This is a genomic window from Pantoea jilinensis, from assembly GCF_019104105.1.
GTDB lineage: Bacteria > Pseudomonadota > Gammaproteobacteria > Enterobacterales > Enterobacteriaceae > Pantoea > Pantoea eucalypti.
The window spans coordinates 2,467,177-2,523,792 of sequence record NZ_CP077746.1; the positions used below are offsets into that span (position 1 = coordinate 2,467,177).

At 56.2% G+C, this 56,616-nt stretch carries 57 protein-coding genes (1 of these 57 only partly in view); 14 read left to right on the forward strand and 43 right to left on the reverse strand.

Annotated elements, in window-relative coordinates; genetic code table 11:
* The 25 genes from tssH to exaC all read right to left on the reverse strand — a co-directional run.
* Positions 1–94, reverse strand: the beginning of a protein-coding gene (tssH, locus tag KTJ90_RS11600) for a type VI secretion system ATPase TssH (RefSeq protein ID WP_499024684.1). It extends 2,516 nt beyond the left edge of the window; 94 of the gene's 2,610 nt are visible here — the first part of the coding sequence; its start codon is at positions 92–94; the stop codon falls past the left edge of the window.
* Between the two features lie 54 nt (positions 95–148).
* A complete protein-coding gene (gene tssG / locus KTJ90_RS11605) occupies positions 149–1,195 on the reverse strand; it encodes a type VI secretion system baseplate subunit TssG (protein WP_003853282.1) in 1,047 nt (348 codons plus the stop codon).
* On the reverse strand, positions 1,192–3,063 hold the full coding sequence (gene tssF / locus KTJ90_RS11610; protein WP_003853283.1) for a type VI secretion system baseplate subunit TssF: 1,872 nt from the start codon (positions 3,061–3,063) through the stop codon (positions 1,192–1,194). Before tssF ends, tssG begins: the two co-directional genes overlap by 4 nt.
* 2 nt (positions 3,064–3,065) lie before the next feature.
* The gene (gene tssE, locus KTJ90_RS11615; RefSeq protein WP_003853285.1) at positions 3,066–3,641 is read right to left on the reverse strand and encodes a type VI secretion system baseplate subunit TssE; all 576 of its coding nucleotides are present in this window, start codon (positions 3,639–3,641) and stop codon (positions 3,066–3,068) included.
* A complete protein-coding gene (locus KTJ90_RS11620) occupies positions 3,631–4,458 on the reverse strand; it encodes a type VI secretion system accessory protein TagJ (protein WP_154926123.1) in 828 nt (275 codons plus the stop codon). Before KTJ90_RS11620 ends, tssE begins: the two co-directional genes overlap by 11 nt.
* A gap of 16 nt (positions 4,459–4,474) precedes the next feature.
* Complete coding sequence (locus KTJ90_RS11625) at positions 4,475–5,455, reverse strand: hypothetical protein (protein ID WP_003853289.1); 981 nt, start codon at positions 5,453–5,455, stop codon at positions 4,475–4,477.
* A 10-nt stretch (positions 5,456–5,465) separates the two neighbouring features.
* Positions 5,466–6,257, reverse strand: a complete 792-nt coding sequence (locus KTJ90_RS11630) for a PP2C family protein-serine/threonine phosphatase (protein WP_003853291.1) — start codon at positions 6,255–6,257, stop codon at positions 5,466–5,468.
* Positions 6,254–8,122: a type VI secretion system-associated FHA domain protein gene (gene tagH, locus KTJ90_RS11635; protein WP_499024690.1), complete on the reverse strand. Its 1,869-nt coding sequence runs from the start codon at positions 8,120–8,122 to the stop codon at positions 6,254–6,256. The genes KTJ90_RS11630 and tagH overlap by 4 nt, the downstream gene beginning before the upstream one ends.
* A 382-nt stretch (positions 8,123–8,504) precedes the next feature.
* Positions 8,505–8,903 (reverse strand): lysozyme inhibitor LprI family protein, encoded by a 399-nt coding sequence (locus tag KTJ90_RS11640; RefSeq protein WP_039661069.1) that lies wholly within the window; start codon positions 8,901–8,903, stop codon positions 8,505–8,507.
* A gap of 23 nt (positions 8,904–8,926) precedes the next feature.
* Complete coding sequence (locus KTJ90_RS11645; RefSeq protein ID WP_499024693.1) at positions 8,927–9,253, reverse strand: lysozyme inhibitor LprI family protein; 327 nt, start codon at positions 9,251–9,253, stop codon at positions 8,927–8,929.
* Positions 9,254–9,400: 147 nt separating this feature from the next.
* A complete protein-coding gene (locus KTJ90_RS11650) occupies positions 9,401–9,775 on the reverse strand; it encodes a hypothetical protein (protein WP_105099293.1) in 375 nt (124 codons plus the stop codon).
* Positions 9,776–9,917: 142 nt separating this feature from the next.
* On the reverse strand, positions 9,918–10,289 hold the full coding sequence (locus KTJ90_RS11655; protein WP_499024696.1) for a T6SS amidase immunity protein Tai4 family protein: 372 nt from the start codon (positions 10,287–10,289) through the stop codon (positions 9,918–9,920).
* A gap of 126 nt (positions 10,290–10,415) precedes the next feature.
* Entirely contained in the window at positions 10,416–10,829 is a 414-nt protein-coding gene (locus KTJ90_RS11660; protein ID WP_140916476.1) for a hypothetical protein, read from the reverse strand.
* The gene (locus KTJ90_RS11665; RefSeq protein ID WP_499024698.1) at positions 10,826–11,746 is read right to left on the reverse strand and encodes a hypothetical protein; all 921 of its coding nucleotides are present in this window, start codon (positions 11,744–11,746) and stop codon (positions 10,826–10,828) included. Before KTJ90_RS11665 ends, KTJ90_RS11660 begins: the two co-directional genes overlap by 4 nt.
* Positions 11,747–11,917: 171 nt before the next feature.
* The gene (locus tag KTJ90_RS11670) at positions 11,918–12,400 is read right to left on the reverse strand and encodes an Hcp family type VI secretion system effector (protein ID WP_003853303.1); all 483 of its coding nucleotides are present in this window, start codon (positions 12,398–12,400) and stop codon (positions 11,918–11,920) included.
* A gap of 545 nt (positions 12,401–12,945) precedes the next feature.
* Positions 12,946–14,445 carry a type VI secretion system contractile sheath large subunit gene (tssC, locus tag KTJ90_RS11675; protein WP_499024701.1) on the reverse strand — a complete coding sequence of 500 codons (1,500 nt, stop codon included), beginning with the start codon at positions 14,443–14,445 and terminating at the stop codon, positions 12,946–12,948.
* Positions 14,442–14,975, reverse strand: coding sequence for a type VI secretion system contractile sheath small subunit (gene tssB, locus KTJ90_RS11680; RefSeq protein WP_008925979.1), 534 nt, complete (start codon positions 14,973–14,975; stop codon positions 14,442–14,444). The genes tssC and tssB overlap by 4 nt, the downstream gene beginning before the upstream one ends.
* A 79-nt stretch (positions 14,976–15,054) precedes the next feature.
* Positions 15,055–16,071 carry a type VI secretion system protein TssA gene (gene tssA, locus KTJ90_RS11685; RefSeq protein ID WP_192377803.1) on the reverse strand — a complete coding sequence of 339 codons (1,017 nt, stop codon included), beginning with the start codon at positions 16,069–16,071 and terminating at the stop codon, positions 15,055–15,057.
* Between the two features lie 16 nt (positions 16,072–16,087).
* Complete coding sequence (gene tagF, locus KTJ90_RS11690; RefSeq protein ID WP_003853313.1) at positions 16,088–16,804, reverse strand: type VI secretion system-associated protein TagF; 717 nt, start codon at positions 16,802–16,804, stop codon at positions 16,088–16,090.
* A gap of 14 nt (positions 16,805–16,818) precedes the next feature.
* Complete coding sequence (tssM, locus tag KTJ90_RS11695) at positions 16,819–20,448, reverse strand: type VI secretion system membrane subunit TssM (protein WP_499024704.1); 3,630 nt, start codon at positions 20,446–20,448, stop codon at positions 16,819–16,821.
* 3 nt (positions 20,449–20,451) lie between these two features.
* Positions 20,452–21,690 carry a DotU family type VI secretion system protein gene (locus KTJ90_RS11700; protein ID WP_003853319.1) on the reverse strand — a complete coding sequence of 413 codons (1,239 nt, stop codon included), beginning with the start codon at positions 21,688–21,690 and terminating at the stop codon, positions 20,452–20,454.
* Positions 21,691–21,707: 17 nt separating this feature from the next.
* Positions 21,708–23,048, reverse strand: coding sequence for a type VI secretion system baseplate subunit TssK (gene tssK, locus KTJ90_RS11705; protein ID WP_033743186.1), 1,341 nt, complete (start codon positions 23,046–23,048; stop codon positions 21,708–21,710).
* 5 nt (positions 23,049–23,053) lie between these two features.
* Positions 23,054–23,548 carry a type VI secretion system lipoprotein TssJ gene (tssJ, locus tag KTJ90_RS11710; protein WP_003853323.1) on the reverse strand — a complete coding sequence of 165 codons (495 nt, stop codon included), beginning with the start codon at positions 23,546–23,548 and terminating at the stop codon, positions 23,054–23,056.
* A gap of 23 nt (positions 23,549–23,571) precedes the next feature.
* Positions 23,572–24,168: an SH3 domain-containing protein gene (locus tag KTJ90_RS11715; protein ID WP_140033517.1), complete on the reverse strand. Its 597-nt coding sequence runs from the start codon at positions 24,166–24,168 to the stop codon at positions 23,572–23,574.
* Positions 24,169–25,225: 1,057 nt separating this feature from the next.
* On the reverse strand, positions 25,226–26,746 hold the full coding sequence (exaC, locus tag KTJ90_RS11720) for an aldehyde dehydrogenase family protein (protein WP_499024707.1): 1,521 nt from the start codon (positions 26,744–26,746) through the stop codon (positions 25,226–25,228).
* A 233-nt stretch (positions 26,747–26,979) separates the two neighbouring features.
* Here exaC and KTJ90_RS11725 point away from each other — a divergent pair, with 233 nt between their 5' ends.
* Positions 26,980–27,543 (forward strand): class I SAM-dependent methyltransferase, encoded by a 564-nt coding sequence (locus KTJ90_RS11725; RefSeq protein WP_110411545.1) that lies wholly within the window; start codon positions 26,980–26,982, stop codon positions 27,541–27,543.
* Here the strand turns inward: KTJ90_RS11725 and KTJ90_RS11730 are convergent.
* Positions 27,531–28,256, reverse strand: a complete 726-nt coding sequence (locus KTJ90_RS11730; protein ID WP_003853332.1) for a glutamine amidotransferase — start codon at positions 28,254–28,256, stop codon at positions 27,531–27,533. The genes KTJ90_RS11725 and KTJ90_RS11730 overlap by 13 nt on opposite strands.
* Positions 28,257–28,426: 170 nt before the next feature.
* Here KTJ90_RS11730 and KTJ90_RS11735 point away from each other — a divergent pair, with 170 nt between their 5' ends.
* Both KTJ90_RS11735 and KTJ90_RS11740 read left to right on the forward strand, forming a co-directional pair.
* Positions 28,427–29,311 carry a DMT family transporter gene (locus tag KTJ90_RS11735; protein WP_499024709.1) on the forward strand — a complete coding sequence of 295 codons (885 nt, stop codon included), beginning with the start codon at positions 28,427–28,429 and terminating at the stop codon, positions 29,309–29,311.
* A 46-nt stretch (positions 29,312–29,357) separates the two neighbouring features.
* On the forward strand, positions 29,358–30,737 hold the full coding sequence (locus tag KTJ90_RS11740; protein ID WP_499024711.1) for a CoA transferase family protein: 1,380 nt from the start codon (positions 29,358–29,360) through the stop codon (positions 30,735–30,737).
* 1 nt (position 30,738) lies between these two features.
* On the opposite strand, the gene KTJ90_RS11745 is transcribed toward KTJ90_RS11740, so the two are convergent.
* Genes KTJ90_RS11745 through ghrA form a run of 3 tightly spaced genes read right to left on the reverse strand, consistent with a single transcriptional unit; the run spans position 30,739 to position 33,052 of the window.
* Positions 30,739–31,305, reverse strand: a complete 567-nt coding sequence (locus KTJ90_RS11745) for a TorD/DmsD family molecular chaperone (RefSeq protein WP_003853337.1) — start codon at positions 31,303–31,305, stop codon at positions 30,739–30,741.
* A gap of 28 nt (positions 31,306–31,333) precedes the next feature.
* Positions 31,334–32,071: a phosphatase gene (locus tag KTJ90_RS11750; RefSeq protein WP_499024714.1), complete on the reverse strand. Its 738-nt coding sequence runs from the start codon at positions 32,069–32,071 to the stop codon at positions 31,334–31,336.
* A gap of 39 nt (positions 32,072–32,110) precedes the next feature.
* On the reverse strand, positions 32,111–33,052 hold the full coding sequence (ghrA, locus tag KTJ90_RS11755) for a glyoxylate/hydroxypyruvate reductase GhrA (RefSeq protein ID WP_003851376.1): 942 nt from the start codon (positions 33,050–33,052) through the stop codon (positions 32,111–32,113).
* 209 nt (positions 33,053–33,261) lie between these two features.
* Here ghrA and treA point away from each other — a divergent pair, with 209 nt between their 5' ends.
* Positions 33,262–34,947 (forward strand): alpha,alpha-trehalase TreA, encoded by a 1,686-nt coding sequence (treA, locus tag KTJ90_RS11760; RefSeq protein WP_039661055.1) that lies wholly within the window; start codon positions 33,262–33,264, stop codon positions 34,945–34,947.
* A gap of 191 nt (positions 34,948–35,138) precedes the next feature.
* A complete protein-coding gene (locus KTJ90_RS11765) occupies positions 35,139–37,238 on the forward strand; it encodes a TonB-dependent siderophore receptor (protein ID WP_039661054.1) in 2,100 nt (699 codons plus the stop codon).
* A gap of 67 nt (positions 37,239–37,305) precedes the next feature.
* Here KTJ90_RS11765 and KTJ90_RS11770 read toward each other — a convergent pair whose 3' ends face one another.
* Positions 37,306–37,554 (reverse strand): GlsB/YeaQ/YmgE family stress response membrane protein, encoded by a 249-nt coding sequence (locus KTJ90_RS11770; RefSeq protein WP_003851381.1) that lies wholly within the window; start codon positions 37,552–37,554, stop codon positions 37,306–37,308.
* 209 nt (positions 37,555–37,763) lie between these two features.
* Here KTJ90_RS11770 and KTJ90_RS11775 point away from each other — a divergent pair, with 209 nt between their 5' ends.
* Entirely contained in the window at positions 37,764–38,498 is a 735-nt protein-coding gene (locus KTJ90_RS11775; RefSeq protein ID WP_008925965.1) for a flagellar brake protein, read from the forward strand.
* 96 nt (positions 38,499–38,594) lie between these two features.
* Complete coding sequence (locus KTJ90_RS11780) at positions 38,595–39,725, forward strand: mechanosensitive ion channel family protein (RefSeq protein WP_008925964.1); 1,131 nt, start codon at positions 38,595–38,597, stop codon at positions 39,723–39,725.
* Between the two features lie 117 nt (positions 39,726–39,842).
* On the opposite strand, the gene KTJ90_RS11785 is transcribed toward KTJ90_RS11780, so the two are convergent.
* The 8 genes from KTJ90_RS11785 to KTJ90_RS11820 form a co-directional block, all read right to left on the reverse strand.
* Positions 39,843–41,261: an L-fucose/L-arabinose isomerase family protein gene (locus KTJ90_RS11785; RefSeq protein WP_003851383.1), complete on the reverse strand. Its 1,419-nt coding sequence runs from the start codon at positions 41,259–41,261 to the stop codon at positions 39,843–39,845.
* 20 nt (positions 41,262–41,281) lie between these two features.
* Complete coding sequence (locus tag KTJ90_RS11790) at positions 41,282–42,769, reverse strand: FGGY family carbohydrate kinase (RefSeq protein WP_039661048.1); 1,488 nt, start codon at positions 42,767–42,769, stop codon at positions 41,282–41,284.
* 2 nt (positions 42,770–42,771) lie between these two features.
* On the reverse strand, positions 42,772–43,716 hold the full coding sequence (locus KTJ90_RS11795) for a transketolase family protein (protein ID WP_033762428.1): 945 nt from the start codon (positions 43,714–43,716) through the stop codon (positions 42,772–42,774).
* Entirely contained in the window at positions 43,709–44,539 is an 831-nt protein-coding gene (locus KTJ90_RS11800) for a transketolase (protein ID WP_033762432.1), read from the reverse strand. Before KTJ90_RS11800 ends, KTJ90_RS11795 begins: the two co-directional genes overlap by 8 nt.
* A 192-nt stretch (positions 44,540–44,731) precedes the next feature.
* The gene (locus KTJ90_RS11805; RefSeq protein WP_314511571.1) at positions 44,732–45,838 is read right to left on the reverse strand and encodes an ABC transporter permease; all 1,107 of its coding nucleotides are present in this window, start codon (positions 45,836–45,838) and stop codon (positions 44,732–44,734) included.
* A 2-nt stretch (positions 45,839–45,840) separates the two neighbouring features.
* Positions 45,841–47,355, reverse strand: coding sequence for a sugar ABC transporter ATP-binding protein (locus KTJ90_RS11810; RefSeq protein WP_003851390.1), 1,515 nt, complete (start codon positions 47,353–47,355; stop codon positions 45,841–45,843).
* Complete coding sequence (locus KTJ90_RS11815) at positions 47,355–47,954, reverse strand: DUF2291 family protein (RefSeq protein ID WP_003851391.1); 600 nt, start codon at positions 47,952–47,954, stop codon at positions 47,355–47,357. Before KTJ90_RS11815 ends, KTJ90_RS11810 begins: the two co-directional genes overlap by 1 nt.
* Positions 47,955–47,956: 2 nt before the next feature.
* A complete protein-coding gene (locus KTJ90_RS11820) occupies positions 47,957–48,898 on the reverse strand; it encodes a D-ribose ABC transporter substrate-binding protein (RefSeq protein WP_499024722.1) in 942 nt (313 codons plus the stop codon).
* Between the two features lie 182 nt (positions 48,899–49,080).
* Between KTJ90_RS11820 and KTJ90_RS11825 the strand changes: the two genes are divergently transcribed.
* Positions 49,081–50,037, forward strand: a complete 957-nt coding sequence (locus KTJ90_RS11825) for a sugar-binding transcriptional regulator (RefSeq protein WP_003851396.1) — start codon at positions 49,081–49,083, stop codon at positions 50,035–50,037.
* A gap of 10 nt (positions 50,038–50,047) precedes the next feature.
* Here the strand turns inward: KTJ90_RS11825 and emtA are convergent, their stop codons facing one another.
* Positions 50,048–50,677 carry a membrane-bound lytic murein transglycosylase EmtA gene (gene emtA / locus KTJ90_RS11830; RefSeq protein WP_003851398.1) on the reverse strand — a complete coding sequence of 210 codons (630 nt, stop codon included), beginning with the start codon at positions 50,675–50,677 and terminating at the stop codon, positions 50,048–50,050.
* Between the two features lie 164 nt (positions 50,678–50,841).
* Here emtA and ldcA point away from each other — a divergent pair, with 164 nt between their 5' ends.
* Together ldcA and KTJ90_RS11840 are read left to right on the forward strand one after the other, a co-directional pair.
* On the forward strand, positions 50,842–51,765 hold the full coding sequence (ldcA, locus tag KTJ90_RS11835; RefSeq protein ID WP_181162219.1) for a muramoyltetrapeptide carboxypeptidase: 924 nt from the start codon (positions 50,842–50,844) through the stop codon (positions 51,763–51,765).
* 22 nt (positions 51,766–51,787) lie between these two features.
* Entirely contained in the window at positions 51,788–52,450 is a 663-nt protein-coding gene (locus KTJ90_RS11840; RefSeq protein WP_105099305.1) for an MBL fold metallo-hydrolase, read from the forward strand.
* Here the strand turns inward: KTJ90_RS11840 and KTJ90_RS11845 are convergent, their stop codons facing one another.
* From KTJ90_RS11845 to KTJ90_RS11855, 3 genes are all read right to left on the reverse strand, one after another.
* Positions 52,451–52,864: a GNAT family N-acetyltransferase gene (locus KTJ90_RS11845; RefSeq protein WP_003851403.1), complete on the reverse strand. Its 414-nt coding sequence runs from the start codon at positions 52,862–52,864 to the stop codon at positions 52,451–52,453. It lies immediately after the preceding gene.
* A gap of 16 nt (positions 52,865–52,880) precedes the next feature.
* Positions 52,881–53,264, reverse strand: a complete 384-nt coding sequence (locus tag KTJ90_RS11850) for a hypothetical protein (protein ID WP_003851405.1) — start codon at positions 53,262–53,264, stop codon at positions 52,881–52,883.
* A 184-nt stretch (positions 53,265–53,448) separates the two neighbouring features.
* Positions 53,449–53,628 (reverse strand): hypothetical protein, encoded by a 180-nt coding sequence (locus KTJ90_RS11855; RefSeq protein WP_003851407.1) that lies wholly within the window; start codon positions 53,626–53,628, stop codon positions 53,449–53,451.
* A gap of 214 nt (positions 53,629–53,842) precedes the next feature.
* Here KTJ90_RS11855 and KTJ90_RS11860 point away from each other — a divergent pair, with 214 nt between their 5' ends.
* From KTJ90_RS11860 to KTJ90_RS11870, 3 genes are all read left to right on the forward strand, one after another.
* Positions 53,843–54,172, forward strand: a complete 330-nt coding sequence (locus KTJ90_RS11860) for a hypothetical protein (protein WP_033762441.1) — start codon at positions 53,843–53,845, stop codon at positions 54,170–54,172.
* A gap of 61 nt (positions 54,173–54,233) precedes the next feature.
* Positions 54,234–54,791, forward strand: coding sequence for a hypothetical protein (locus KTJ90_RS11865; protein ID WP_105099306.1), 558 nt, complete (start codon positions 54,234–54,236; stop codon positions 54,789–54,791).
* Between the two features lie 23 nt (positions 54,792–54,814).
* Positions 54,815–55,825, forward strand: a complete 1,011-nt coding sequence (locus KTJ90_RS11870; RefSeq protein WP_105099307.1) for a Ppx/GppA phosphatase family protein — start codon at positions 54,815–54,817, stop codon at positions 55,823–55,825.
* 15 nt (positions 55,826–55,840) lie between these two features.
* On the opposite strand, the gene KTJ90_RS11875 is transcribed toward KTJ90_RS11870, so the two are convergent.
* A complete protein-coding gene (locus KTJ90_RS11875; RefSeq protein ID WP_008925950.1) occupies positions 55,841–56,053 on the reverse strand; it encodes a DUF2767 family protein in 213 nt (70 codons plus the stop codon).
* A 187-nt stretch (positions 56,054–56,240) separates the two neighbouring features.
* On the opposite strand from KTJ90_RS11875, the gene KTJ90_RS11880 reads away from it, so the two are divergent.
* Positions 56,241–56,489, forward strand: a complete 249-nt coding sequence (locus KTJ90_RS11880) for an ElaB/YgaM/YqjD family protein (RefSeq protein WP_003851418.1) — start codon at positions 56,241–56,243, stop codon at positions 56,487–56,489.
* Positions 56,490–56,616: the final 127 nt, after the last annotated feature.

Here is a 56,616-nt window from a genome sequence, read left to right on the forward strand (position 1 = left end):
CGCGCAGTTTGCAAAAGGCGGTGGCGCTTTCCAGCGAGGTAAATAACAGCGTATCCAGTTTGCCGAATAGCACGGCACGGCTGATTTCTGACATAGGGGGCTCTCTTCAATGAAAGACGCAGGCTGTGTAACAGGGAAAGCGGCTGGGCTAGCGTGAAGCAGCCTCAACCTCAAACATGAAATCTTCACGATCGTGCGGCTGCGGCATCTGTCCCAGCCAGCTGGTGTAGCCGAGTCGGGCAGTGCCGCCCAGCGCCACACCCTGCACCTCGTCAGCGGCCAGGATCAGACTGAGATCCCATTGCATTTCGATGCCAAGGTAGTGACGCACCCAGTCGCGCACTTCCTGCGCGCCGGGCGCATCCGGCAGAAAATGGGCATACTGCGCGGCGTTGAGCGGGCCCAGGTGCAGGCGAAAACGGTGCTGCACATCACGTACCGCCACACCGAGAAACGCGGAGGCGCCCAGCCGGGGCATGTGACGTCCCGCGCCCAGTCGGGCCTGATCGCGGCTGTCCAGCGTCAGCCAGTGCGGCAGGTTCTGCGTGAGCCGGACCGGTACGCCAAAGTAGTGGCGCAGAATGCGCACCAGCCCTTCCGCATCATGACCGTGACGGCTGAGATGGCCCACCAGCATCAGTCGGGCATGGAGACTCAGCGAGCTGGCCTGCTGCTGGGCCGGCAAACCGATGCCCGCCAGACAGGCGAGATAGTTCAAAAAGCGACTGTCGTCGGGACGATCCAGCGACACGGTCGGCTGCGCATCCGCCCAGGCACGATAGAACAGCAGCGTGGCGCGGTGGTGAAACAGGTCAGCAAACGCCGACAGGCTGTGATCCTGATGATGCACGATGCGTTCATGCACATATTCGGTCAGATGGGTTGGCAGCGGGCCGTTGGGGCCAAACAGGCCAAAGCTGTAGATCGACAGCTCATGACGCTCCGAACCCTCACGCGGGGTGGCACTGGCGACGGTGGCCGGTGCAAACGCCAGTGACGGCGTCTGACCGATGCGTACCGATTCGAACTTCGGCAGCGGCGCACGGCCCAGCGGATAACGCTGACCGCCCTGCGCGTCCAGCCGTCGCAGCAGCTGAAACAGATCGTAGCGCCACGGCGCGGCCATGACTTTCTGCCAGAAATCATCCGGCAGTCGGGTCAGACGCGGCAGCGTAATGACTTTTTCGCCACTCATATCAGCGCTTTCCGGCCCATGCGCGGCGGCCAGTAGCCCACTTCCCCGCGCTGCTGGCTGTTCAGGGTGAATTCTGTGAAGCTGTTAAGTGCCACCAGCCGGCCACAAACCCGCTCCAGTACGCTGCCAAACAGCCATGGGCTGGCACCCGAAAACGCCTGCTCATCCACTTCCAGCGTGATGCTGACACCGCGCGCAAACACCACCGGCCCTGGCTCAGGCACACGGCGGTTTACCGCGCTGAGCGTACAGTGACGAATGCCGTCAATCTGGCGGGCAACCGGCGCTTCCGCGAGATTAGCGTAGAGACTCAGCAACTGGCGCAGCGCCGCCGCACCTTCCCCGTCGCTGCTGTCCATCAGACTGAGGTAGTTCATCTGCAGATGGCTGATCAGCCGCCACGCTGAAAGGCCTTCTGCCAGCGCCGGACGTGGTGGCGTCGGTCCTTTGCACAGCTTCAGCTCCGACACCGGAATGGAATCCGGCATCACGAAATTGCCCTGATCCTGCTGCAGCATCAGCGGCAGATCGCGGCTGGTACACATCACCTCGGCAGAGAGATAGCGCACGTCGTCGCGCCACGGCGCATGATGCTCATCCACCAGCGACAGAAACACTTCTGAACCGATGTAGCCGGTGCGCGTGCCATAACGTTGTGCCTGCTCTGACAGGGTGCGCTGTTCGCGGCGCAGCGAGAAGTAGGCGCCATAGTCACCCTGATCGCCGCTGAAGGTGCTCCAGAACGGGCGGAATACCTGCTCTTCCCGCTTGCCCTCTACGGTGGCAAACAGCCGCTGCACCGAATGCACCTCATAATCCAACGGCCGGATGTTATCCACTACCAGATGATATTCATGCTGACTGTCGCTGACCTTCAGACGCTCGGCGGTTTTCGGGAAGAGGTTAATGACCGGCGTGCAGTGCAGCGCCAGATGGCTGTGATCGACCACGCTTTCCAGCGCGCTGTCCGCTTTGTCGAGCAGGATGATGATGTCGAACGCCGTGGCGTTGTCGCAGCGGCGCAAAAACGGGCCGAGCTGACTCAGGCTGATAAACTGAAAGCGTGCCGGAAAAGCGAAATATTCCTGCAACAGACGATAGCCGTCGAAGTTGCGCAGGTCGTCGGGCAGCAGCGCCTGCTCTGGCGCAAAACCCTCCTGCTGCAGGGCGTCATCTGTCAGCACCTGACGCTGTGGCCGTTTCTCTACCGACTGCAGCACGATACCTACCCGATGCTGCATCAGCAGCTCAAGCAGCTTCAGCGCCTGAATATCCGGGCCGCTGAGGAACAGCATCAGGTCCTCGACATTGAGCTGACTCAGCGAGGAGATCCCTTCACAGGTGATACGGATGCGCAGCGCACTTGCCGCGCCCAGGCCCGTGAGTTTCAGCTCGCCAGAAGGCAGATCACCTGGCACGCCGCCGAGGCTGGCTTCAGTGATGCGCAGCGGATGCAGCACCACATCGTGTGCGGTGGAGTAGCTGCAGGTCACCCCGGTTTTTTTCAGGTTCTGGCTCTCCATCATGGTGCCGCGCGGCACCCGGAAACCCTGAGTGATATCACCTTTGCGGCTGTCCGGCGTCAGCTGCGCAATCGCCATGGAGGGCGTTGGCGAGAGATAAGATGGCGCAATCATCTCCAGCAGACGCTGTGAGAAGCGCGGAAACTCCGCATCCATCTTCAGTTGCACGCGCGACGTCAGGAAGGCAAACCCTTCCATCAGCCGTTCCACATAGGGGTCCGCCACGTCAATGCCATGCATGCCAAGACGTCCCGCCACTTTCGGGTAGCGCGTCGCAAACTCTGCCCCCATCTCGCGCAGGTAGGCCAGTTCACGGTTGTAGTAGTCGAGCAGATTGCTGTCCATGGTTATCCTGCATCCTGAAGTTCGAAATGGCCGCTCTCCAGATCAACCTGAGTGCGGAACAGAAACGCCAGTGGATAAGGCACACACCAGAGCCGCCCTTTGATCTCAATCGACAGCACGTTGTGCAGGCTGAGCGAGCCGAGATCGCTGACGCAGCGCACCTGCAGCCCCTGCGGCAGAATACGCGGCTCGAAGTGCAGAATGGCGTTGGTCATTTTGCGCTGCATATCCTGCCATTCAATATCGGAGACGTTCTGCCCGGCCAGCGGCGCAACGCCGAAATTCCAGACCGAGCGCTGCACCTGATCGAAACCACTGAGATCCTGCTGCGCTTCGTTATTAATGGTGTTGAACAGCCACTGCAGATCGCGCAGGACGTGGCGACGCAGCGTGCTGTGGCTGATCAGCATGCTGTTCTCCGCCTCCTGCTGCTTGTCCGGCGCGTTGTCGGTCAGACGATCCAGCAATGAGGATTGCAGCTTGTCGCGGGCGGTCAGCGCATCGCGCTTTTTGCGCGCGCGAAAGCCGCCGTGCAGCTGGGCATAGCCATCATTGTGCGCGCCTGAATCATGACTCATCGGCAGACTCTGTATTGTCGAACGTGACCTGCTGCAGGCTCAGCAGCGAGAATTCCGCGCTGTCGCTGAGCCACATTTTTTGTCCCTGGCCGATGAACTGATCCGTGTCATCGCCCAGTGGCTGCCATTCGGTGACGCTGGCACGCAGAAAACGCTCCTCTGCACCCGCCAGCAGCGGATAGCGCGCCGGAATCTGACACACCTGCTCGCTGCCATCCACCAGCTGCACGCGTGTGTGACGCCACACCAGATCGGTGACGCTGGCAGGCGCCTGGAACTGCATCTCACGAATGGCGGCAAACGGGATCCAGTAGTAACGCCCCTGATTGATCACTTCACACACCGGACCGAAACGGCTGTCGCCATCCATCAGCCAGCTGAATGCGGTTGGCTGATCCTGTTGGGTGGCGGTGCCGGGATTGGCGTCGGCGAGGTCGAGTGCCTCAGCCCGCAGTGCAGTGCCGCGCGCGACATCGCCCGCGGTGTCGGCCTGTAAGGCGGCCAGCAGTGTGTCACACCAGTGCCAGGCGCTGCCCGGCAGTACCGGATCGGCCTCACCGCGCAGTACCGCGTCACGCTGCAGTTCACCGGCGATTGCCTGCTGCAACAGATTGACGGTTGGTTGCGCCTGCGGACTTAACGCCAGCCAGGATTGCAGCTGCGTCTGCGCGCGCGACCAGTTACCTGACAGGCAAAGCAATTGCACAAAGGCAGCCCGCAGATCGGCATTTGCCGGATTCGCCTGAATCTGGCGGGTGACGTCAGCCAGTGTTTCGCCGAGCGTGGCGTTAGCCAGAAGGTGTTGTAAGGATTCCATGCAAACTCCTTTTGCGTCAGTTAAGGGTGCGATAGACCGCAGCGGCGGGATTTTTCAGTTCAGGATGGAGTTTTTCCACCAGCTGCACGCTGAGCGTGCCATCCCCACTGACCCACGGTGACCAGACTTTGCGAACTTCCTGCAGACGCGCCTGAACCGCACTCTCATCAGCCGCTTCGCTGGCGGGCATCTGCACCACCACCTGACGCACCGCCTGCCAGCCGTTAAAACGGTTACTGAACGGAAGAACCAGCCAGCTGTCAGGGGATTTTTCGTTGCTCAGCACCATACGCTCGCTATTGACCGTGGTGATGTGGAGTTCGGCCGTGGATGACTGATTGCTCAGGCCCGTCACCGGGAAACCCTGCAGGAAGGTCACGCCGATTGCCGCAGATGCACCGTTACCTTGCTGAGTCAGGCGGCTTTGCCCGCTGAGCCAGCCGTCAGAACCGCAGACCAGCCCCTGTTTTGCGGGAACAAACAGCGCGCTACCCTGCGCCGGATGCTGCCACCAGGTGCGGAAATGGCAGCCATCCAGCAGACTGAATTGCAGCCACGGCGAGGTATCCGCCTGGGCGGCATTGCGCAGAGCGTCAACAGGCACGGCCGCCGTGGTTGGCTGTTGCTGTTGCTGCTGCGGTGCCGCTGGCGTCACCACGGTTTTCCACTGCTGCGCACGAGCGGCACTGCCGGTGGCGATTTCACTGCCCTCTGGATCGGTCAGCTGCCAGTGCAGTTGCTGCAGCGGTTTACACTGCGTGGCCATCAGTCCGGCTACCCGTGGCAAGAACTCTTTTAAAACAGTCGGGTTTTTCTCACCCATCGTCACGATGCGCAGGTTAATGGTGCTGTTACACCAGCTCGACAGCTGATTGTTTTTGACGTCATCAATCCAGACATCCAGTTTCTGTGCCGGGGACTGTACGATGCGATAGTTTTCAGCATAAGCCTGCGTGCTGAGCACCAGCGCAGCCAGACCCAGTAATCCATATTTCATGTTGGCGTTCTCAATCTCGCAGAGGGAAGAACTGCGCCGCTTCAGAGAGCGAGTGCAGCAAGGTGGTGTCCTGGGGCGATCCAATCCAGACGGCCAGCGCGCTGAAATTATCCTGCTGCCCCTGATCCGACTGATCGTTTTTGATGATTTGCTGCATCAGCGTCAGCCACTCTTCCGGTGTGTTCACCATGTGCAGTGACTGCTGCATCTGCTCCAGCGAAACGCCATGCCAGAAACCATCGGTGCAGAGTAAAAAGGCATCGCCATCTTCGATTTCGACCACGTCGCTGTAGCTGGCGTCACGCTGCTCATCACCCATCCCCAGCGCAAAATAGAGCAGGTTGCTGTTAATGCCTTCGGTGCGATGTCCGGCATCTTTCATCTGCTGCACCAGGCTGTGGTCGGTGGTGACAAGATAGAGATAGCCGCGACGAAACAGATAGAGGCGGCTATCGCCTGCATGGGCCCAGCAGGCAAGATGGTAGTCGCGGTCAATGAACAGGCTGACCAGCGTGGTCCCCATCCGGCTGTGTTCGCTGCTGGCTTTCTGCTGCTGCCGGATGGCGTGGTTCGCGTGATTAACGTAGTTGCGAATCGACTGCGCATTGAGGTGCGCATCGCCATCAAAGGCCTGTAGCAGGCTGCTGCGGGCGATGGCGGCCGCCCTGTCACCGCCGGGAAACCCGGCTACACCGTCGCAGACGACAAAGCAGGCTGAACGCGTACCGATGACATCACCGATCTGATCCTGATTACTGGCGCGATCGCCCTGATTGGACGTCGAGGCAATAGTGATATTCATGCGTCATCCGTGTGGGTTTGTGAGTCTTTGTACTGATTGACTTCCAGGTCATAGGCGTGCAGAAACGCTTCGCCAAACAGGGTATGAAAGTCGTCTTCGATCTCGCCCGCTGTCTCGCCGTAGCGCTCAACAAAATGCTCCCACAGTGCTGCTTTGCGGCTGCCCGGCAGACCAATACGTGACACTGAACCTGCCTGACGCGCCTCTTCTTCCAGCTGCTCCGGGTTAAAGGATTGCAGCATTGAGGCGATAATGGCGCGGATACCGGCGATCATGCCCAGCTGGTGCGCCTGCAGATCGATCAGCGCATCACGCACCGCCTGACGCGGCGGCATAAAGCCCGGCATCCGGCTGCCGAACATCTGCATTAATACGGTTTTACCCGACGGCAGCAGCTTGAAGGGGTTGTTGGCATCATCAAGGATTACCGTCATGTCGGCTTTGACGCCGCGCTTGAGGATCGAACGCGACGACAGCAGTGCCACCGTGCCCTGTGAGAACATGCTGAGCATCTGACCAAACTGCAGCATCTGTTCGCGATCAAACTGTGGCGTCGGCTGCAGGTCACGCAGGCCCATGCCTTCCAGCAGCGCATCCAGCAGTTCGCCCTTGAGGGCGTCGCCGCTGCTCTGGCTTGGTGTTGAGGGAGGAACTGCAGCGGCATGATGATGACCGGAAGCAACCGGATCGATGCGCAGGCGCCCTTTGGGCGTCGGCGATGGCGTGCGCTGCACTGCCTGCGGCGTGGGCAGCGTGATCCCGCCGTAGTCGTTCTGCGGATTCACCGCGTCTGGCTGGCTGGACTCCGCGTCATCCGCCTGGCGTGGGGCTTCGCTGTGCACCTGGCTCTGAGGCTGGTCATCAACCGGTAAGTCGATACCGCTGAACAGCGGTGAGTTTTCCATTTCGTTCAGGCTGACGGAGACCTGCTCAGGTGCGCGTGCAGTAACCGGCTCAGGTTTTGCCTCTTGCTGAGGCGATACCGGCGACGTGGACGGTTTCGCTGTCGGCAGCTCAGGCTGTGCCAGCGGCACCGCATTGCCCATCATCAGTCCTAATGGATCGTCATGGTTGCGCACATCAGTCTGGCTCTCGCCGTCAAACAGACTAAGCGGATCCAGTTCAGCGGCGGGCGCTTCAGCCTGCTTTGGCGCGTTATGCAGCTGAGCCGACAGCGTGCTCGGCGTCCGATCGTCAAAAATGCTCTGCTGTGCGAAGAGCGCATCGCCGTCATCAAACAGGCTGCTGCTTTTAGGCTGCTGACCATAATCCAGCGGCGCATCGTTGATCAGTTGCGCCAGCGGATCTTCCGGATTCCGGTCAGACGCAGCAGGCGTGGTCAGCGGATGGGCATCCGGCATCTCCGGCACCGCTTTGCGTTTAGAGAGATCGTCTGAAATCGAAAACTCTTTCGCCAGGCTGTCCCAGATTTCGCTGGGAATGGCAGCGGTGGTGCTGGCTTTTTCAGCTGCCGGTTCGCGAACAGGTGCAGCGGGCTGCACGGGTTCAGGACGAGGAACGGCCCTTTCCATCTGCGGCTGATGATCACTGTTGAGGTCGCTGACCAGCAGTTGATAATCATCAATGCCGAGAATGTCTCCATCCTGCAGTTCAACCTGCCGACCGCGCTCCAGCGGAATATCGTTGAGCAGCACACGTGTCACATTGCCACGGTTGGTCAGGCGACATTCGCCGTTCGCGGTGATGTGCACAATCGCCTGCAGGCGGGAGAGCGTCCGGTCATCATCTGGCAGCACCAGATTGTTATCCACGCCGCGACCAATGGTGCCGCCGGGCGGGAAGAAATCACAATGAGTCTGAGGCGGCTGTTGGCCCGGTTTAGTCGTTATTATCGTAAAGCGCATAACGGATTCCTGCGGTTAGCGGTTCGGCATCTATACCGCGCACCTCTCAGGGAAAGGCGCGGGGTATAGGGAGCGGGAGATTTTAGAATTGGTTTTCTTAAATAGCTGGCGGTTAATTAAGACTTATAAACAGAAAAGCCATCATATTTAGTTAAGCCGATAACATTACGTTAAAGGTTTATTTTTAACTAACGAACAGGGTGATAATTAAAATAAATTCAAAGATAATCTTATTATGAGCACCAGAGACTCTCTTGCTTAAATAGCATTTATTCAGAATCATTTACAGGCATTGAAAAAAACGGGATTAAAGCGTAACGCCATGCGCGATAGTTAAAGAGAATGTCGTGCCCGACTTGTAAAGCCTGAGCAAGGAAAATCATCAGTAAGGCAGTTGTTTCAGAAGAGCAAAACGCTCTTTATCGATGCGGATAACACAGAGATTAGTCGCCACCGCACTCGCATTGCTGCCTTCTTCAGCCGCAAAGGCCTCCAGCCTGCACTGTCCATCACGATACTTCAGCCAGTTGCGCTGGGTATCTACCAGCGTTGCGACATAGTCATCAGCCAGTTTTTTCTGTGTGCCGTACATCTGTACAATCCGCTTTTTAGCCGTCTGGTACGCTTTGTTCAGGTCATCTTCCGCCAGCGTCTTCTGCTGAACAGTACACTGAAACAGCGTGCCGTCTGAAGGCTGTTTTGCACAGGTCTCATCAGCGATCGCTGAAGCACTTACGGAAAGGGACACACCGATCAAAATCAGTTTACTTATTCTTTTCATAATTATCTCAGCACTCTTAACGATCAATGATAGGGAATCAACTTAAGCTTTATGACTCTTTGCTCGTTAAGCTCAGAAGTGCACATATTAAAATTAGCGTTACTTAAATCACTTCCTTTATCTGCAACATAAGAAGCCAGTTTACAGTCATTATCCCGGTACTGTAGCCACGCTCGTTGAGCGTCAGTTAATGTGCTCATATATTGACTAAGCGCTTTATTATCACCTTCAAAAAGAGTTTCAACTCTGGCTTTAGCCAGTTTATATTCTTTATTTAAATCAATCTCAGTCTGGCTTCTGTTTTTCCGGGCGCAATTGTAAACTTCCTGGTCGTTATTCCCTTTTAACAATCACTCATTGCGTGGACGGGCGAAACATACATAACCGTGATAGACAGCAATATAGAAAAACATGTTCTCATTAAAATCTTTACCTGTAATAACTTACCCATGCCTGAGCAAATGGGCAGGCTCATTATGCAGCACTTTATAAGCGGTTTATTTCATCACGCCAACATCCTGAGCAATAACATTCCCCTTGAATGTCACGATATAATCCCAGAGGTTATCGCCCTTCTGACTGGGATAAAAAGAATACTCGTACTTTCCATTCGTAAAGCGATATCCCCTGAAGTCGCAGACATCAGGGCAATTTGTATTGATGGTCTCGCCTTTAAGGACAATTGAAGAATTATCTTTTACTTTTCTGGACTTGAGCGAAACGTTATCACAGGTAAGATTACCTTCCTCACAACTATAGGTGATATCCGCCTTGAATATTTTTCCTTCAAAGTGTGAAACTGATTTTGCTAAAGACAATGAAGGCAAACCAATAAGCACCATGATAATAATATGGATTATTTTCTTTATCATATGTTGATTCCATTTACGAGTCACTATCATGCTGAGCTTCAGCTGTAATACGCGATTACATTTAACTAAAAACATCTTCTATGAAAATTCATTTATGATATTTAGCGTTACTGTATCCCTGGAGCTTTCCACAAAAAATAAATTAATTTTTATATTTATTATAGAGAGATTCAGCATCCTGGCTTTGCGCAAGTAGCGTGCATGTCATCATATTGAAATTTCCTGAAACCGAGCCTGTAAGGTTCATCTTCAGATAGTCATTGATTAACTTATCGCCCTCGCTGAATGCTTCAACGGGAAGATGGCTTATCTCTAACCAGGCTGACGCGCTTTTAAAGGCATCATCAGTAAAAGCCTTGTCAGTGGTAGCTTTACCTGCGCAACGGTTGAGAAGCCAGTTGCTGAAAATCTGCGGTTGTTTAAACGAGTCAGGAGCAGGAGGCGTTATCGCCAGCGCCGCAGGAGATGACGTCAGAGCCAGTAAAATCAGTAACTTTTTAATTTCAGTATCCACAGGGAGGCAACATCAGGAACAAAACTACCATTTTCTGCACCACCCAGGAAGTGACAGGTATCAGAGCAGATATTGCCGTCAGAGTGTCACACGCCCTCGGGCATTGCTGCAGTCTTATCCCTAACCTCAGTTAAATACATAAACGAAAACTGCCATAAAAACAGCCCAGCCAACGGTCAGGAAAAACGTAAACTGGTAAAGGTGGAGCGTTTTTTCCATCCACACCATTTTCTCTCTGGGTTGTTGCTGCACAAATTCATAGGCCTGAATACTGACATTTTCAGACTTAGAAAAACGCATTTTCCGCCCCTTTCTGAGATTCATGAAAAATGCTACTTTCTGATAATTAGCATAGAATCCCAAATGATTTGCAACTTTAGTGGTCAAGTCTAGTTGCAACCCTGTACTTTGATAAAGATTGATAAAATCCTGATAAGCTTTTTGATTAACTCTAAAGAACCACGCAGTATAAACATGCAGCGAAATAACTAAAACAGATAAAATTAAGCTGCCATACATAAAAAAATCATACCAAATCATAAAATCTTATCCATCAAAATACCCGCCCCTTTTTCACCCAGCTTAGCAGAGCCATAACCACCCACTGTGGAACCAACTATTCCACAAGCTAATGCACCAATGCCTCCGGTTGCAACACCCAGTGCCACACAGGCAGATGTTGCAAGTGTTGCAGACGCCGCACCACCTAAGATAGCTGCAGTCGTGCTTGCTGCAAACTTAGAATACTCTTTCACCGCCACTTTAGAGCATTCATTTTCTCTTTCTTTGGTACAACTGTGATAAACCTCATTAGTCGTATTTACAGCACTAAATCCTATCGAAACCCACCCACCCATTTTCATGAATTTTGCTGCTTTGGCTGCACTATCTACATAGGTCGAATAACCACGTATTGCTGTTGTGCCTGCCGTTTGCCAATCATGGATGATAGAGGAACTGGAAAGGTTTAATGCATGTTTTATCTTCTCGTAGGGGCGCAAATTCAGCACAAATCGGGATAAACGATTCAGTAACACTTCAAGCTCACCAAACAACCGCTTCCGCTCAACAAAAAACTGCTGACCGAACAATGTTCCAGATGTCAGATATTGATTACGATAGGCATTTTCAATGGCGGTAAGTTTATTGCCAATTTCATTAAAATACTTCTCGCCTGCGTCACCTATGATACCTGAGGCTTTATCCATAAAGTTGGTAATTGCAGCAATAGAGGCATAATGGCGGTTAAAGAAATCAGCCTCATCAACCGTCAGATGAGTGACACTATTATTGGTTCTGGATTTAGCCTCTTCCAGAGTGCGCATGGCTGCAGGATGATTGTTACCGTCAGGGTCAGCAACGATTAAAATCTGGCCTGGTTTAGCCCATGCAACATCAGCATTTAATTGCAAAAAATAGTTCGCGGCAGACATATTGCGCGTGCCATAAAGCCACATTGCCTGCTCAGTCAGTCTTCCCGGACGCTGAACAACACAAAATCCCGGCTCAATTGAATTTTTTCAGCCATAAACACCCTCCTTTTGCAATTAAATGAGCAAAACGTATAACCACTGCATTAATTCATTAATTTTAATGAAGATACGCCCCCTTTTCGGAGGCGTCGTTTATTACGCTTCTTTGTTGCCTTTGATGTCCCAGCCTGCGCTGCTCTCTGCGCCTTTGCCGCCGGAAGCGCTCTGCTCCCAGTACTGCTGCTTCACTTTGGATGCCTGGAAGGAGTAAGTCATTCCGAGGGTATCGCCGTTGTCGGAGCCATTGTAATTCACAGCGGTCACCAGAACGTCTTCCAGGGTGATGCGTGCATACTCAACCTGAGAGCCGCCCGCTTTACAGATAGAGAGTTCAACTTTAGCGAGATGCTTACCGCTTGCGCAGTTCTTCAGCAGCGCCGTAGTTGACTTATCGATTAATGCATTCACGTGCAGGTCGTTAAAGTTAACCTTACCGGCACCGCCGCCGCCGCCAACAGACATGTTGCCTGGCTGAGAGGCACCCCATGAGAAAGAGGTAATATCGGTCCAGCCAGTGTGGTTTGAGTCTTTCGACTCGCCAGTAACACCGTCAACCTTCATAAACATATCAATAGCCATTATCTTTCACTCTTTATTGGTTGAGATTATTGCTTTCAAAAAAGCAAGGATATGGCAAAAAGAAAAGCATGGGGCTGAATAAAACAGTCCATATTTTACCTTTGCCTTGCTTCTGAAATATCGTCATAAACGATATTTCAGATACCGAATTACCAGACATTAAGCCGGGCAATATATATTCATCTTTTCATAATGCGGAATCGAGGTTTTCACCTTGTATTCAGAAAGCAGAGAAGCACTTAATAAATTCTTCTTAGCTTATCTCCTGCCCAGTAAAAACCTAACGAAACAGTGACTGAAAGAGTAATCAGAATACCGTTAATTATTTTCATCATTATCGTGACATTCCAGTCACAGAAGAAAATGAAATAACCTGTACAGCTGAATAAAATCAGGCCAGAAATAAATTTCAGCAGGAGATGTAATAAATACAGGACTAGCTTTTTAACCATGCTGTCATCCTCCCTGACACTCATTTCAGCAAACTTTCTGTCAGGCATCAGGCGCAAACCCCTTTCGCGCCTGAAAACCTTGCGACTCAACGTTTAAGCATTGTCATTCTTCAGTGACGGCAGCTTAGAAACCAGACGCAGCGAAACGGTCAGGCCTTCCAGCTGGTAGTGCGGACGCAGGAAGAACTTCGCAGCGTAATAGCCAGGGTTGTCTTCCTGCTCTTCCACATTCACCTCGGCAGCAGCCAGCGGCTTGCGGGACTTGGTCTCCTGCGAGGAGTTAGCCGGATCGCCATCGACGTAGTTCATCACCCAGTCGTTTAGCCAGCGTTCCATCTCGTCGCGCTCGCGGAAAGAGCCGATCTTGTCACGCACAATGCACTTCAGGTAATGCGCGAAGCGACAGCAGGCGAACAGGTAAGGCAGACGCGCCGCCAGACGGGCATTGGCGGTGGCATCGGCGTCGTGATACTCCATCGGCTTCTGCAGTGACTGCGCACCGATAAAGGCGGCGAAGTCAGAGTTTTTGCGATGCACCAGCGGCATAAAGCCGTTTTTCGCCAGTTCGGCTTCGCGACGATCGCTGATAGCGATTTCGGTCGGGCACTTCATGTCCACGCCGCCGTCATCGCTCGGGAAGGTGTGGCACGGCAGGTTTTCCACTGCACCGCCCGACTCCACGCCGCGGATCGCCGTACACCAGCCATACTCTTTAAATGAGCGGTTGATGTTGGCGGCCATGGCGTAGGCGGCATTGCTCCAGGTGTAGTTGCCGTGATCGGAACCGTCGGTCTGCTCTTCGAAGTCGAAGCTGTCGACCGGGTTGGTACGAATGCCATAAGGCAGACGCGCCAGGAAACGCGGCATCACCAGACCCAGATAGCGTGCATCTTCCGATTCACGCAGGCTGCGCCAGGCAGCATATTCGGTGTTCTGGAAGATCTTGGTCAGATCGCGTGGGTTCGCCAGCTCCTGCCAGGACTCCATCTGCATCACTTCCGGCGCGGTACCGGTAATGAACGGACAGTGCGCGGCCGAACCGATACGTGCCATCTCACCCAGCAGCTCAACATCCTGCGGGCTATGATCGAAGTAGTAGTCACCCACCAGGCAGCCAAACGGCTCGCCGCCGAACTGACCATACTCCTGCTCATAAATCTTCTTGAACAGCGGGCTTTGATCCCAGCCGGCACCCTTGTAACGCTTCAGAGTACGACCCAGCTCCTGCTTGGAGATGCTCATAAAGCGGATTTTCAGCATCTCGTCAGTTTCGGTATTGTTCACCAGATAGCTCAGGCCGCGCCAGGCGCTTTCCAGCGACTGAAACTCCGGGTGGTGAATAATCTGGTTTACCTGCTGCGACAGCTTTTCGTCGATCTCCGCAATCAGCGCCTGAATGGTCCGATACGCATCGCTGGAGACGGTGACGGTGTTTTCCAGCGCCTGCTGCGCCAGAGTTTTCACCGCGCTTTCGACCGCCGCGCGCGCCTGATCGCTTTTTGGCCGGAACTCTTTATGCAGCAGCGCACTGAACTCATCCTGACTGAAACTGGCTGCGCCCTGCGACTGCGGTTGTTGTGAAGTCTGCGTCATGCCTGCGGCTCCTTACCTTCAGTGGCCTCATCCTGCTTTGGCAGATGGGTCAGGGCCTGCAACAGCGTAGGATCCTGCAGCACCTTACCAATCAGCTCTTCCGCACCGTTTTTGCCGTCCATATAGGTCAGCAGGTTCGCCAGCTGGGTACGCGCTTCCAGCAGCTTGCTCAGTGGCTCGACGTTACGGGCCACCGCATCCGGCGAAAAGTCATCCATGCTGTCAAAGGTGAGATCGATGTTCAGCTTGCCTTCGCCATTCAGGGTGTTGTCCACCTGGAACGCGGCGCGCGGCTTCAGCGCTTTCATGCGCTCATCGAAGTTGTCGATGTCGATCTCCAGGAATTTCCGTTCGTCGATGCCCGGCTGCGGCTCCAGCGGTTTACCCACCAGATCCGCCAGCACGCCCATCACAAACGGCAGCTGGATTTTGCGTTCCGCGCCATAAATTTCCACGTCATATTCAATCTGAACGCGAGGCGCGCGATTGCGGGCAATGAACTTCTGCCCACTGGATTTGCTTGTTGCCATGGTTTTCTCCATCAATGATGCGCGGATAATGTGTCACAGCAGGCGCGCAGGTCCCGCTGTGTGAGTGGGTCACGCCTGCTTAGTCGCGACGTCCGAAAATGGTTTCCAGCTGATGAACGCCATCGGGTGCCAGTTCGCGGATGATCTCCAGAAAGTCGCGCTCGATTAAGCGCTGTACCCGATCAATCATCAGCGGGGCCGGATGACTCGGCTCATGCTGGGTGAAGTACAGTTTCACTTTCTCCAGCATCAGCTGCGCGTCGGCGCGGGAACTGATCTGTACCGTGCGCCAGTCCGCTGCAGCGCGCGGGGCCGCTGCGACAGCCGCCGGTGCAGCGGCTTCTGCGGGCTGTTCCGCCGCTGCGGTGGGAATCAGCTGGCTGAGGTCCGTGGCCTGGCAGCGTTCGGCGATCAGTGCAATCTGTCGGCGCATCTGTATCAGTTCCGGCACTGCCGCCTCGCCCAGCCGTTCGGCGATGGTTTCGCAGATGGTTTGCAGCCGCTCATGAATCTGCAGTACCGCCTCAATGCCGGGCTGGTCGCCGCGTGCCAGTTCGTCGATCAGACGCGGCAGGCCGCCGGGATAATCCGCCACTTCGGTTTTGCTGCCGTCACACAGGGCGGCAGCATCGCGCAGCGAGATGCCGTCGGACGGATAGCGCAGCAGCCAGCACTGACGCACCGCGCCGCTCAGGGAGGTCTTGTCACCCAGCAACGCCAGAGCATTGATACGGTAGAAGGGATCCTGTTCGCCGTACTCTTCCAGACGAGGCCACAGCGGCTCCCAGTAAAGCAGCAGCGCCTGTTCAATCAGCTTCAGACCCTGCGCATAGCCCGGCAACCCTTTCAGCTCCGTCCAGGCATGCGTCAGCGCCAGCATCACCCGCAAATCTTTGCTGCGGCCCAGTAAGGCTATTGCCAGCTTCTCAACTTTGTTCCAGTCGGCGGGTTCCGCGGGAATGATGGTATCGCCGAACTGCTGTTCCGCTTTGCCGGCACTGGCCTGCTCCATCGCCTGAAAATCGGCGTCGTACTCCAGGTTATCGCCGCCGGGATTCTCTTCACTGACCGGAGCCAGCAAGGCCTCTGTATTCATCGTCATGCGTGTCGCCTCAGGATTCAAACATCGGGGGATAAAGTCCGTTTCGTCCCGGCTTTGCCCCACCGGCCGGATCAAACAGCAATGAAAAGAGCTGAGCGGTGAAGTTACCGCTGTGGACCTGGGTATAAAGCGGGAAGCCGTCGCTTTGATTGGTCCACCAGAAACTGGTGTAAAACTGCGGGTCGAAGTTCTCGCCCGGCAGCGCCCAGTTCAGCGTCGAGGGCGTGTCGCCATGCCCGATGACGTTGAGAATATCTGATGACTCGCCCGCTTCCTGCGGCGGTTGCGGCTGCGGAATGCTGATCAGCGCCTGATCCAGTTGTTCCGGCGATCCGCCTCCCTGCACCACCCGCAGCAGCGTATTGCCCACCTGCTGATACCACTCGCCGGAGCGGGCCAGCAGCGCGGGAGACCACTCGGCGGGGGTGAAGTGGCGCAGCGCGCAGAGCGGATAGTTACGCCCTACGCTGTCCCGTGCGGCGATCAGGCAGCCCATCTGGATCAGCTGACTGCCCAGCATCGGCGGCACCACAAAATTCCAGACCGGCGCGTTAAGGAACGGGCGCGACGGGGCGTTTTCACTCTCCTGGCTGCTCTGCCAGTGATGCAGGCCCACCTGAAACCAGCTGGACCATTGGCGATAGAGCACGTCAGGAAAGCGGCGCTTCACAAAGTCACCTGCGCTGGGCAATTTGCCGTACCAGCAGGGTGCAGCGTAATGAGTCATTGTCGGGTCCTGTTTCAGGGGCAGCTAAAGCCGGGAAGCTGGAACGGGTTACGAATGCTGCCAGGGGTGAACGACAGCGTGACCTGATGGCCCTCCACGCTGAACGTGGCTTCACGGGTCAGGCCGCCTGCAGCAGTAACCCGGGCGCGGTCAAAGAAACGATTGAGCGCCCAGGGGCCGCTGGTGACCAGCGTCGACGTGGTGCCGTTGGTCAGGCCCAGCTGCATCCGCACCTGGCTGGTGCCGCCAGGGCCGGGCCAGCTGACCATCTGCACGGCCTGCGGCCCGTGGCTGTAACGCAATTGCTGACCATCCACATCCAGCGTCAGGTTGAGGATGTCATTGTCCATTTTTACGGTGCGTAGCGTGACGCGGAAGCCTGGCGTGGTTGCGCCGTTGGCAAAGAACGCATCACGAATTGACTGCGCCTGCTGGAAAGGACGAAGCAGCGCTTCGCCACCCGGCAGCGTTTTGCCGTCAATACCTGGTGTAAAGCGCCACGATGCGTTGGTGGTGTCGACTTTGCTGGCCAGGTTGTCGCGGAAGAAGCTGTCCATCATGCCGCTGCCAGGCGCAAACATCCGGGCCAGGTCGTCAGGTGTCACTTCACTGCGCGCAGAGCGCACCAGCGGATAACGACCGGCGATCGCCTGACGACAGAAACTGCCCACCTCCATCGTGATACGTTTACGGACGTTATCCATGTCGCGGCGCTGTGCATCACTGCTGGCGCCGACCGCCATGCTGGAGACCATATTCTGTAGCGAACCGGGAAGTCGTCCGGCACTGGCCTGAAGACGACTGATCGCATCGCTGGCCGGTGGCGGCATTCCGCTGTTGGCGGCATCCTGCACCGCCGTGAGGTAGCGATAAAGGTCGTCAATCTGGTGCAGGAAGTCATCCACCGCCAGCACCTTGCTGCCCTGCTGCAGCGGCTGTGCCAGCTCAAGGATCGGCGCAAAGTGCACAGCAACGGCCTGTTCCGGAGAGACCTGCGTTGCCGCCTGTCCACGCGCAGCGCTCGCTTCAGGTGACGTAAACAGCGCTTCCAGAGTACGGGTGGCGCTGTTATCCGACGGTTTTGCTGCCTGCGCGGATTTCTCATCGGGTTGCGCCCGGTTCAGCGTCAGCAGATTGCTGAGATTGATGACCAGCTGGCGCAGCGGCGAGTGATTGCCTGACAGCAGACGCGCGGTGTTGATACGTTGCGAAAGGTCGGCGCTGCTGTTGAGCTGGATATCACTCAGAAACTGCTCCCACTGGCGGATATAGTCCTGCACATAGAGCTGACGCACCGCGAGATCGGTCTGCTCACTTTTCTGTTGCGGCGCAGCACCGCCCAGTACCCAGAGATCGTCCTGATAAAGTGCCTGCGTTACCGGGGCAATCTGCTTATCGACATGCTGCCAGTAACCGTCCGGTGTATAGAGACCGGACACCCCGTCATTCACCGATTTACCGCTTTTGCGGGAAAACACCAGCTCGCTCTGAGGCCCGCCCAGCGACGCCAGCGTGACCGGTTGCAGGCTGTCATCCCGTTGCAGCAGGCGCTTCAGTCGTCCATAAACCCGCTGTGACAGCGGCATCTGATTAATCATTTCCTGCTCGCGCTTTACCAGTGCGTCATCCTTCGCGTAGGGCGACGAGTGGATCTGCGTTTCCAGCAGCTGTTGCAGATGCCACGCCAGCTGTTTTACCTGCTGCTGCGTGACGTTCTGCGGCAGCTCACGTGAGAGATTCAGCATCAGCCAGGCCTGCAGAAATTTGCCATCGTAGTGCTTCGGCTGATAGAGCATTTGATACGCCTTCAGCGCTTCATAGCTGTAGTCCGCATCGCTGCCAGTGTCATTACGCAGCCAGCGGGTGATGTTCTGTGCCACTTGCGGCAACAGCAGCTGTTTCAGTGCTTTGTCGTAAAGCGCGCGGGTTGCATCGCTGACCTCGGTGCCGCGATAAAGCCCCATGCGGCGCGTCAGCGGTGGAGACTCCAGCGAGAAGTCGGCGCTTTCTGGCAGGTGCAACAGGGTGTTGAGATAGGGCACCAGCGCAAAGAGATCGCCGTTGACCTGCTGCTGAAGCTGATTGCCCAGTTGCTCAACCTGTGGCCCTTTAGCAGCCATCTCCTGCAGGTAAGTTTTGTTCTTGCTGTAACTGGTAAGCCACAGTCCGCCCGCCACCAGTAGCAGCACCAGCAGCGCCAGATACCCCGACCACAATCCGGCGCGGTTGCGCAGTTCCCACCAGCGATTACTGCCCGCCAGGCCCGACTCCTGGAAAATCACATTTTCCAGCACTCCTTTCAGGAAGAAGCTCTGGCCTTTGTTCTGCGGAATTGGCGCGTCTTTATCAACCTGATCCCATCTGCCTGATTCGCCCGCCTGCTGGCCTGGCAGATTCAGCGCGCGGTTCAGCTCGCCCATCACCCGGTCAAACGGCAGTCCTTCCTGGGTGCCGCTGGCAAAATAGATGCCGCGTGGCGCGAACTGGGTTTCAAAATCGGAGCGGGCAAACAGCGTATCAAGTGCGTCTGCCAGCAATGGACGTAACGCCGCAAACTCCTGTGGGAAGAGATAACTTTCCGCCCGCGCCTGGGCGTCACTCTCCATCAGCAGACGGTCGGCCAGTCCGGCATCAAGTCGCTGTTGCAGCAGTGAATACTCCTGCTGGAACTGGCTGTTCAGCTCAAAATCGGCGGCAGATGCCTTCGCCCACGGAAAAGTGAACCCCCAGATTTGTTCGCGCTGGGCTTTGTCCAGTGAGCCGAAGTAGCTGCGGAAGCCTTTAAGCAGGTCAGCTTTGGTGACCAGCACATAGACCGGGAAACGGATGCCGAGACGATCGTGCAGCTCCATCAGACGCTGACGCAGCGCCAGCGCCTGGTTGCGCAGTGCCTCGGGCGACTGGCTCAGCAGATCGGAGACGCTCAGGGTGACGATGACACCGTTAATTGGCTGACGTCCGCGATATTTACGCAGCAGGTCGAGGAAATGATGCCATTCGCTGGCATCGCTATCCTGCTGACTCTCCTGGGTGCTGTAGCGCCCGGCGGTATCGAGAAGGACTGCATCATTGGTGAACCACCAGTCGCAGTTGCGGGTGCCGCCGATGCCGCGCAGCGCCGACTTGCCGAACTTGTCCGCCAGCGGAAACTGCAGGCCGGAGTTGACCAGCGCGGTGGTTTTACCGGCACCGGGTGCGCCGATGATCATGTACCACGGCAGCTGATAGAGATACTGGCGGCCAAAGCGCTGCGCCCAGAACGGCGTACCCTTGCTGCTGTGGCGCTGAAAATGCGCCTTTCTCAGCATCTCTGTGGCTTCAGAGAAGCGCCCTGCCAGCACCTGCTCTTCACTGGTCAGACGCTGACGATCTGCTTCCGGCGCATCGCTTTTGCCGGTTTCCAGACTCGACATCAGCTTGCGGTTGAGCCAGTAATTGTAAAGCCGTGGTATCGCCTGCCCCAGACCCCAGACCAGATAGAGCAGTGCGATACTGATCATCCGGTTCTGCTCTGGTTCAAGCGGCCGCGAATCAACGATAGAGAAGACCGGGCCAATGACCCAGATAATGAATGAGAGCGCGGTGATGCCGACGAAGCCCCACGCGAGGCGGCTGGTCAGCACCGCAAACAGAATATTCAGCATGGATCAGTTCCCTCTCGCCAGGCCGTTGAGTTCGGCATGCGTCGCATCCGGCGCCACCAGCAGTGTGATTTCAACGCGACGGTTACGTGCGCGATTTTCTGCGCTGTTGTTTGGCACCAGCGGATTGCTTTCGCCGCGCCCTTCCGCTTTCACCCGTGATGGATCTGCCAGTTGCTGTTGCAGCAGGGACTGCACCGACCGCGCGCGTGCCAGCGAAAGCTCAAAGTTGGAGCCGAAGCGCGCACTGCGGATCGGTACGTTATCGCTGTAACCAATCACCTGAATCTGGCCACTGACGTTGTTCATGGCGGCGGCAATGCGCTGGATCACGTCGACATAGCGTCCGCGCACGTCGGTGGCCGCCGAAGCAAACAACCCATCCCCTTTCAGAGTCACTACGCTGCGATCCGCTTCATCACGAACCGCCACCAGCCCGGCATCAATTTCCGGTTTCAGGAAACCGCGCAGGTCGAGCGTGGCGGGCGGTGGCGGCGCAGGGTTGCCGATCTTCACTTCCGGTAGCGCCGTCTGATAGATGCGGGCCAGCACCGGCGAGGTGTAATCGCCCAGACGCCAGTTGAGCACGATATAGAACAGACAGGCCGCCAGCCCGGCGACTGCGGCGCAGGCCCAGAGCGGGATCATCGGTCGCCACAGCTTGCGCAGCACCGGTTGATCGGTGGGATGCGGTGACAGCGCCGTCGCGTAATTGCCGCGCACGCTTCTGATCATCTGCAGCAGACGCTGTTTGATGGTCTCCAGCTGCGAACGGCCATTGTCCAGCACCCGGTAGCGGCCTTCGAACCCCAGCAGCAGGCAGAAGTAGATCAGCTCCAGCATCAGAATGTGGCGTCTTGGGTTCTGCGATAGCTTGGCCAGTAGCTGGAAAAACTTCTCGCCACCCCAGGTTTCGTTGTGAAACGTCACCAGTAAGCCGTTGCTGGTCCAGACGCCGCGGCTGCCCCACGGGGTCAGCGCCGCCGCCTCATCCAGCGCGGTACAAAGGCAGTAACGCGCGCCGATGATCACTTCGTAGCCGAGACCGGACTGCTGGCAGCTCAGCTCGAAGCGGCGAATCTGGTCAATCAGTTGCTGGCGCAGTTGCGCCGGATCGTCATGCGATACCGAATGGCGGATCTGTGGAATCGCGTTAATCAGGGGGTTAGCCGCCGCGACCAGCACATTCTGGTGGCTGGCATCGGGCGCAAGATCGCTGTGTGATTTTTGTTGTTCCTGCATCATGCTGCGTGCTCAGTTTATTATTCTGACTGACTGCGGATGGCCCAGAACTCCATGTTCAGGCCCGGAAACTCACCGGCAAGATGCAGCGCAAAAGCGCCCGAGCGCTCCATCTCTTTCCATAGCTCGCTGTTCTTATCCAGTTCGAAATAGCTGTATCCGGCATGCCACGGGATCTGCGGCGGCGCGCCAGGCATCGCCCGAAGTGCCAGGCCCGGTAGTTGCAGCTGCACCAGATCGCGGATTTTACTGACCGGAGCGACTTTCATCTGCGCCGGGAAATGGGTTTTTAGGGTATCAGCCGGCACGCTGGCTTTTACTGCCAGCACAAAGCCAAACTCATGCACCATGCTGCTTTCCGGTACAGTGGCGACGTTCAGGCCGTGCGAGCGCTGGGTCAGCGGCAGCTGAATCGCGCTCTCTTCCATGACCTGCGACAGTCCCTGGCGCAACAGCAGCGACAGACGGCTAAAGCAGCTGTGGAGATCGTCATGGTCATAAAGCGGCAGCGCTTCAGGTGCGCGGGCGGGCGTCCAGGTGCTGAGTTCCGCCGCCAGTTGCAGCCAGTGGCTATAGAGCGTTTCAGGATGCAGTAACGGCAGATGTTGCAGATGGCTGTGCAGGCCAAGCTGACGATTGAGCAGCGCCAGCAGCATAAAATCGACCATATCAGCGCTGTTGAAGCGGCCGGTGCCCGGCGCTCGCTGACTCAGTTGCTGACTGCGCTGCTGGATCAGCCCGTGCAGGTCGTTAAACATGTTTTGCAGTGGACGACTGCTGTTCAGGCCCAGCATCGGCGGGATGTAGTCGCTGTCGAGCCGGATGTGATTGTCGCTGCGTTTTTCAATCACCTGCGCCACGCCCATCGCAGTCCACTCGGCGGTGAGATCCTGCTCCAGCATCAGACGCAGGCGCAGCTTACCGAATTGCACTGTGGCGCTGCCCACGGCCTGTGCGTTGTCATCTTCCACGTCCGCTTCCCAGGCGAGATAGCGCGCCAGAGAGTCCTGCGACTCCTGGAAAGCGACGGCTTCACGGCCATTGCGTCGGGCCGGTATCGCCAGCACGACCTTGCTGCGGTCAACAGAGGCCGGAAGATCCAGCGGTGCCGGGCCATGCTGTGGCTGGCTGAAGGAGAAAAATGTGCCATCCGGCAGGCAGCCGCTGGCGGCGCTCAGCGCAAGTTTTCCCTGACGCAGCAACGCTTCATCAAACTCCAGATCGTAAAAGCCCCAGGTATAAGCGCGCTGTGACTGGCCCCACTCACGCAGGGTGCTGAGAAGATAATTTTCTGACTGCTGGAAATGATGGGGACGCAGGAACATCCCCTCGGTCCAGACCACTTTTTCGGCTCTGTTCATAGGCATCACTGTTTTTCCACGCGAAGGCCATTAATCCCCGCCACAATGCGCGCATTCAGCTCGCCATCGTTACGTTTCCAGAACGCCCAGAATGAGGGCGACGCATCTTCAGGCACCGGCAGCGACAGGCGCCAGACTTTGCCGTCCAGCGCCTGATATTCCGCCATGATGCCGATGAAGCGTGTCTCCGGCAGGCTCTTGATGCGCAGCGTTTTACTGCGCTGCTCGGGTGTCAGGAAGAACTGCTGGGTATTGAGTTGTGCGCTGCCCAGTACGGTGGCGGACTGGTTTTGCAGGGAGAAGAAGTCTGCTGACATGAACTCCGCATCGGAGCTCAGTAACAACACCCGGACTTTCAGCGGCGCACCGCCATTGAGCTGATTCTGTCCTTGCACGTCCAGGTTGTAATAAGCCACAGGCTGCTTACTGCTGCTACAGGCCGCCAGCAGCAACGCCAGCAGTACTATCAGCCCACCACGCAGTTGAGTTGTTCTCATCATCAAGCCCTCCCTGCTTTTTGCGATTAGTTAATGATCCAGGTTCCGTTGGTGCTGTTCTGACAGGCAGTGCTGTCACCATTCACCGCGACACAGGTTTTCTTCTTGCTGCTACTGCGCGCACGACGTTTAGGCTGATCGGCTTTAACTGTCTGATCGTAGAGATCGCTTTTCACCACGGCGCGAAACGGCACATAGCCCGTCAACGTAACTGTCGCCTCCGGCGTGGCAGATTGCGGTGCATCTTTCACGGTAGCCGTGCCGCTATCCGGTTTCGCTTCTGCAGCCTGGGCCGGTTCACCCAGCGCCAGCCAGTTGTTCTCCACCTGACCAATCACGGTATAGCTTTCACCGGTTTTCAGCGTCTCCACCACCTTGCCACCGTAGCCTGGCTGGCTCATCACCGAGCCAGGATAGAGCGCGCGGTAAGTCTCGTTAATCGGGCTGAACTGCGCAGGGGGTTTTACGGCATAACGGTGGCTGAGCGCTACGCCGTCCACCGTGCTGGTGACCAGTGTGTCATCGGTCATTTTTGGCGGTGTTTTACAACCCGCGAGAGAGAAAACAAACATCAGGCCTAGTGCAATGTGGAGCTTCGCCATTTTTTTCATGTTGTGTTCCATTCATATCCTGGAGAGAGGCCAAAGGCCGGTTGTGAGTGTTGAAAATTTAGAAACAGGGCTTGAAAGAAGCGCAATCAGGGCCATTCAGAATGATCATTCTTAAACGAACGGCGCAAAACTGTTGCGTAACCTTACAAAAAACGATCAGTTAAAGTTAAGTATGAAAAACCATCAGCGAAGGTATGAGCGGGAATGAAGAAGAATCTGACCTGGCAATAAACGATCAGAAACATGATCAATTTTTTCCCGGCAAATTTGAGCAGGCAGGCAAAACCCAAGTTTTACTAATGCCATCCCTGGTCGTAAAACCGACAAACTGAATACGATTTACATACACAACGCTATTCGCTTACGAAATAAAATGACTTAACACACCTGTTAACACATGAATTAAATGCTTAACTTTCATGTATTTATTATCATTATAAAATTTCATAGCTACCGCACGAGCCAGGTAGTCCCTGCCCGTGGGTCTGAAATTACGATCCATGTGTAAATATAAGCTGCGAGTTTACAGAAGATTGACAAAATTTCAACGGGCCTATTTCATTAGAATTTACTTAAGAAATAATTAACTAAATAAGTTAAGCCAAATATGTCGAGCTTTTAAGCACCCACTTAGGACAAATCTTAACAACATGCAAAAATATAAAGTATTTTTACAAATTAGTGTTTTCACCCCTGAAGCATCATTAAAGTAACTCATGTAAAAAGTGGCGCTGATTGCGGGTGACGGAAGCGTGGTGAGAAACGGCATCCTTCACTGAAGTGCCGTTAAAGCGGCAGGATTTATCTGTAAAGAGACAATTTATCAATGAGTTAATTGATTGAATGACAGCGTTGCCGTGTGTGAAGAAGGGAAAGGAATTAAGGCAGATAAGCGAAACGCTACACGGCCACACTCTGTGCGCAGCCAGGACTGATTAAGCGTTCTTTACAAAAATCTGACCGCTGATAAGTTTAAGTGTGTCAGCAGGTTACAAAGTCGGGACATAAAAAAACCACGCCTCAGCGTGGTTTAACGGTAACAAACGGAAAAATTATTTGGTCAGGTCGATCAGAAGAAGCCCAGCGGCTCGATGCTGTAACTGACCAGCAGGTTTTTGGTCTGCTGATAGTGGTCCAGCATCATTTTGTGCGTCTCGCGACCAATACCCGATTTTTTATACCCACCAAACGCGGCGTGTGCCGGATAGAGGTGGTAGCAGTTAGTCCAGACGCGACCGGCTTTAATCGCCCTGCCCACCCGATAAGCACGGTTGATATCTCGTGTCCAGACGCCCGCACCCAGCCCATAAATAGAGTCGTTAGCAATGCTGACCGCTTCCGCCTCATCCTTAAAAGTGGTAATGCCAATCACCGGTCCAAAGATCTCCTCCTGGAAAACCCGCATGCTGTTGTTGCCTTTCAGCAGGGTTGGCTGAATGTAGTAGCCGCTATTAAGTTCATCATCCAGCTTCTCAACACCCCCACCCACCAGCACTTCAGCTCCCTCCTGTCGGGCAACCTCAAGATAAGAGAGAATTTTATCAAACTGCTGCTGTGACGCCTGTGCGCCCACCATGGTCTCGGTGTCCAGCGGATCGCCCCGTTTAATGGTTTTAACCCGCTTCATCACGGCCGCCATAAACGGTTCGTAGATGGACTCCTGCACCAATGCACGTGATGGACAGGTACAGATTTCGCCCTGATTCAGGAAGCCCAGCACCACGCCTTCAGCGGCTTTCTCAATAAAGCTCTCTTCCGCCTGCATGATGTCTTCAAAGAAGATGTTGGGTGATTTGCCCCCCAGTTCGACCGTTGAGGGAATCAGGCTTTTCGCTGCCAGTTCCAGGATATGACACCCGGTGGCGGTAGAGCCGGTAAAGGCCACCTTAGCAATGCCGGAGTGAGAAGCCAGCGCTTCGCCTGCCTCTTTACCAAAGCCGTGCACCACGTTCAGCACGCCTGGCGGCAGCAGATCTTTAATCAGATCGACAAAAACGGTGATCGACAGCGGCGTCTGTTCTGCCGGTTTAAGTACAACGCAGTTACCTGCGCCCAGCGCCGGCGCCAGTTTCCAGGCCGCCATTAACAGCGGGAAGTTCCAGGGGATAATTTGCGCCACCACGCCCAGCGGCTCGTGGAAATGGTAGGCAGCGGTGAACTCATCAATCTCTGCCGCACTGCCTTCCTGCGCCCGGACACAACCGGCAAAGTAGCGGAAGTGATCGACCGCCAGCGGCATATCCGCCGCCAGCGTTTCACGTACCGGTTTCCCGTTGTCCCAGGTTTCATAGACCGCCATGGTCTCCAGATGCTGTTCCAGCCGATCGGCGATCTTCAGTAACAGCAGAGAACGTTGTTGTGGCGATGTCTTTCCCCAGGCGTCAGCCGCCGCAGCCGCAGCGGCGACGGCGTTATCTACATCGGCGGCATCTGAGCGGGGAAACTCACCGGCCGCAGAGCCGTTCACTGGCGAAGTATTGGTGAAGTAGTTGCCGTTCACCGGCGCGACGAATTCACCATTAATGAAGTTGCCATAATTCTTTTGTAATGTGATCAGAGAACCCTGTTCTCCGGGGGCGGCGTAACGCATGGTCATTCTCCTGACAGGTGACTGATGTAACAATGATGAAACTTATTATTAACATGAAGCATCATTGAGAGCCTGTCAGGTCTGTTATCCGGAAACTGTGACCGCCCCGAAGGAATAGGCGTTTCCGCTTCGTCTTTAGATAATTCCGACTTTTACCCAAACGGCTGTTCAAAGAGAAACTTCTGCGGCACAAAGAGGGTCAACCTGAGGATAAATTCATTCTGGAGATGAACATGCTGGCTTCAGCTATTACCCTGATGCGCGCTAAAGCCAATTTCGTGCATCAGTTTATCCGCAACCCACGCAAGATGGGCAGCATTACGCCCTCATCCGAGGCGTTGTGCCGCGCCATGATTGCATCAGTCGAATGGCCTGAAACATTACGTGTTGCCGAACTCGGCGCGGGTGATGGGGTGCTGACGCGCTGGATACTGGAGCAGATGTCACCTGACGCCACGCTGGATGCTTTCGAGATCAGTAACACGCTGGCAGACAAACTTGTTGCGATGGATGATCCACGCATGACAGTACGGACCTGTTCTGCGGAGTACCTGAGCGGGGAATATGACGTGATTTTCTCTGGCCTGCCGCTGCTGTCACTTCCGCCTGAGCTGCGTGAAGCCATTCTGCGCGCGGTTTATAACGCCCTCGGCCCGAAGGGCGTGTTTGTGCAGTTCCAGTACACCTCGCTGACCCAGCCTGACTTGTCGCGCTACTTCACCTGGGAGCGCCAGCGGGTGCTGAAAAATGTGCCACCCGCCTGGGTTTATCGCTGCACGCGTCACTACGCGCCCTGAGCACGCCCCATTGCCGGGCGCGTCTGTTGCCAGAATGCCACCAGCAACGCACGCGCCCAGTCTTTTCCTTCAATGTCGTTTGCCCCATCCTCTTTACAGCCCTCAGGCAGGCATGCGTTCATGATGTGCCGTGTAAATTCGGGATGAAACTGCACCGAGATCGCCTGCGGCGTATAGCGCACAATCTGACAGCCATCGCGTGCAGACGCGGCCAGCACCTGCGCCTGAGGCGGCGCGCTGATAACCGACTGACGATGCGATAGCCAGACGCTGAAATCCTGTGGCAGGTTTTGCAGCAGCGGATCGCGCTGCGCCTGAGCTGAGCAGCGAATCGGTAACAGACCACGCTCCCATCCATTGGGGTTATCTGCCACTTCGCCGCCCAGCGCATAGGCCATCAGCTGATGACCATAGCAGACGCCCAGCAGCGGCAGATCATGATCAATCGCTGCCCGAATCCATGCGGCACTGCGTTCGCTCCACTCAGCGTGATCGGTGACCATCGCCCAGGAACCGCTGAGGATCGCCCCGGATATCTGATCGAAATCGGGTAATGCCTCGCCCAGATGGGGCCGGACAATCAGGTACGCATCAGGTTGCAAATCCAGCGCATCAATAAACCAGCGTGGCTGTTCACCAATCTCTGAGACGACGTTTGCGGGTGGGACTTCAAGCTGAATTAACGCAAGGGGTAACGCGGACACAGGTGTCATACCGAATCGGTTCCTTAAGAAGTCGTTTCAAATCAGTCTGCCAGCATCGCACGCAAAAGTCTCAGCGGCTGCGCGGCAATTGCAGAAAATTTGTTGCTGCGATTGGCTGGAATGCCGCAGTTCGTGCCATCATTAGCGGGCTAAGCAAAAATCATCAAAAGGATATTATCGTGGCTGTGCGGCATTTTTTTCTGATTCTGATGGTGGTTTCAATCTGGGCCTTCAACAACGTTGCCGTGAAATGGGGCCTGCTGGAGCTGCCGCCTCTGTTTCTGACGTTTATGAGATTTGTGGTCGTGGCCATCGTGCTGGTGCCGTTTTGCCGGATTAATCGTCAACAGTTACGCTGGCTGCTGCTGCTGGCGTTTACGTTCGGCTTTATGCACTTCTCGCTGCTGTTTGTGGGCCTGCGCTACACCGATGCCGGCACCGGTGCGATTGTGGTGCAGTTAGGTACTCCCATTGCGATGCTGCTGGCAATGGTGGTGTTGAAAGAGAAGCTGAAGCTGGTACAGTTGATGGGCATTATGATCTCGCTGAGCGGCGTGGTCGTGCTCTCCGGCAGCCCGACGATTCCGTCCTGGTGGGTGCTTTGTCTGCTGCTGTGCAGCGCCACCGGCTGGGCCGTCAGTAATCTGATTGTGAAGAAGTCACCGCCGATAAAGCCCTTAACCATGACCGGATGGATTGCGTTCCTGGCGATTCCAATCACAGGCGCGTCCAGCTTTGTGATGGAGTCGAACCACCTCTATGCCCTGCAGCATGCAGGCTGGCACGGCTGGTTCGCGATTCTCTACAGCGCCATCGCCTCATCGATTGTGGCGTATACGCTGTGGTATATGCTGCTAAAGAAATATAACGTCAATCTGATCATGCCCTACTCGCTGCTGACGCCGGTTTTATCCGTGCTGATGGGGATTGTGGTACTCGGTGACAGCCTGAACAGCTTTAAGATTATCGGTGCTTCACTGGTGATCCTCGGCACGGCCATCGCGGTGATTAACCTGCGTAACCTGCGGATGCATGCCCGCTTCCCGCGCCTGCGGCGGCGTTAATCCGGCGTGCTATGCTTGAGAAATGACCTTTCTCAGGGAGCACAACATGGACTTAAAGCTTGCCGCTTCTTTGTGGCAGCAGATGCAGCAGGGATTGCGGGGCGACGCCGACGCCTTGCCTCTTCCCGCTTTCGTTGATCGCGCCACCTTCTCTTCTGCTTTTGCCGTCAGTGAACTGGCGGCCACCAGCATTGGTCTGGCAACTCAGGCCACCGCCGCGCTCATCGCCGCCTCCCGCCCTGACTATTGCTCTCCGCCCGTCGCCGTTAATGTGCGCCTGGCATCGCGCTGGTTTCAGCAGAGTTTTTATCCGCTGAACCGTGCTGCACCCGCGATGTGGGATGCGTTTGCCGGTGACTATCGCAGCCGCGATGGCTGGATCCGCCTGCATACCAATGCCGCACATCACCGGCTGGCGATGGAGCAGGTGCTGGGCGCGCACGCCGATCGCGCGGCGCTGGCGATGCAGGTCCAGCAGTGGCAGGCCAGCGAACTGGAGCAGGCGATTATTGATGCCGGTGGCTGTGCCGCAGAGATGCGCAGCGCCGCTGCCTGGCAGCAGCACCCGCAGGGTCAGGCAGTGCAGCGCGAGCCGCTGTTTAGCTGGCAGACCACCCAGCCGGCTCCTCTGCCCGACTGGCCGCTGGCCGAGGCGCGTCCGTTAATGGGTATAAAAGTTCTGGATCTGACGCGGATTATTGCCGGGCCGGTCGCTACCCGGATTCTTGCCAGCCTGGGGGCCCGCGTGCTGCGCATCGATCCGCCGGGCTGGCAGGAGCCGACACTGGATGAGGAGCTGAGCTGCGGCAAGCGCCGTGCGGTGCTCGACCTGACTCAGACTGCCGATCGCGAGCAGTTTATCCGCCTGCTGCGCGAGGCAGACGTGCTGGTGCATGGCTATCGGGCGGATGCGCTGGAACGGCTTGGGTTTGACGCAGAGACCCTTCAGGCGCTCTCACCTGGCCTTGTCCTTGCCGGGCTTAATGCGTGGGGCTGGCAGGGACCGTGGCGCAACCGCCGGGGGTTTGACAGTCTGGTGCAGATGGGATGTGGCATTGCTGAACGGGGTATGCAGTGGCAGCAGAGCGACAAACCGGTTCCGCTGCCAGTTCAGGCACTGGATCATGCCACTGGCTATCTGCTGGCGGCGGCGGTGCTGGAGGGATTGAGGCGACGCGTTACAGATGGTCACGGCAGCCAGGTTCGGCTGTCACTGGCGCGCACCGCATGGCTATTGCAGCAGCACCCACTCGGGCAGTGCGCAGGCGCTGGCATTGAGCCACAGGTTAAAGATAACCTGCCCTGTTACGAATTAACGCCGTGGGGATTGGGGGTAAGGCTGCGGGCAGCAGCCTGGCTCCCCGGCACCCCGCAGATGTTCGCGACATCTGGCTCCGCGCCGGGTACGCACCCGGCGACCTGGTGAATCAGGCGTCGGGCGTTTCTTCGCTGCTATCCAGCAATTCGTTGTACATCGCCTGAATCGCTTCGCGGCTCAGCATCGCGAGGGTGCGGTAGAACGCAGTGGTCGCGTGCGCTTCCACTTTACCCAGGAACGTACCGCACCACGGCAGCAGATACTCTTCAAACAGCGCCAGTTGCGCTGCGCTCTCATCTTCCGCGGACTGATCTTCCAGCCATGATGCGGCCAGCAGCAGCACACCAAAATGGTCAGCAGGCGCATCGCTCAGCGGCATTCCACGTGAGGTCAGAAATGCACGCACGTCCGCTTCAGCTTTGCCTTCCGGCCACTGTGACGCGTAAGGCGGGACATTACAGTCGCTGCCAACGAACAGCGCGTTGTAATCAGCAGCCAGCGCCTGCGGATCGCTGTTCTGTTGCAGACGCGTCAGCAGCTCATCCTGCTCCAGCGGCCACTGCGACTGCAGTTTGCCTTCACGCAGCAGTGTGAACAGCGGCACCAGCAGCGGGTCCTGCGGCTGACGATTAAACAGTGAGCCAATCACACGGCACAGAATGGAAAACTCATTCATGAGTCAGATTTCCTTGAGGCAAAATAAATTAAAAGTCAGCCAGTTCAGCAATAGATTTGCCGCTACGCATTTCCAGAAAGTCGAGCAGGCGACGCGGCGTGACATTTAACACCCGATCCTCAGGAAAATCCACCTCGCGGGCAATGCGCAGGCAATGCTCGAAATGGCCGAGCGTGAAAGCCGTATGGGAGTCGGAGCCAAATGCCAGTCGTCCACCTGCATCGCGAACGGCGGCGGCGATAGCCCGGCAGTTGGGTTCACTGCCCGGACGCGAGTGGGTAAAGGAGGAGTTATTCAGCTCCAGCGCCACATTGTAATGCGCTGCGGCCTCGGCAATCGCCGGGATATCCACAGGGAATTTCGGGTTGCCCGGATGGCTGATGATATGGACCAGACCACCTGCCATGGCGGCAATCATCGCGTCAGTGTGATGCTTTCTGTCCCGCAGCGCATAAACCGGCTCGTGAAAACCGGCGACGATTAAATCCAGCGCATCAAGCATCGGGCCAGAACAGTCGATCTCGCCCTGCTGATTTTTAATATTGGCTTCGATACCGCGAAGAATCCCTACGCCATCGATCACGCGCGGCCAGACGCGCATATTAATAAAGTGCCAGTAGTGCGGCGCGTCGGCCATGTCAGGGCCGTGATCGGTGATGGCAAACAGTTTCAGGCCGGTTTGCTTCGCCTGAGTCACGTAGTCATGCAGCGTGCTGTAAGCATGCGTGCTGGCGATGGTGTGCATATGCAGATCTACCGGATACATCCTCTTCTCCTGCTGAATGCCCCTGACGGGGCCGTTTCATTAATAGCCGCGCTGACGATCCACCCTGCCCTGCGGCGGCTCGCCTGCCTGATCCTGATTGATGGCACGGGCGATGTAGTCGATAGCTTCGTCGATTAAGGTTACCGCCGCATTATGGGGTGTGATCGTGACACGCGGATGGGACCATAGCGGATGTGCTTCGGGCAGCGGTTCCACCTGAAAGACATCCAGTGCTGCCGCTTTCAGCTGACCGCTGTTGAGCGCAGCCAGCAGATCCTCTTCCACCACCTGCGCGCCGCGTGCGATGTTAAGGAAGAACGCGCCGTGCGGCAGCTGCTGTAAAAAGTGCTGATCGATGAGATTGATTGTCTCGTGTGTGCTCGGCAGCAGGTTGATGATCACCCGCGTCTCCTGCAGAAACGCAGGCAAAGCATCGCGTCCGGCAAAGCTGGTTACGCCATCAATTTTTTTCGGTGAGCGGCTCCAGACACGCAGCGGAAATCCCCAGGGTTTCAGGCTCTCCGCCACGCTTTGTCCCAGTACGCCGGCGCCCAGGATGCCGATGGTAAACGCTTCACGCGTGTAAGCGGGCAGCGGCTGCCAGCACTGTTGCTGCTGCTGAAGACGGTAGTCGTCAAAACGACGGAACCAGCTCAGCACGCTATGCACCGCGTACTCCTGCATCTGACGCGCCATCCCGGTATCTTCCAGCCGGTACAGCGGCACGCTGTCGGGCAGCATCTCAGGATGCTGCTGCAGCTGCTTAAGAATTTCGTCAACACCTGCGCCCAGTGCAAAAACGCCGCGCAGTGTGGCGCGTCCCTGCAGCATCTCTGCGGGCGGGGAGCGGACCAGCGCATAATCAGCCGGACCGTTGTCGCCTGGCTGCCAGGCGCGAACCCGCGCCTGAGGCAGGCGTTGTTGTAAACCGTTAATCCAGGCCGCTGCAGACTGCGACGGGTGATACCAGATGATCTCCATCCTGCTCTCCTTTTTTCTTTCAGCGTCGGGGAAAAGTGGGGTGAGAGCAAGAAAAAACCGGCGTGAAAAAGCGGTTTTTTCCATAAAAATAATTCCCGTGGCTTCACATTTCCGGCTCGCGTCAGGGTTAAATAGACAGATAAGGTCTAAAGTTGGTCCTGTGGTCAATGCGTTACGCGCGGCCGCATTTCGGACAAGGAGAAAAACCGATGACAAAAATTGAGGTAAACGCCAACCCACGGCGTCAGCGTTATGCGCCCTTTCTGCTCACGTTGCTGCTGAGCGTTCCCGCTTTCACCACCCATGCCGACGATAACAGCCGCATGCTGAACAATCAGCCGCAGCCGCCGGACGTTCGTTTAGGGCCGCTGTTTAACGCCGTGCAACAGGCGAAGTTCTATCCCGATCAAAAGACCTTTGCTGATGCCGTGCCGAAATTCGATCCCGCCTCGATTCTTGCCGACTGGCAGATGCAGAAGAAACAGCGCAATTTCGACCTGAAACGTTTTGTGGATACCAACTTTACGTTGCCCGCTGCGGGCGACAAATATGTCCCGCCCGCGGGACAAAACCTGCGTGAGCACATTGATGGGCTGTGGCCAGTACTGACCCGCACCACCAGCAGCGTGGGTCAGTACGACTCGCTGCTGCCATTGCCAAAACCCTACGTGGTGCCTGGCGGGCGTTTCCGCGAAGTTTATTACTGGGACAGCTACTTCACCATGCTGGGGCTGGCCGAGAGCGGACACTGGGATAAAGTCCAGGATATGACGGATAACTTCGCCTCGCTGCTTGACCGCTATGGCCACATTCCCAACGGCAACCGCAGCTACTACCTGAGCCGTTCACAGCCACCGTTCTTCAGCATGATGGTCGAGTTGCTGGCCACGCATGATGACGGCAAAGCCTATACCCGCTACCTGCCGCAATTGCAGAAAGAGTATGACTACTGGATGGCCGACAGCGATAAAGTCGCGGCCGGTGCCGCCAGCAAGCGGGTGATTAAACTGGCGGATGGTACGTTGCTCAATCGCTACTGGGATGCGCGCGACGTGCCACGTACTGAATCCTGGATGGATGATATTGCCACCGCGCAGAAAGCGCCGCAGCGCAATAAAGCCGAGCTCTACCGCGAGCTGCGTTCCGGTGCCGCGTCGGGCTGGGATTTCAGTTCCCGCTGGTTCACCGATGCGCATAATCTGTCGACAATCCGCACCACACAGCTGGCGCCCGTTGACCTTAACAGCCTGATGTTCCACCTGGAGCAGACGCTGTCAAAAGGCTACCAGATGAATAAGCAGAGCGATCTGGCAAAGCAGTTTGCCGATCGCGCAGAGAAGCGTCAGGCAGCAATCAACCGCTATCTGTGGGACAGCAAACAGAACTGGTACGCCGACTATGACTGGCAGAAAAAACAGGTCCATCCGCAGTTAACGGCTGCTGCGCTGTTCCCGCTCTATCTTCAGGTAGCCAGTGACAGGCAGGCTGAAAGCACCGCCAGCGCGGTAGAAAAACAGCTGCTGAAGCCTGGTGGTCTGGTAACAACCACCGTAAACAACGGTCAGCAGTGGGACGCACCGAATGGCTGGGCCCCGCTGCAGTGGGTTGCCGTGGAAGGTCTTGAGCACTATAACCAGCCGAAACTCGCAAAAGAGGTCGGCTTACGCTTCCTGCAAAACGTCCAGAACACCTATGACCGTGAGCATAAACTGGTAGAGAAATATGTCGTTGACGGCAAAAATCTTGGCGGCGGCGGTGGCGGTGAATATCCGCTGCAGGATGGTTTCGGCTGGACAAACGGCGTTACGCTGAAACTGCTCGATAAGTATTGCCCGAAAGATAAAACCTGTAACAGCGCCCACGATATTCCTCAGGCGTCTGCCTCACAAAACTAAGTCACTCTGGATACCTCTGGCCCCGCCGGAGGTATCCGCACTCCCTTTCAGCGAATTTTACTTGACCTTCTTTCATCTACAGGCAAAATTGCAGCCAATTTACAAAAGGTAATAGTTCTCATTATGATAATGAGATTGCCTATCAATAATTTTATTCACCCGCCTGACCCTTTGCCAAGAAAGGAATTTTGATGAAACTGTCATTGTCGCTGAAAGGTTATGTTCACCTCTGCACCCTGGCGCTGACTGCGCCTGCTCTGAGTTTTGCTGCTGATATGGTCGTGACTGCCCAACCGCTGGAGGATTCGACCACGCCCACCCAGGGCTATCTGGCGACCACCAGCCAGGGCGCAACCAAGAGCGATCGTCCGTTGATCACCACGCCGCAATCGATATCCGTAGTCACCCGCCAGCAGATGCAGGATCAGGGCGCACTGACCCTGAATCAGGCGCTGGGTTACAGCTCAGGCGTCTTTACTAACTTCGGCGGGGCCGCTACCCGTTACGACACCATTGCCCTGCGCGGCTTCCACGGTGGCGATGTCGATAACACCTTCCTCGACGGGATGAGGCTGATGAGTGACGGCGGCAGTTTCAACATCTTGCAGGTGGATAATGCTTTCCTGGAACGCATCGACGTGATCAAAGGCCCCTCTTCCGCGCTCTATGGCCAGACAGTGCCGGGCGGACTGGTGAACATGGTGACTAAACGTCCTCAGTTCGCGGAAGAGGGTCACATTCAAGTGCAGGCGGGCAGCAACGCGACCACCGGCACGATGTTTGACTACACCAATGCCATTAATGACCAGTGGGCGTTTCGCCTGACCGGCGTAACCCGCAACAGCGATACCCAGTACGATCATACCCGTGAAGAGAAATATGCGCTGATGCCGCAGCTGATGTGGCAACCTGATGAAGATACCCATCTGATTCTGAAAGCCTACCTGCAAAAAGATCCGTCAGGCGGTTATCACGGTTCCGTGCCGGGTGACGGCAGCCTTACCGAACACAACGGCTATAAGTTGAGCAACGGCTTCTATGAGGGCAACAGCGATCTTGATCAGTTCAAACGCCACGAGCAGATCTACAGCTTCGATTTCGCCCATCGCTTTAACGACGTCTGGTCGTTCTCATCAACCGGCAGTTACAGCCACTCGAATGTCGATCTCGATCAGGTTTATCAGATTGGCTGGGATGAAAATAATCCCGATCTGCTGAATCGCTACTACTCTGGCGAGCGCTCGTCACTCTCCGCCTGGTCCACGGATAACCGCTTACAGGCGGAGTTCAACACCGGCGAACTGGAGCACCGCGTCACGCTGGGTGCCGAGTATCATCGTTACAAAAATGAGATTAGTGAGGCTGGCGGTCCGGCTAACCAGCTGAATGCCGTGACCGGCGATCAGGTGGGCGATATGCCTGAGCAGACCTGGGCAGATAGCACCCGCCGTTACTACCAGACCGGCCTCTATCTGCAGGATGAGATGAAGCTGGATCGCTGGCATCTCGATCTCTCCGGCCGTTACGATCGCATCGTCGCACAAAACAGCGGCAGCGATCGTCGTCAGGATGATCACATTAGCGGACGCGCCGCGCTGCTCTATGCCTTCGACAACGGCATTTCGCCTTATGTCAGCTGGAGCCAGGCGATTACCCCGACTGCGCTTACCGATCCCAACAATAACCTGCTGAAGCCGACCACCTCAGAGCAGTATGAAGCCGGGGTGAAATATCAGCCGGTGGGCACCCGCGATCTTTACAGCATGGCGGTTTATGACCTGACGCAGAAGGATGTGGCAAACCGTAATGTTAAAGACGGCACCTTTACGCCATCGGGCAAAGTCCATTCACAGGGTATTGAGCTGGAAGCACGTAATCAGTTAACCCCGCGTCTGAGCACCGTGGCGAGCTATACGCTGAACCATCTGCGCTTCAAAGATTCGGTGGATGGCAACAGCGGCCATACGCCGTATGTCACCCCTAACAGCATGGCTGCACTCTGGGGTCACTATCAGTTTGATTACGGTCTGAGTGCGGGCGCGGGCGTGCGTTACATCGGCAAACAGTGGGCGGACAATGAAAATACCACGCGCGTGCCGTCGGTGACGCTGTTTGATGCATCAGTGCGGGCCGATCTGGGTGTCTGGAACAGCAGCCTGAAAGGCGCATGGGTTCAGGTCAATGCCAATAACCTGACCGACCGCACCTATGTAGCGGGCTGTTACGGCACAGGCTATTGCTACTGGGGCGCGGAGCGCAGCGTGATGGCGACTGTCGGTTACGACTTCTGATAGCAGAGTAAAAGATAAAAAAAGGGGACGAATCGCTTCGTCCCCTTTTCTGTTAAAACTGTTACGGTTAACTGCGTACTTTGCGGTACACGAACAGCACCACGATGGCACCGATCACTGCGACCACAAAACTGCCGAAGTTAAACCCATCGACGCGGCCGAAGCCAAACAGCGTACTGATCCAGCCACCCACTACTGCACCGATAATACCCAGTACAACAGTCAGAATGAAACCGCCACCGTCTTTACCTGGCATAATCCACTTCGCCAGAATACCCGCGATCAAGCCAAAGACGATCCAGGAAATAATACCCATCTGTTGCTCCTTCCTTTTTATGATTAAATCGTGAACGCCTGATTTATCAAGCGGTTTACCGCGATAAGTATAGCCAGCATTTTGAAAATTGCTCGTCCGCTCACAGTTATTATTGATGACGAGCAAATTAAAGCTTTTTCCAGCCGCGCCGATAACCGTGACGAGGCAAAAAAAGAGTGTAAATACAGTAACCCCTTGTGGAGCAGGACGTGAAAGAAGCCGACCAGGAACAATATTTAAAACGTGGCACGCTGGCGGTTCTGGGCGTTATGAAAGATTTGCTGCGATTGCAGACGCCCTTACTGGTGCGCTTCCCGCGCGGGCAGTTTATCAGCCGGATGCTGACTGCCGATAAAGATCGCGTGGTGTTTGACCTCGGCAGTAATAACCTGGATAACGAGTACGCACTAACCAGCGATGATCTCAGTATCACCGCTGAAACCTTTGGTGCAAAAGTGGAGTTCAGCCTCACCTCACTGGAAAAAATTGAGTTTGAAGGCTTACCCGCTTTCAGCTCACCGCTGCCGGACCTGCTGTGGCAGATTCAGCGACGGGAATTTTTTCGGGTCTGCGCACCGATGGAGCCGCAGTTCTGGTGCCACACCCTGTGGCCGGATGGCAGTAAAACGCGTCTGCGATTACAGGATCTCTCTCTGGGCGGTATCGGTGTGCTGGTGGATGAACCGCTGCCGGAAGGCTTGCAGAATGGCGACAGCTTCAATCAGTTCCGGGTTGAGCTGGGCGAATATGGCATTTTTGAAGTGCCGGTGAAGCTGTTGAGTATTGGCGAACGCTGTGTCGTGAACCGCAAAAATGAAACCCTGATTACACCCCGCCTGAGCTTTCGTTTTGCCACGCTGAATCCGGCACAGGAGCGACAGCTTCAGCAGATTATCTTTGCCCTTGAGCGCCTGGCGCGCGATAAATCGACCCGATTCCAGTAACTGCTTTATGGATGCGCCACGCAGGTGGGCCGCATCCAGGCTATGCTTCTTGCTTGTTTTCTTTTAAACCGGAACCCAGCAAGGAGACCCTCCCCAATGGAAAACTGGCTCTCTTCACGTCGTTTTCACGCCCTCTTTTTTAATCAGGAACTCTGGCTCAACAGCGCTATCGTTATCGTCTCTACCCTGGTGATTTACTGGGTATTACGTACCCTGATTCGCTTTATCTCCAACCGGATTGCCCTCTATAGCGAACATCGTCACGTCCGCGCCACTGCGATTCTGGTGGAGATATTGCGCAGCACCAGCCAGACACTGCTGCTGATCTTTTCGCTGCTGATTGCCCTGAAGTTTGTCGACCTGCCTGCTTCATGGAGCGTGACCATTGCGCACGGCTGGTTCCTGGCGCTGATTGTGCAGCTCGCGCTATGGATAGACTGCGGCATCCGGCTGTGGCTGAAAAGCCTGCTGCGCGATCCGATTCATGTGCGTAATCCGGTGACGACGGTGATCCTGGGCATTCTGCTGCGGGTGGTGGTCTGGATCATGATGTTCCTTGCCATTCTGTCGAACATCGGCATCAACATTACAGCACTGGTTGCCAGCCTTGGCGTTGGCGGTATCGCGATTGCGCTGGCAATTCAGACCGTGCTGAGTGATGTGTTTGCGTCGCTGGCGATAGGCTTTGACAAGCCGTTTGAGCACGGCGACTTTATTGTGTTTGGTGATATTGCGGGCACTATTGAACATATTGGCCTGAAAACCACGCGTCTGCGCAGCCTGAGCGGTGAGCAGATTGTTTGCTCAAACACTATTCTGTTGCAGCAGACCATCCATAACTACAAACGCATGCAGCAGCGCCGCATCGTCTTTAAGTTTGGTATCAGCTATGCCACGCCCTCTGATCAGGTTCGGGCGATCAGCCCGCTGGTTAAAGAGATCATCCAGGACATTGAGACGACCCGTTTTGACCGCGCCCACTTCCTGGCCTTTGAAGACTCAAAGCTGACCTTTGAAGTGGTCTATTTTGTGCTGGATGCGGATTACAACAAATACATGGATATTCAGCAGGAAATTAACCTGCAGCTGATGGCGGCTCTTGAAGCGCGTAACATCCGCTTCGCCTTCCCGATTCGTCAGGTGGAGTTCAGCGGCGGCAATCTGCCTCCGGTGGATCTGGTTGCGGTGGAAAATGAAGATGGCGAGGTGCGCAGGATGGCGCGCTAAACCCAGGCCCGCCCTCCTGTATTGGGATGGCGGGCAGGGATACCGGTGCGGCCAGAACCGTAAGCGCATCGGCTGTCCCACCTTCCCCTATGGCGTTCTGCAATTCAGTCTCACCGTTTACTCATGCCGGTAACAACTTACACCGAGATACTCACTAAACGCTTCCTGCAGCACATCTGCCGTCGCTGAGTGATTCATCGCCACGTGATGCTCAAAGCCATTACGGCAGATCCACGCCAGCAATGTTTCCAGCTGCGGCACCTGAATCACCGCACGACAGCCCACCGTGTCCAGCGGATCGGTGACCGACATTCCCTCACCGACATAGGCTTTGATTTCGCCGCTAAAATCGTCGGTTGAAAGACGGAAGTAGGTCAGATCACCCTGCTTCATCCGGCCATGCACTGCACCGCAGGTGTTCTCTTTGCCCACCGTGGTGCCGATGATATCGGCCGTGCCCATCGTCGGTGACTCCAGGCTGGCACTGGCGAAGTTACCACAGTGAAACAGCACGCATTTGTCCCGTTCATCGCCAAAGTTGTTGTTCCAGTCCGCCAGTGAGGCAGGACTCAGCGAACAGCTGGCGAGCGCGTACATCGACAGCGCGCCCATCACATCCACTTCGCAGGCGCTGGGCATCAGCTGGCCCGACATCACGCTCATGATTGAGCAGACGTTAATCCCCAGATTCTCCTGCAGTGAGGTCCAGCACTGAATAGCGGTGGTATCAATATCGTTGTCACTGATCCATTCGCTGATCACCACAAACAGTTTGGCCATGGTCACCAGTTTGTCACCCGGAATGCCGCGCGCATCAGCGTTAGCCTCCAGGATTTCACGCTTCTCTGCTACGCGGATATCATCATCGCGCAGCCGGTTGGTACGCGTAAAAATCTCCGATAAATCCAGGGTTTCCACCGCGATGCCCATCTTCTCCAGCAGCTTTTCGCTATAACGCACGGTGTTAAATCCGGCGGGCCGCGCACCAATCGCCCCGACGCGCACCCGACGCATGGCATTCACGACACGACAGAGCTGGCTAAACCGCTGCAGATCCTGCCTGAAGACCTCACCGCTCAGGGCGCAGACGTGCTGGCGGGTCAGGGTAAACGGAATACCATATTGCCGCAGGTTATTGCAGAGCGAAATTTTGCCGCAGAAGCTGTCGCGACGGGTCGCCAGCCCCATTTTATCGAGATTATCCTCTTCCGCCTGCACCAGCACTGGGACATTCAGGCCGGCCAGACGCAGCGCTTCTGCAATCGCTTTTTCATCACCAAAGTTAGGCAGCAGCACCACAATGCCGTGAATTTTTTCGCGGTGCTCGCGAAACAGTGCAGCGCAGATTTTTGCCTCCTGCCGCGTCTCCACGCCGCCCAGATTGGTCTGGGTTTCGTCCAGCATGACGGTATTGATGTTCATTTTTTCAAACAGCGCGACCGCCTGCTGGCGCGCCTCGCCCACCAGATAGCTGGGAAAAAAACCCCGGTTGCCAATAATGACACCGAAGGTTAACTGCTGAGGAAGTGTTGACATGGCTCTGCTCCGGATAAGGATTAATGTGGCTGATAACGACAGCGTGCAACGGCATCGATCCAGCCTTTATAATTTTCCTGCATACGCTGCGCGTTCTCTTCACGCGGCAGGATGACGCTGCCGCCCTGTAAAGCCTGCATATCACTGCCCTGCTGCCACCACCCCAGAACTTTGCCTGCCAGCAGTGCCGCGCCCAGCGCGGAGACCTCAGCGGTCGGGACCCGCTGCAACGGCCGCTGCAACACATCGGCCTGTAACTGCATCAGCCAGCTATTTTCAGTGGCGCTGCCATCGACACAGAGCGCCGGAAGCTGCTGTCCGCTGGCCTGCTCCATCGCGAAAAAGACATCGGCGATTTGCCAGACGATCGACTCCAGTGCCACCCGCGCCAGCACGTCGGGTGTTGCGGCATCCGTCAGTCCGCACACCATGCCGCGTGCCTGAAGATCCCACCAGGGCGCGCCCAGACCTGAGAGCGCAGGGACAAAATAGATGCCCTGATTGTCGTCGCAGCGTTGCGCCATCGCGGTCAGCTCACGTGGATCCTGTACGCCGAGCAGTTTACCCAGCCAGGCGGCACCGGAACCGGTGTGCGTGATGTTGCCTTCAAACGCATAACGCAGCGTGCCGTCATGCCAGGCCACCGTGGTGCTGAGGCCATTTTCCGTCAGCAGCGGCGTTGCCATGGACATCATCAATGAAGAGCCGGTGCCGTATGTGGCTTTCACCACTTCAGACTCGCCGCGGCGTTGCGCCTGCAGCGCGGCATGGGAATCACCAATACGCGCCAGAATCGGCGTGCCTGCCGCCAGACCGGGAATGTCATTTACCGCCACCACGCCCTGTTCACTGGCTGAAGAGGTGATGCGCGGCAGTGCGGCGCGCGGCAACTGAAACAGCGTCAGCAGCTCGTCGTCCCAGTCGTTGAGGTGCAGACTGTAGAGCTGCGTGCGGGAGGCGTTGGCGTGATCGGTGATAAAGACTTCGCCCGCGCTGAGCTGCCAGGTGAGCCAGCTGTCGACCGTGCCGATGCAAAGCTCGCCGGCCGCCGCCCGCGCCGCGCCCTCGGGAATGGTGGCCAGCATCCCGGTCAGCTTGGCGGCCGGAAACATCGGATCAACAGCCAGCCCGGTCAGGCCGGTGATGCGAGGCGCTTTACCCGCCTGCCGAAGGTCGCGACAGAATGACTCGGAGCGTCGATCCTGCCAGCTCACCAGCGGTGTCAGCGGCTGACCATCACGCCGCTGCCAGATCATCACCGACTCACGCTGATTACTGATCGCCACCGCCGCGACAGGCGCACCTGCACACGACGCCAGACAATGGGCGATGGCCTGTTTTACCGCCTGCCAGATTGCCACAGGATCCTGCTCAGCCAGACCGGGCTGCGGGTGTTGCAGGGTTAAACTCTGGCTACCGCGTGCCACCACACGGCCGTCGCGATCAACCGCAATCGCCTTGGCATTGGTGGTGCCTTCGTCAATCGCCAGAATCAGAGGTCCCACCATGTTTATGCTCCTGCGCAGATGCGCGCTGCACTGTTGACCACGCTGCGGGCATCAATGCCGTGATGGGCGCGGGTGGAGGCGCGATCGCCTGCAATCGCATATTCCCCATCCGCAATGCCAAGCCGCAACAGCGGGATGCCACAACCGCCTTCCGCCAGCACCTCAGCCACAAGGCTGCCGACGCCGCCATTGACGTTGTGCTCTTCCACGGTAATCACCGCTGGATAGTGATTTAGCAGGTTGCGCAGCTGTTGGGTATCACAGGGTCGAATCGATGGAACCGCGATCACACCGGCTGAAATGCCCTGTTCAGTCAGTTGCTCGGCGGCGTGAACCACCTCGTGAACCGTTGAGCCCATCGCCACCAGCGCGATGTCACTGCCTTCCCGCAGCACATCGATCGCGCCTGGTCTGAACTGATAATTTTCATCGTGCAGCTGCGGCAGATCTTTGCCATCCAGACGGATATAGACCGGCCCGACATGCTCAAGGGCGTAGTCGATGATCTGGCGGCACTCCAGCGGGCAGGAAGGCGCATAGATCTCAATATTGCCGAATCCGCGCATCACCGCGATGTCATCAATGCTGTGATGGGTGCTGGCTAACGGGCCATAACTGGCCCCGGCATTCAGCCCGAACAGTTTGACGTTGGTGTTGTTGTAGCAGACATCGACTTTCACCTGCTCATTGGCACGTGACACCAGAAACGGCGCGGCGTTACAGGTCACCGCGACTTTGCCGCCCAGCGCCAGACCTGCCGCTGTTCCCACCAGCGTCTGCTCGGCGATACCGACATTAATCAGCCGGTCGGGAAATGCCTTAATAAAGGGGGCAATTTTGGCGGTTGAGGTTGAGTCGGCCACCACAGGAACCAGATCCACGCCACGATTCACCGCGTCGATAAAGGCCGTCACCATGACGCTTGCTAAATGTTGTGCATTACTCATCTTTCAGCTCCTCCAGTGCCAGTGCGATCTCTTCGCCTTTCGGCACCCGGTGATGCCATTCCGCCTTGCTCTGGATAAAGGAGACGCCAAAGCCTTTTTCGGTATGCGCCACAATCACCTGCGGTTTGCCGTTCTTCGGCAGGTTTTCAATGGTGTCGACCACTGATGCCATCGCATTGCCGTTGCACTCGGTGACCTCCAGCCCAAAGGCGCGCCATTTTTCCGGCAGCGGATCGGTGTTCATGATGTCGCGGGTCGCACCTGCCAGTTGCAGCTTGTTCTTGTCATTGATGATGATCAGGTTATCGAGGCCGTAATGCGCCGCCACCAGTGCCGCTTCCCAGTTACTGCCTTCCGCCAGCTCACCATCGCCGGTGACCACAAAGATGCGGCGCGAACTGTTATCTTTTTTCGCCGCGATAGCGATACCGACCGCCACAGGCAGGCCATGGCCCAGCGCGCCGGTATTGAGTTCGACGCCCGGCGTTTTCTGCCGGACCGGATGGCCGGGCAGATGCGAGTCCGCGTGCTGATAGGTCGCCAGCCAGTCGGTCGGGAAGTAGCCCGCTTCCGCCAGCACGCAGTAGTAGCCGCCCACCGCGTGCCCTTTCGACTGGATGTAGATGTCACGCTGATTATCATCCGTGCGATCCGGTGCGCAGTTCAGAATGCGAAAGTAGAGCGCAGTGAGGATCTCCACCTGCGACAGGTCAGCGCCGGTATGACCGCCTGCCGGGCTGCCTGCGTTAAGCTGGATGATGCGCCGACGGATAGCCCGCGCCCGGCGCTCAAGGTCTTCGACCGGAAGATTGAAAGGATTCATACACTACCTCTGAATTTTAAATCGGTTATGAATATATATTCACGCCAGTTAAAAAATTTTGTGCCTAAAAAAGTGTGTGGCTGATAAAGGTCTTGTCCTCTGTTCACCACACTGCCCGTCACTCCGGGCTGACTGCTGCCGCTTATGCAGAATCGCTTAGCGGTGCACCCTGCCCGGACGGCGATAAACCAGTCAGGATTTAGCCGGTGCCCCCTCCTCAATTAATGCTTTCTGCGCCACGACCGCCGCCTTCTGCTGCATCCGGCTCTGAGTCTGGTCGATGATGACCGCGATGATGATGACGATGCCTTTGATCACCATCTGCCAGAATTCGCTGACGCCCATCATGATCAGACCATCCGCCAGAAAGCCGATGACGAACGCACCGATCAGCGTCCCGACAATCGTGCCACGTCCGCCCGCCAGTGAGGTGCCGCCCAGTACCACAGCCGCAATGGCGTTCATCTCAAACGCTGTGCCGTTTGCCGGATGGCTGGCGACCAGTTGTGATGAGACCACAATGCCGGCAATCGCTGCGCAGAATCCCGACAGGGTATAAACCAGAATCTTCACCTGTCGGGTTTTCACGCCTGAGAGTTCAGCGGCGCGCTCGTTGTCACCGATGGCATAAACCTGACGGCCAAACGGCAGGCGACGAGCGATATAGGCGATCACCAGCGCCAGCACCACCATCATCCAGATGGCATAAGGCAGTCCGAGAAAGGTGCCGGCCCCGATTCGATCGAAGCCGGTATTACCCAATAGCGGATTACCCTGCAAACCGGGAAAGGTTTCGCCACCGGAGGTCAGCATCGCCGCACCGCGCAGGATGTACATGGTGCCAAGGGTGCAGATAAAAGGTGCGACGTTGTAGCGGGTAATGATCCAGCCGTTGCCTGCGCCAATAAGCGCACCGATCAACAGCACGACCGGCACGATTACCCAGACGCTGGGGAAGATGGCGATGCCAAACATCGGCAGCACAATCCCTTTGGTGATCAGCCAGCCCGTGATCATGCCGCACAGCCCCAGCGTCGCCCCAATCGACAGGTCAATGCCGGCGGTGATAATGACAAAGGTGATACCCAGCGCCAGAAAGGCGTTGATGGCGATGTGTTTCACCATGATCACCAGACTGCCGGTGGCGAGAAAGTCCGGCACGGTGATGGCGAAGAAGCCGACAATCAGAATCAGCGCAATAAAAGTACGCAGCTTCAGAAGCAGCAGCAGAATGCTTTCGCGTGAACTAAACGCTTTCGCCGGAAGTGTGTTCAGCGCGACGCTGTTATTGCTTTTCATGCTCAGAACCCCTGCGCACTTGCTTTCACCAGCGCTGCCTCTTCCGCCTGGTCTCGCGGAAGGTCAGCCGTAAGTTTGCCGCCCGACATCACCAGGATGCGATCGGCTACCGCCATAATCTCTTTCAGGTCTGAGGTGGAGAACAACACCGCAATACCCTGCTGCGACAGCGCCACCATCATGCGAAACACTTCCGCTTTAGCCCCGACGTCAATGCCGCGACTCGGCTCATCCAGCAGCAGCAGACGCGGATTCGTCAGCAGCGCGCGGCCAATCACCACTTTCTGCTGGTTGCCACCACTCAGTGCGCTGATAGCAACGTCCGGCGAGGAGATTTTGATTGCCAGATTACCGACCGTCTGAGTCACTGCCTGCTGCTCCGCCCGGTGCGCAATGGCAAAGCGGTGCGACAATCGCCGCCACAGGCTGGCGATGGTGAGATTACTGGCAACTGACGAGACAGGGAAAATCCCGGCGCGTTTGCGATCTTCCGGCACCAGACTCATCCCCATGCGGATGCGATCGGCAGTGGGCAGGCGCGTAGGCAGCGGTTTACTGTCGAGCCACAGCTTGCCCAGATAGTGACGCTGGCTGCCGAGCAGACACTCAAACAGCTCCGTGCGACCCGCCCCCATCAGGCCGTAGATCCCGACAATCTCCCCGGCCCGCACCTGAAAACTGACGTCATCAACCAGGGTATTGCCGTTGGGGCTGACGCAGGTGATGTGCTGCGCCTCAAGAACCGGCGCGCCAAACTCACGCTCGTCCGGCAGGAAGGTGGTCACCGGCTCACTGCCGAGCATCTCGCGAACGATCCACGGCACATCGATGGTGCTGACCGGCGCTTCTGCCTGAAAGCGTCCGTCGCGCAGAATCGTAATCACGTCGCCAATTGCCATCAGCTCTTCCAGCCGATGAGAAATATAAATGAGGGTAACGCCCTGCTGCGTCAGGTCGCGGATGACCCGGAAGAGGATCTCAACTTCGGTTTTACTCAGCGCCGAGGTGGGCTCGTCAAGAATCAGAATGTCCGCGTCTTCCGCCAGCGCTTTAGCGATCTCCACCAGTTGCTGCTGACCCACTTTGAGATTGCCGACCCGCTCACCGGGTGGGATAGGCTGGTCAAGACGCGCCATCAGTGCGGCGGTGCGTCGTGCCTGCTCCGCCTCATTGATCGGCGCCAGGCCACGCTGGATCTCCCGGCCCAGAAACAGGTTCTCCGCCACGGTAAGGTTTTCAAACAAATTCAGCTCCTGATGCACCATGCCGATGCCGTGCCGGGCGGCATCGCGGGTGCTGCTCAGCGTCAGCGGCTCACCATTCAGAAACAGCGACCCGGCGGTAGGCTGCTGCACGCCCGCCAGAATCTTCATCAGCGTCGATTTGCCCGCGCCGTTTTCACCGATAATCACATTCACTTTGCCGCGCCAGACCCGGTAATCGACGCGATCCAGCGCCAGCGTGCCGGGAAACAGCATGGAGATCTGTTCGGCCCGCAGAATAATGTCATCTTCCATCAGGGCGTCCCCCGCTTCAGCTCAATCGCCACCACCTCTTCAACGCTGTTCTGCCCGATGCTTACAGCCAGCAGCGCCTGCACTGGCTGGTTGACCCAACTGGCATCCAGTGGCGGCAACTGCTTCACTGCATGACGGTTGAGTGCCCGGGTGAGCTGGGCGTACTGCACCTGATTAGTAAATTCTTCGAAACGGAAACCGGCGGCATCCCGGATAGCGTTGCTGCGCAGTACCGGGCCAACGCTGATCGCCACCGGCTTACCGTTAATCATCAGCGTCAGCGTGCGTTCACGCGGGTTACTCTCATCAAAAGCACTGGCCGTCCCGCTGGCCCGCACAAAGACGCTTTCGCGGCCGCCAGATTTAACCGTCTGACTTTTCGCTTCCATGTCGGCCCAGCTCAGCGCGTGGCTGTTCGCAGTGGCCATGACACGCGGCTGCCAGGTTTCCTCCGCAATCTGCTGCGGCGTCTGGGTGGTATAGCTGGGCTTCGCGTGCGGATCTTTCGGCATGATCGGGTTACCGTCCGCATCCAGATCCACCACGGTGCAGGCGCTGAGCAACGCCATCCCGATCAATACCGCCAGTATCCGTTTCATGATTATTTCGCAAGGTTGAAGTTTTTCAGCTTCGCGGCGTTGCTTTCGTCAATCAGCACGCAGTCCATCAGCTGCTTCTCCTGCTTCTGCGCTTTGCCGTTCTTCAGGTAGTAATCCGCCTGCGAGACCGCCATCTGCGCCTGATCCCAGCCCGGCTGCAGCACCGTCGCTTTGATATTGCCTTTGTTGAGGATAGAATCGCGGGTGTAGTCACTGCCGTCGAAGCCCACCACGATCACCGATGTTTTTCCCGCGGCTTTCATCGCCGCTTCTGCGCCCAGTGCCATGGTGTCGTTGCCGGAAATCACGCCCACGATGTTGGGGTGTTTTTGCAGCAGGGTTTCCATGCGGCTGAAGGCTTCGGTCTGACTCCAGTTGGCGCTCTGCTGCGCCACCATTTTCATGTCGGTATAATCATCCAGTACATCGTGATAACCCTGCGACCGCACGCCCGCATTGGTATCCGACTCCTTGCCGAGCAGTTCAATGTAGTCCCCTTTGCCGCCCAGCAATTTGGCAAATTTCTCTGCACCCAGCTGCGCGCCCTGATAGTTATTGGAGACGATCTGCGCCACGGCGATGCCGGTTTTATTAATTTCACGGTCAATCAGGAAAACCGGGATGCCGGCATCTTTGGCTTTCTGCACCGGCCCGACGGTGGCGTCCGCACCGGCGTTGTCCAGAATGATCGCTTTGGCTTTTCGTGCAATTGCGGTCTCAATCAGCTGGTTTTGCTTATTAACATCATCGTCATGGGACGCCACCAGCGTGGCGTAACCCAGCTCTTTAGCTTTGGCCAGAGCGCCTTCCGCCTCGGCTTTAAAGAAAGGGTTGTCATGGGATGGGGTGATAATCGCCAGCAGGCCTTGCTCCGCCGCCAGCGCCGTTGCAGAAAAAGCGATCATTGAAGCCAGCAGGGTCAGTTTAATCAGAGGACGAGTCATTATTATTCTCCGCTTGAATATATATTCACATGCGATTTTATATGCATAATGACTATGCGCCTGCGCGGACACGCCGTCCAATGCGCGATCTTTAAAAAGCGAAAACGATCACAAATTAGCCTGCGTTGTGATTTTGATCATCCTGGTTAACAATACCGGGCAGATTCAGAGAGGGAAAACCGATGGCAAAACAGGATGAACAACGACTGATGGTGAAGATTGCCACGCTTTACTATGTCGAAGGGATGAAGCAGTCCGACATTGCGCAGTCACTGACCTTATCGCAGTCGTTTGTCTCACGCATACTTAATCGCAGCGTGAAAGAAGGTGTGGTCAAGATCAGTGTGGTGCCACCGGCCAACGTCTATCCGGAGCTGGAAAAGGCCATTGAACAGACCTATAACCTGCCGCAGGCGATTGTGGTGGATGTGCCCGAGCAGGCGTCGTCGCTACAGATTAAACAGGCGATTGGATCGGCGGCTGCTCACTATCTGGAGACCCGGTTGCGTAATGATGAACTGATTGGCATTTCGTCATGGAGCGGCACTATCCGGGCGATGGTAGATGCGCTGCATCCGCTTAACAGCGCCTGTAAAGGGGTGATTCAGCTGCTGGGCGGCGTTGGGGCTAACGGCAACGTACAGGCCACCATTCTGACGCAGAATCTGGCGGCGCTGCTGAACTGCCCCGCCTGGCTGTTGCCGTCGCAGTCAATTGAGCATTCGGTCACCGATCGTCAGCGACTATCAGCCAACGCAGAGGTCGCCGAAGTCCTGAGTAAATTTGATCAGGTAGACCTGGCGATTGTCGGTATTGGCGACCTGGAGCCGTCAGCACTGCTGCGCAACTCCGGCAACTACTACGATGGCAACATGCTGCAGACGCTGGCAGCGCGCGGCGCAGTAGGCGATATCTGCCTGCACTACTTTGATGCCTGTGGTCAGCCGGTGCTGAAAGCCGAGGAAGATCCGGTGATTGGGATGGAACTGGCGCAGGTTAAACAGTGCCCGCAGGTCGTGGGGCTGGCAGGCGGACGGGAAAAAGCGCAGGCGATTCGGGGAGCGTTGCTGGGAGGTTACATTAAGGTGCTGATTATCGATTATCCCACGGCGCGACTACTGCTCACGCCGCAGGAGTAATCACACGCCATCAGATTGTGCGGTAGGCTGTGGTCACTTTCCAGAGATAGCGCGGTGCCTGCGCCGCCGGATGCTTTTTCTGTACGTGCTGATAAAACTCATCCGGGGACATGGAATTAATCATCGCAATGGCCCGATCGCGATCGCTGGAAAACGTCCTCAGCAACGCCCCTGCACCGTTGGCATAAGAGACGATGGTGGCATAACGCAGTGTCAGCGGATCACGAATGCCTGACAGTGCTGAATTCTGCAGAATACGGATGTAGGCGGTGCCGATATCAATATTTTTGGCCGGATCGCGCAACTCAGCATTCGATGGCTGACCACGACGGCCCAGTGTGCGATAGACCTCGCGCCCGGCAGTTGACGCTTTAATCTGCATGAGACCCACCGCATTAGAACGGCTCACCACGCCCGGATTTCCTCCCGACTCGACACTGATAATGGCGCTGATCAACTTCTCATCAACGCCATAATGACTGGCGGCATCTTCGGTAAACATTGCCCAGGTCCCATTGACGCTGGACGGGGGTGCCTGAGTTAATGGCGTGTTGCGTTGCTTAACGACCTGATGCGGTGGCTCGCTGGCACAGCCGGTCAGGAGTAACGCCGGGAGTATAAGGTGTCGGATTTTCAGCAATTTTTCGTCTCGTAGCTGTTGTGGCGAATGCTATCATACCCAGGCAGCCTGAGAGCAAAATTACCGTTTATCCTAAATGCACTAAAATGCGGCGCGTACCGTGACTTCAGCGAGGCTTTTCGCCATCATCGCCGTTAGTCAGCCGCCAACAGCAGGAAAGTATGATGATTTCACGTTCAGTTCGTCTTATCTCCCCCTCCGGTTACTGTCACAACCAACCTGCGGCGCAGCAGGCTATTGCGCGCCTGCGTGCGGCGGGCCATCAGATAGAGAACGAACAGGTGATCACCCGCCGTTTTCAGCGCTTTGCGGGAACAGATGCAGAACGCCTGGCGGATATCAATCAGCTTGCCAGCCTGAGCACCCAGCCCGATATCGTGCTGGCAGTGCGAGGCGGTTATGGGGCCAGCCGGTTACTGGAATTCATCGACTACATCGGCCTGCAGCGCCGTCTGATGAATCAGCCAGTAGCGCTGTGTGGCCACAGCGACTTCACCGTGATTCAGCTGGCGTTACTGGCGCAGGTCGGCCTGATTACCTTCAGCGCTCCCATGCTGGCGGGTAATTTCGGCGCCGCGACCTTATCTGAATTTACCCTCCACCACTTCTGGCAGGCACTAACATCGCCTACAGTAGAGGTGAAATGGCAGAGTGAAACGCCAGATCAGGGCGAATGGCAGGGTACGCTGTGGGGCGGAAATCTGGCGATGATCTGCTCACTGATTGGCACGCCGTGGATGCCACAGATTGAGAACGGCATTCTGGTGATCGAAGATGTGAATGAACATCCGTTCCGCATTGAGCGCATGCTCATTCAGTTGCAGCAAAGCGGCATTCTGGCGCGCCAGCGGGCGATCGTCACAGGCAGCTTCACCAGCACGGCTCTGTCAGAGTATGACAATGGGTTTAATTTCGAGACCGTCTGGCAACACGTGCGTGACATCAGTGGTTTGCCAGTGATCAGTGGATTAGATTTTGGTCATGCTGCTGACACCGTCACACTGCCGCTGGGTACCCGCGCACGATTAGCGGTCAGTCAGGGCCACGCCCATTTACAGGCAACCGGCCACCCCGTCCTGCGGGAATAAAGTACGTTTCAGGAGATCGACATTGAAGCCGTTGTATGACGATTTGTGGATCTCGACCCCGGAATTTCCGGTGGAAGATGCCGTTAACGACCTGATGATGCATGGCTTTATGCTGCGTCACCCGCGCGGCAATCTGCTGATTGGCCGTGTAGAAAACCCGCTTGATCATGAAGTCATCGCCGATAGCGGCGGCGTCATCCGCCACTATCTGACCCACTGGCACGAATCTGCGCCCGGCGCGGCGGTGATTCAGCAACGCTTTAGTAGCGCGCTTTACTGCCATAGCCGGTCGCTGGGAGCGATAAGCCGTTTTGCTGAACCTGACGACACCTTTTCACAGCACGAGACGCACTTCGGGGATTTTCAATTACTGTCAACGCCAGGACACACACCAGGCAGTTGCAGTTATCTCTATACCTCGCCGCTGGGGCTGACCTATCTGTTTGTCGGCGACAACGTGACACGTTCTCATGATCAGTGGGTCACGGTGCTGGTGCCGGACAGTAATCTGGCTGAGCTGAGTCAAACGCTGGAGTTTTATCGATCGCTGCGTCCTGACGTGGTGCTGATGAGCACTACGCGTGGACATCTCTCCTGGAAAAAGGTCACGCTGCAGAGCTGGCTGGCGGCGATTGATGAGGCTGAACAGAATCCGCTGGATTTGCGTCAGCAACCCTTGTTTTGATTACAGGGCTTTCGTCAGATAGTGGCGCTGGTGATGCCGTGGATAGTTATCCAGACTGAAGCGCAGCGTATAGCCGAGCTTTTCATAAAACGGTCGCGCCTGAAAACTGGCGGTATCCACCTGCGCAAAACGACAGCCGCGATCCCGCGCCTCCTGCTCTGCCGCCTGCATCAGCTTGCTGCCCGCCCCCTGCCCGCGTAGCGCCTCACTCACCCACAGCATATCAATCCGCAGCCAGTTTCCGGCGGTTGATCCGGTCAGCCCGGCCAGCTTTCTGCCCTGGTCATCACGAATAAACACGCCGATCGACCTGATCTCATCAGTATTAATATATTTGCTGTTGAACGCAGTCAGACCCAGTCTGACTTCATCCAGGTCCTGCGCGGTGACGTTATCGGTAATCTCAGGTTGCATAGTGGCTCCAGGGCGGTTAACTGTCGGAACGCTGACGATCGTCATAGCGCTCCAGGCTCAGCGCATCCACATCGCGTTTTTCGGTGCGGCTACAGGGCAGCAGTTTATCGCTGTCGTGATAGACAAAGAAACTGGCTTGAGTGCGCTGGTTTACAATCAGCTGATCGCCGTTGCGAAATCGGGTAATCGCCACCTTATCGCCCGCTTCCAGACGGGTACGCTGCTGACCGGCCGCAATCTGGAAATGATTTTCTGGCCACATGAGGGTGGTTAAACCATATTCAGCACGTGAAACGGTCATGGTCGCCCTGCCAGGGCAGTTAAGCTGAAATTCGGTTTCGCTCCAGGCGGGTGCAATGTGACAGGCCAGCAGGCCCAGGGCAATTAACGCTGCCTTCATGCTGTGTCTCCGCTGATTTTACTAAGAATTTTTAGCTTAACATATTAACGATCGCAGGAGGGTAATGAGGGATTGACACCAAGACCATTAAAAAATGGAATCGGTGTGCGCAAAAAGCTGAAAGTTGAGAAAAGATAAAGTAATCCGGCCAGTCAGACAGGCAGCCATACTGGCCGGATAAGGATTATTCAGCCGCCACCTCGGCCGCCACTAACATCAGCGCCAGCCCCGCATTCTCGCTATCGTAAGCCTGCATTGCTGCACGAATATCCGCTGAGCAGGCGATCACTTGTTGCTTCTTATCGGCTTCAAGCTGGTCAACTGCATGGCGAATAATCATTAGACTTGCTTCTTCTTCTTTCATCATTTATCCCTGGATTTGCCTAAGTGGTGCGCAAAGGAGCCAAGAATAACGTTTATTGATAAGCAAAGTCACCCTTTTACATTCCTGTTGCTTAACGATTAAACAAATCTCAAACAGAAAGCGTAGTGGAAACTGCTATGATTAAGTCATTAGTGGCGCCGCAGGAAAGACGCGGTGTCATAAAACGCCCAGGGATTGAAGCAGGTAGAAAATCATGATGCGACTAAGCATGTTTATCCTCATCACGATGATGACTGGATGTTCATCTGGCCCGAAAGGGGTGGAGTGCCCAGGTGAGGTCTCGACAATTTATGGTCAGTCGATGGGGGAAACTCAGGGCGTGATTTTTGACCTGGTTAACAGCTTCACGGTGACCCGTGAGAATGTCAGCGTGAAGAGTGGTCCGCTGCAGTCGCTGGATCGATTTAAATATGTTCCCTCCGCCATTACGCCTGAAGGCTACTATGCGCAACGCTTGTCAGATAAGCAGTTCCGCCTGATTAATCCTTATCAGGACACCCAAATCACCTGGACCTGTCCATAGGGGATGAATCCTGCTGCCAGATCGTTTATTGTCAGGAAACGTCAAGCAGCAGGTCCCTCCGATGGAAAAGCGTCTGGATAACAACGGTTATATTGACTTCCCCTTCCCCGCCACCCGCAACGCAGATGGCTCAGTGAATCCGTGTGGTTTTGATTTGACGCTGGAAACCGGTCGGCTTGAGGAGATCGCGGTGCTGAACCGCTCAGTAAATCTTCGGCGGCTGGTCGAAGAGATCAATCTGCAGGAAGGGCTGTTTATGACGCTGGCTTGTGACTGGCAGCAGCAGGCTGATGCTATCTGCGGTTTTATCGATGTGGCCTTTCGACCCGATCTTCCGCAACACGGGCACGAGGAGGCATTGCAGCTGGAGGCGAGCTTCTACCGTTATCTGGCCGGGCAGGAGAAGCAGCATCAGATGCCCGCAGAGAGCCTGGTCAATTATGCCCGTTCTGTACTCGACTGGAGCTGGTCACCGCTGCGCCAGCGTCAGCGCGATTACGAAAAAATCACTATTCAGTTCTATTGTCCTGAGGCGGATGACGCCGAATGGTGTTTTGATCATCTCCGTCATTTTCTGGTGAGCGTCTATCCGGCCTGCGTTGCCGCTCGTTCACGCTGATCCCCTTTGCTTCCGGAGTCGCTATGCGTTCTGCTGCGCTGTCTGCTTTTACACTCGTCTGCTCGCTGTTTTTTGCCGCCGCTGCCCAGGCCGATCGTTGCCAGCAAATTCGCGCCGGCCTGGATATCGGTTCTGGCACCACGAAAGTTGCGGTTGCACGCGTCAACGTCTGCCAGCTACGCATTGAAAAAGTGCTGTATCAGGATCAGCGCGCTGTTGCCTGGAACGATGCATTAGCGCATTCAGCAGATAACCAGCTCAATCCGGCGATAACACAGGAAGGCGTAGCCGCACTGCAGCAGCTTGTTGCGCACGCAAAGCGCTTTCATCCACAGCGAATCAGCGGCGTCGCCACGGCGGTGTTCCGCAACGCCAGTAACGGTCAGGCAGTCATTGAACAGTTGCAGCGTCAGACCGGTGCGGAAATCAACATCATCTCGCAAGAGCAGGAAGCGAAACTCGGTTTCCTTTCCGCTAAAGCCGCGCTTAACGATCCGGCAATCCGTGATGAGCAGTTACTGGTCTGGGATATTGGCGGCGGGTCGATGCAGATGACAGCCTGGCGACAGCAGTCCGGCAAGCTGGTAGCCGATATCTATCAGGGTAAGCTGGCCTCGGTAACGTTAAAGAACTTTATTCTGACGGTGCTGAAGAATAGCCCGCAGGTCAGCTCCCCTAACCCGATTGGCTCCTGGCGGCCGTCGGTGCTGCGCTTTGTGCAGTTTTACGCGACGAATGAGGTCAGCCCGCAGATTAAACAGGATGTGGCGGGTCGTCGGGTCATTGGCATTGGAGGCGTACACGGTTTTTCGATCCGCAATCAGTTACCGGGAAAACCCCATCGCTATACGCTGACGGAATTACAGCAGCTTTCGCAGCAACAGGTCTGGAAAGGGGACAGTGAACTGTCGGGTGACTACCGCGCCACCGACGTCAGCAATCTGTTACTGGTGGAAGGGTTTATGCAGGCGCTGAAAATAGATCAGGTCACCCTTGTTGAGGCCAGCCTGATTCAGGGCGTGCTGCTGCAGTAGCGCGGCGCTCCCCCGCTATACGTCGGGTTTGACCAGCCGGATGGCATGATCCAGCCTCCGCTGTTCATCCCGTTCACTATGGGCGCGCTGCTGGCGCGTACGTTTTAGCAGGTCATAGATTTCGCCACGGCGGGTGTCATGACCGCGCTCCATCAGCACAATCACCGCATCGCCAATCACCCGGCAGACTTCTTCATAGTCATCATCATTCAGTGTATCACGTTTCATCGCTTCTCCTCCGGCTGTGGCTTCCTGTGCCGCCTTTTCAAAGGCCAGACAGGAAATGGCTGGCCCGCAAACACCACGCCATTAACAGCCAGAAATGATTTCTTAGCCCTAAATCTCCCGCCGGAAGAGCAGAATTCACTATCTTTGCTACGCTTTGAGGGTCTCACTCATAACCAAGGAGCAATAAATGTCAGGAAAAATCGAAGATAAAGTAAAAGAAGCCGCTGGCGCAGTTCAGGAACAATGGGGTGCAGCAACCGGTTCATCTGAGCATCAGGCTAAAGGCGCAGCACGCCGTTACACCAACCAGGCAACCTATGCTGCCCGCGACGCTGCTGAAACTATCCGCGATCAGGTTCAGTCTAATCCTGTCGCCGGTCTGGCCGTTGCTGCAGGCGTTGGCGTATTTATCGGCTTCCTGCTGGGCCGCAAGTAAACCCACTGAACGCCAACAGAACGGAAGCCGCGCGCTTCCGTTTTTTTTGCTCCGACGCGTCTCGCCAGCTGAGATATATCTGAAAGATAAACCTTTTCAGGTCAGCGTGCCGGGAGACTCAGCGTTG

Excerpts from the sequence above, each read along its gene's own strand:
- tssF (WP_003853283.1), bottom strand. The coding sequence starts at position 3,063 with ATGGACAGCAATCTGCTCGACTACTACAACCGTGAACTGGCCTACCTG.
- KTJ90_RS11870 (WP_105099307.1), top strand. The coding sequence starts at position 54,815 with ATGCGTTCTGCTGCGCTGTCTGCTTTTACACTCGTCTGCTCGCTGTTT.
- tssG (WP_003853282.1), bottom strand. The coding sequence starts at position 1,195 with ATGAGTGGCGAAAAAGTCATTACGCTGCCGCGTCTGACCCGACTGCCG.
- KTJ90_RS11725 (WP_110411545.1), top strand. The coding sequence starts at position 26,980 with ATGCTGGCTTCAGCTATTACCCTGATGCGCGCTAAAGCCAATTTCGTG.
- KTJ90_RS11630 (WP_003853291.1), bottom strand. The coding sequence starts at position 6,257 with ATGAATATCACTATTGCCTCGACGTCCAATCAGGGCGATCGCGCCAGT.
- KTJ90_RS11660 (WP_140916476.1), bottom strand. The coding sequence starts at position 10,829 with ATGATTTGGTATGATTTTTTTATGTATGGCAGCTTAATTTTATCTGTT.
- KTJ90_RS11730 (WP_003853332.1), bottom strand. The coding sequence starts at position 28,256 with ATGACACCTGTGTCCGCGTTACCCCTTGCGTTAATTCAGCTTGAAGTC.
- tssA (WP_192377803.1), bottom strand. The coding sequence starts at position 16,071 with ATGAATACAGAGGCCTTGCTGGCTCCGGTCAGTGAAGAGAATCCCGGC.
- tssJ (WP_003853323.1), bottom strand. The coding sequence starts at position 23,548 with ATGATGAGAACAACTCAACTGCGTGGTGGGCTGATAGTACTGCTGGCG.
- KTJ90_RS11650 (WP_105099293.1), bottom strand. The coding sequence starts at position 9,775 with ATGATAAAGAAAATAATCCATATTATTATCATGGTGCTTATTGGTTTG.
- tagF (WP_003853313.1), bottom strand. The coding sequence starts at position 16,804 with ATGACTCATTACGCTGCACCCTGCTGGTACGGCAAATTGCCCAGCGCA.
- KTJ90_RS11855 (WP_003851407.1), bottom strand. The coding sequence starts at position 53,628 with ATGAAAGAAGAAGAAGCAAGTCTAATGATTATTCGCCATGCAGTTGAC.
- tssM (WP_499024704.1), bottom strand. The coding sequence starts at position 20,448 with ATGCTGAATATTCTGTTTGCGGTGCTGACCAGCCGCCTCGCGTGGGGC.
- KTJ90_RS11700 (WP_003853319.1), bottom strand. The coding sequence starts at position 21,690 with ATGATGCAGGAACAACAAAAATCACACAGCGATCTTGCGCCCGATGCC.
- KTJ90_RS11765 (WP_039661054.1), top strand. The coding sequence starts at position 35,139 with ATGAAACTGTCATTGTCGCTGAAAGGTTATGTTCACCTCTGCACCCTG.
- KTJ90_RS11845 (WP_003851403.1), bottom strand. The coding sequence starts at position 52,864 with ATGCAACCTGAGATTACCGATAACGTCACCGCGCAGGACCTGGATGAA.
- tssC (WP_499024701.1), bottom strand. The coding sequence starts at position 14,445 with ATGACGCAGACTTCACAACAACCGCAGTCGCAGGGCGCAGCCAGTTTC.
- KTJ90_RS11860 (WP_033762441.1), top strand. The coding sequence starts at position 53,843 with ATGATGCGACTAAGCATGTTTATCCTCATCACGATGATGACTGGATGT.
- KTJ90_RS11620 (WP_154926123.1), bottom strand. The coding sequence starts at position 4,458 with ATGGAATCCTTACAACACCTTCTGGCTAACGCCACGCTCGGCGAAACA.
- KTJ90_RS11825 (WP_003851396.1), top strand. The coding sequence starts at position 49,081 with ATGGCAAAACAGGATGAACAACGACTGATGGTGAAGATTGCCACGCTT.
- KTJ90_RS11625 (WP_003853289.1), bottom strand. The coding sequence starts at position 5,455 with ATGAAATATGGATTACTGGGTCTGGCTGCGCTGGTGCTCAGCACGCAG.
- tagH (WP_499024690.1), bottom strand. The coding sequence starts at position 8,122 with ATGCGCTTTACGATAATAACGACTAAACCGGGCCAACAGCCGCCTCAG.
- KTJ90_RS11745 (WP_003853337.1), bottom strand. The coding sequence starts at position 31,305 with ATGAATGAGTTTTCCATTCTGTGCCGTGTGATTGGCTCACTGTTTAAT.
- KTJ90_RS11815 (WP_003851391.1), bottom strand. The coding sequence starts at position 47,954 with ATGAAACGGATACTGGCGGTATTGATCGGGATGGCGTTGCTCAGCGCC.
- KTJ90_RS11795 (WP_033762428.1), bottom strand. The coding sequence starts at position 43,716 with ATGAGTAATGCACAACATTTAGCAAGCGTCATGGTGACGGCCTTTATC.
- KTJ90_RS11790 (WP_039661048.1), bottom strand. The coding sequence starts at position 42,769 with ATGGTGGGACCTCTGATTCTGGCGATTGACGAAGGCACCACCAATGCC.
- KTJ90_RS11640 (WP_039661069.1), bottom strand. The coding sequence starts at position 8,903 with ATGAAAAGAATAAGTAAACTGATTTTGATCGGTGTGTCCCTTTCCGTA.
- KTJ90_RS11785 (WP_003851383.1), bottom strand. The coding sequence starts at position 41,261 with ATGTCAACACTTCCTCAGCAGTTAACCTTCGGTGTCATTATTGGCAAC.
- KTJ90_RS11740 (WP_499024711.1), top strand. The coding sequence starts at position 29,358 with ATGGACTTAAAGCTTGCCGCTTCTTTGTGGCAGCAGATGCAGCAGGGA.
- KTJ90_RS11770 (WP_003851381.1), bottom strand. The coding sequence starts at position 37,554 with ATGGGTATTATTTCCTGGATCGTCTTTGGCTTGATCGCGGGTATTCTG.
- KTJ90_RS11865 (WP_105099306.1), top strand. The coding sequence starts at position 54,234 with ATGGAAAAGCGTCTGGATAACAACGGTTATATTGACTTCCCCTTCCCC.
- exaC (WP_499024707.1), bottom strand. The coding sequence starts at position 26,746 with ATGCGTTACGCCGCCCCCGGAGAACAGGGTTCTCTGATCACATTACAA.
- KTJ90_RS11875 (WP_008925950.1), bottom strand. The coding sequence starts at position 56,053 with ATGAAACGTGATACACTGAATGATGATGACTATGAAGAAGTCTGCCGG.
- tssB (WP_008925979.1), bottom strand. The coding sequence starts at position 14,975 with ATGGCAACAAGCAAATCCAGTGGGCAGAAGTTCATTGCCCGCAATCGC.
- KTJ90_RS11715 (WP_140033517.1), bottom strand. The coding sequence starts at position 24,168 with ATGGAACACAACATGAAAAAAATGGCGAAGCTCCACATTGCACTAGGC.
- ldcA (WP_181162219.1), top strand. The coding sequence starts at position 50,842 with ATGATTTCACGTTCAGTTCGTCTTATCTCCCCCTCCGGTTACTGTCAC.
- treA (WP_039661055.1), top strand. The coding sequence starts at position 33,262 with ATGACAAAAATTGAGGTAAACGCCAACCCACGGCGTCAGCGTTATGCG.
- KTJ90_RS11670 (WP_003853303.1), bottom strand. The coding sequence starts at position 12,400 with ATGGCTATTGATATGTTTATGAAGGTTGACGGTGTTACTGGCGAGTCG.
- ghrA (WP_003851376.1), bottom strand. The coding sequence starts at position 33,052 with ATGGAGATCATCTGGTATCACCCGTCGCAGTCTGCAGCGGCCTGGATT.
- KTJ90_RS11800 (WP_033762432.1), bottom strand. The coding sequence starts at position 44,539 with ATGAATCCTTTCAATCTTCCGGTCGAAGACCTTGAGCGCCGGGCGCGG.
- KTJ90_RS11805 (WP_314511571.1), bottom strand. The coding sequence starts at position 45,838 with ATGAAAAGCAATAACAGCGTCGCGCTGAACACACTTCCGGCGAAAGCG.
- KTJ90_RS11750 (WP_499024714.1), bottom strand. The coding sequence starts at position 32,071 with ATGTATCCGGTAGATCTGCATATGCACACCATCGCCAGCACGCATGCT.
- KTJ90_RS11850 (WP_003851405.1), bottom strand. The coding sequence starts at position 53,264 with ATGAAGGCAGCGTTAATTGCCCTGGGCCTGCTGGCCTGTCACATTGCA.
- KTJ90_RS11880 (WP_003851418.1), top strand. The coding sequence starts at position 56,241 with ATGTCAGGAAAAATCGAAGATAAAGTAAAAGAAGCCGCTGGCGCAGTT.
- KTJ90_RS11780 (WP_008925964.1), top strand. The coding sequence starts at position 38,595 with ATGGAAAACTGGCTCTCTTCACGTCGTTTTCACGCCCTCTTTTTTAAT.
- KTJ90_RS11810 (WP_003851390.1), bottom strand. The coding sequence starts at position 47,355 with ATGGAAGATGACATTATTCTGCGGGCCGAACAGATCTCCATGCTGTTT.
- tssK (WP_033743186.1), bottom strand. The coding sequence starts at position 23,048 with ATGAACAGAGCCGAAAAAGTGGTCTGGACCGAGGGGATGTTCCTGCGT.
- KTJ90_RS11820 (WP_499024722.1), bottom strand. The coding sequence starts at position 48,898 with ATGACTCGTCCTCTGATTAAACTGACCCTGCTGGCTTCAATGATCGCT.
- KTJ90_RS11665 (WP_499024698.1), bottom strand. The coding sequence starts at position 11,746 with ATGTGGCTTTATGGCACGCGCAATATGTCTGCCGCGAACTATTTTTTG.
- tssE (WP_003853285.1), bottom strand. The coding sequence starts at position 3,641 with ATGAGTCATGATTCAGGCGCGCACAATGATGGCTATGCCCAGCTGCAC.